Raw genomic sequence first — 57,671 nt, forward strand, 5'->3', positions numbered from 1 at the left:
CATCGGCTCATTCATTCGCGCCAGGCCCGAAGGTCCCCGGCTTTCACCCGTAGGTCGTATGCGGTATTAGCGTAAGTTTCCCTACGTTATCCCCCACGAAAGAGTAGATTCCGATGCATTCCTCACCCGTCCGCCACTCGCCACCCATAAGAGCAAGCTCTTACTGTGCTGCCGTTCGACTTGCATGTGTTAGGCCTACCGCCAGCGTTCACTCTGAGCCAGGATCAAACTCTTCACTTAAAACTACATGTCCGAAGACAATAACTTTAGCTGCAGAAGTTCAACCACTGGCAACGTTTCGCTTGCATTAAAACAATTGAATCATTGCTTGATTAAACGTCTGCAAGATGGACAGTCATCCATTCCTGCAGGCGTCCTCACAAGATACCTGCGCATACTGTCAAAGAACTTCGAATCAGGCCTCAGCGCCGTCTTCGTAGGCTGCGACGTTTCCGTCGTAGCGAGCCGCCCATTATAGAGTGGCTTTTCTGCTTCGTCAACACTTCATTTCGAGGTAGTTGACTTGGCCGCTTCAGCGTTGGCCCAAAGGCTTTTCGTCGAAGCGAGCCGCCTATTATGGCAGGCTTTTTGTTTCCGTCAACACCCTGTTTCGAGGCTGGTGACGTCGTTTCTTGGTTCCGGTCACTGCTGTGATCGGCGCCGTGAAGCGAGGAAGTGGATTCTAGACATCTTTGTGAAAACCGCAATCACTTTTTGTTGCAGAGCGGCAAATCGGGGCTTGGGGCCAGAATTGGCAAAGTCTCTTCCTGTTTGGGCGGCTGTTCTTGTCTTGCTGGTGATGCTTTCCTGCTTTTTTGCGGACAGAGGCCCTCACCCCAGCCCCTCTCCCGTGAACGGGAGAGGGGTTCTAGCTTCGGCTGCCCCTCTTCCGCTTACGGTGGTAAGGCTTTGTCTTCGGCGGGCTGCATGGGAGCCGCGGGCCTGCTCGCTGGGCCACAATGCGGGTTGGTCCGTCACGCTTATATATAGATGTCCAATCCGGCTCCGCGTTCCTTCTTTGCTGATCTCTCGTTGCCTGCGGTGGTTGCCGGCTTCATTACGGTGCTGGTGGGCTTTGCCAGCTCGGCGGTGATCGTGTTCCAGGCGGCGCAGGCGGTTGGGGCCGGGCAGGCCGAGATTGCATCGTGGATGTGGGCGTTGGGCATCGGCATGGGCGTTACCTGTATCGGCTTGTCGCTGCGCTATCGGGTGCCGGTGGTGACGGCCTGGTCCACGCCCGGGGCGGCGATGCTGGTGGTCGGGGCGAGTACACTGCCGCTGTCCGATGCCATCGGTGCCTTTGTGCTGGCGGCGGTGATGGGCACCTTGGCCGGATTCTCTGGCGTCTTCGAAAGAGCCATGCGGCGGATTCCGGTGTCGCTGGCGGCGGGCATGTTGGCCGGGGTGCTGCTGCGCTTTGGCCTGGATGTGTTTGTATCGGTGAATACCCAACCGCTGTTGGTGCTGTTGATGTTTGCCACCTATCTGCTGGGCCGCCGTTGGTTTCCACGCTATGCGGTGATCGCGACCTTGCTGGTGGGGGTGGCGATGGCCAGTGGCAAGGGCCTGATGCATATGGAACAGGTGCAGCTGCAGATGGCATTGCCAGTGTTCACCGTGCCGACGCTGTCGTGGGCGGCGCTGTTCGGCATCGCCCTGCCCTTGTTCATCGTGACCATGGCGTCGCAGAACGTGCCCGGCGTGGCGGTGTTGAAGGCCTCCGGTTATGACGCGCCGATCTCGCCGGTGATCGGCTGGATCGGCGTGGTCAACACGCTGCTGGCGCCATTTGGCGGCTATGCCTTGAATCTGGCGGCAATCACCGCGGCGATCTGCATGGGCCGGGAGGTGCATGAGGACCCGGCGCGGCGGTATACGGCGGCGGTGAGTGCCGGCGTGTTCTACATCGTGATTGGCTTGTTCGGGGCGACGGTGGCCGCGGTGTTCGCCGCCTTTCCGAAGGAATTGATCGCGGCACTGGCCGGTATCGCCCTGCTTGGCACCATCGGCAACAGCCTGGCGGTCGCCTTGAAGGAAGAGGCCGAGCGTGAGCCGGCGCTGGTGACCTTCCTGGTGACGGCCTCAGGCCTGACCATGGCCGGCATTGGTTCGGCGTTCTGGGGCCTGTTGGCCGGCGTTGTCACCTTGCTGGTAGTACGCCGGCCGTCGCCGCGCTGAGCACGCCGCGCATCGAGCGCGCACCTGCTCGGCAGCAGCAGGCGCGCATGCCTGCTGCGATCACGCACCTGATCAGATAATCAGAAACCCAATCGTCACGTTGAGCAGGATCAACACGAAGATGCCAGTCACCACGGCTGCAACGCTGGTACCGCCGCGCAGGCGCAGCTGCGCCCGCAGTGCGTTGGCGCCGCCGGTATTGGCGGACGTCAGCTGCTGGATCTGCTTCTGCGTGTGCTTCAGGTAAAACGCATTGCCCAGCCCACCTGCGGCCACGGCGATACCGATATTGACGCCCCATGCCGCCATATCCGGGATGCCCATGATGCGCAGCGCGGTTCCCAGCAACATTGCTCCACCGCCCCACAGCACCGCGAGCGCATACATTTTGCGGTAGAGCATCCACAGCACGCCGAGGAAGAACGCCGGCCAATGCCAGGTGTCCTTGGCGCTGGGGTATTCCCCGTCCAGATGCCACTTCTGCCGGTACTTGTCGAAGTTGTTGCCGACAAAATCAGCGTAGGGCTTCAACCTGTCATCCAGCTCGACCACCGGATCGGCAACAACCGCGGACGGTGCGGCATAAGGGTTGCTGCCAGCAGCGGGCGCGTCGTTGGCACCGGGCAGGGTCAGTTCTTGCGCGAAGTTCTGCAGCGGCTGCCACTGCTCCATGCCGGCCCGCCATAGCAGCGAGGCCGGGGCCAGCCCGCCCTCGGCGATCAGCTGCTGCAGCTGCGGGGTGGCAAGCGGCCCCTGCCGCTCATGCTGTGCATCGGTGTAATACCACTGGGTATTCGGCATCGTTTCTTCCTTGAGTGGGCACAGCTACCTTCATGGCAGCGCAAGGCGCCGACTCCAGGCCGGGCGCCCTGCACTCACAAGCGGAAACCGCTCAAAGCGGTTTCACCTCGAACACCTGCTTGAGGCTGTGGCGTCCGCGCGGGGCCAGCTCGATCACATCCGGGCCGGCGTTGGCCGCCTCCACGCAGACGTAGTTGCGCCACGCCGCGCCGATGTCCTCCATCTTGGCTGCGCCGGCTTCGCCTGCATTCCAGACCACGGCCGTGCGGCTGCCGCTGGTGCTGATGTCGATTGCCCGCTTGAAGCCGGGGTCACGCAACACGTAGTGGCCGCCGGCCTGCGTATAGAGACGGTCGCTGCGGCCGGGATCACGCGGGTCGCGCAGGTTCCAGTCGCCCTTCTGCACATGGGCGTTGCCGTTGTCGAGCTTGTCCAGGTAGGTGAGCCCGTCCAGGCCGGTGACATCCACCTTCAAGGCGTCGCTGACATTGAAGTAGTTGTGCAGCGCCTGGGTGAAGGTCTGCGGCTTGGTGCCGGCGTTCTCGGTGATCAGTTCCTGCTCCAGGGTACGGCCGATGCGCAGCACCATCTGCAGGCGCAGGTCCAGGCTGTCCAGCACTGGTGGGGCAAGGGTCAGCACCACGCTGCCGTCGGCTTCGCGGCGGGCATCGCGCAGCTGCCAGGCAACGGTGCGTACGAAACCATGCGCGGGCACGTCATTGCTCTGGCCCTGCCGCGAGAAATACGGCCAGCACACCGGTGCACCGCCACGGATGGGTGTGGGCGGTTGCTTGGCAGTGGGCGAAAGCCACATTACGTCCTGGCCGCCATTGGGCACGAAGGACAGCAGCTGCCCGCCGAACACGCTGATGGCAGCGGTTGAGAACGGGGTTTCCACCTTCCATGCGGTGAAACCCTTGAAGTCGCCTGTGCTCAGGCCCTGCACATCCTTCATTGAAACGTTGCTCCGTACGATCGGTGATTGAACAAGCTGCTGATAGCCGGCCGGTAGCCGGAACCCGGTGGGCTCGGCAGGCTGGGCATTGCGCAGCGCCTGCAGGATGCGGGTGCCGGCACGGCCATCGGCGTCCTTCCAGCCCAGCCGCTGCTGTTCGACCTGGATGGCGCGACGGGTGGCGTTGCCGACCATGCCATCGGCGCTGCCGATGTCGTGGCCACGGGCGAGCAGCAGTGTCTGCAGTTCGCGACGCTCATCGCGGCCGATGCCCGGGTCGTTGGTGGGCCAGGCGGCACTCAGGCCAGTTCCGCCGCGCAGGCGGTCAGCCAGGGTGGCGATGGCCAGGGCGTAACTCTCGGCGGCGTTGTAGGAATAGATCGCGTCGTAATTGCGGAACACCAGCAAGGCCGGGCCGGTAGCACCGGCCGGCAGCAGCAGCGCCGCATTGCCGTCGTCGGCGATGGCCGGCACCTGCAGGGGATTGCCGTCGGCCAGGGTGATGCCCAGCGCACGCCAGTCCGCCAGCGGCTTACGCTTGGTGCGCCCGGCGAGTGCGGTATTGAAGTTGGCAGGAATGCGGACTTCCACACCCCAGGGCTGACCACTGCGCCAGCCGGACTGCTTGAGGTAATTGGCGGTGGAAGCCAGCGCATCGGGAATGCTGGCGACCAGATCGCGGCGGCCATCGCCGTCGCCATCCACGGCGATGCGGGCGTAGGTCGATGGCATGAACTGGGTGTGGCCAAAGGCACCGGCCCAAGAGCCGGTCAGGCCGTCGGGATTGAGGTCGCCCTTGTCGATCAACTTCAACAGCGCCAGCAGCTCACCCTTGAAGAAGGGCTGGCGGCGGCCGTTGCAGGACAGCGTGGCCAGCGACTGCAGCAGCGGGCGCTTGCCGAACACGCGGCCGTAATCGCTCTCCACGCCCCAGACCGCGACGATGGTGGCCGGATCAACGCCGTACTGGGCGCTGACTTGGTCCAGCAGCGCGCGATGCTGGCTGAGCAGCGCGCGGCCGTCAGCGATACGGCGGCTGTCGACCAGCGAGGCCAGGTAATCCCAGATGGAGGTGGTGAATTCCGGCTGCGCGTCCAGCAGTGGCAGCACGCTCAGGTCAGGCGTGATGCTGCTGAAAACCTGATCGACCCGTTCGCCGTTGATGCCCTGGGCGACGGCGGCGGCCTTGAGTGAGGCGCCACAGCTGCCGAAGTCGGCGATTGCGGCGTTGGCAGGGAGGGCCAGCAGCAGCGCCGCCATCGTGGCGCCTGCACGCAGCAGGTTGATCGGGTTCATCCATAGGCTCCTTGCGCTGGAGCTTGATGATAAGCGGTGTGGGTGTGATGGGTTGTGCTGCTGGGTATGACTTGTTGTGGGAGCGGCGTGAGCCGCGAGGCTGGTGGTGTTTGAGGGGAGCGAAGAACCAAAGGCACCCCTCCCCGACCCTCCCCTTCGCTACGCGAAAGGGAGGGGGCAGGAGCGTAGTACCGAGCCATGCTCGGCAGGGCTTTACCGGTAAGGCCTCAGCCGAGCATGGCTCGGCTCTACCAATGCGGCCCTGCCTTGCTGCATGCCCTGCCCGCGCGGTGCGCGAGGGACGCGCTGGCGCTTCAGCCAGCAGCGTCGAGGTAATACCAGCGGCCGTCGATGCGCTGGAAGCGGCTGTGTTCGGTCATCTTTACCGCGCTGCCACCGCCCACGCGGTAGCGGGCGGTGAACTCGACCTCGGCCGTGTCGTCACCCGTGAGCACATGGCGCTTCACGCTCAGGCCCAGCCATTGCGTGCGCTGGCCGGGGGCGTCCTGCAGCGAAAGCTCCGCCGGGCGGGTGTCCGGATGCCAGCTGGCCAACAGGTAGTCGACGTCCTGCAGTACATAGGCGCTGTAGCGCGAACGCATCAGTGATTCGGCATCGGGCGCGGCCTGGCCGGCGTGGTAACGGCCACAGCAGGCCGCGTAGGTCTGCTCACGGCCGCAGGGACAGGGGGAGCTGGGAGATATCTGCATCCGCGCATTTTCGTCCACCCACGCCGCGCTTCCAAGCGAGCCATCGCCTGCTGCGCGTATGCTGTCGCGCCCTGCGCCGGAGTCGCCATGCTGGAGTTGATACCACCCGAACTGCCGTGGCTGCTGGTCATCGCCTTCATCGCGGGGCTGGTGGATGCGGCGGTGGGTGGCGGTGGTCTGATCCAGCTGCCAGGGCTATTCACTGCCCTGCCGCAGCAGACGCCGGCCGCGTTGCTGGGTACCAACAAGTTCAGCTCGGTGTTCGGCACCGGTGCTTCGGCGCTGCGCTATGCGCGCGCGGTGCGTTTCCCTTGGCGCCCGGTGTTGCTTGCCGCCGCGGCGGCGTTTGCGTTCTCCTTCCTTGGCGCCACCGCGGTGACCCTGCTGTCCAAGGAAGCGGTGCGCCCGCTGGTACTGACCCTGCTGATCGTGATGCTGGGCTATACCCTGGCCAAGAAGGATTTCGGCGCGCTGCACCGGCCCCGCGAGGTTGGCCGGCGCGAGTTGCTGATCGCACTGGCGATGGGCGGGGTGATCGGTTTCTACGACGGCTTCTTCGGACCGGGCACCGGCAGCTTCCTGATCTTCCTGTTCGTGCGGTTCTTCGGGCTGGACTTCCTGCGCGCGTCGGCGGCATCCAAAGTGGTGAACCTGGCCACCAATGTCGCGGCCTTGTCGTTCTTCGTGCCCAGCGGCAACGTGCTGCTGGTGTTTGCGGTGCCGATGGCGACAGCCAACGTGCTCGGTGCGGTGACCGGCACCCGGCTTGCGCTGCGCGGCGGCACTCCGTTGATTCGCAAGCTTTTTGTGGTGCTGGTGGTGGTGCTGATCACGCGCATGGCCTGGGATACCTTCCGCCCGGCGTGAAGCAGACCTGCACATAGCTAAATCCTGCACGCTGGAAATTATTGATGGACGTCACATAGTGAGCCACTGACCCACCAGCCAAGCGGGATGGTGAAACTTGAAAAGCCCCAGTCGAATTGCAGCGGCGCTGTTGGTCATCGGCGCCGTCCTGGCCTGTGTGCCGGTGGTCTACTCCCTGCGCCAGGCCCGTACGCAGGCCATCCGCGAGAAGTTCGTGGGGCTGGACGAAGTGGCGGCCAACCTGGAACGCCAGGTCCGCAATACGTCCACCACCCTGCGCATGCTGCGCGAGGAAATGCGCGGCAGTGGGGACGCACCCTGCAGCGACGCCGGGCGGCTAAGGCTGCAACGCTTCGGGTTGGGCTCGCTGGTGGTCAAAAGCACGCTGTACCTGCAGGACGGCAAGGTGCTGTGCTCCTCCAGCGGCGCGTTGATGCAGCAACTGGTGCTGGGCCCGTATTCGGTGCGCACCGCCGAAGGCGTGAACGTGTATACCAAGCTGCAGATCCCCGGGCTTGCCGACCGCCAATACGTGTTGGTCGAAAAGGAGGGTTACGCGCTGCTGCTGTACCCGGACGGGCTGATCGCACCGTTCGCGCGGCCGGACCTGTCGCTGGGCCTGTTCAACGTCAAGGACAGCCACTACACCGCACGCAATGGCGCGCTTGAGCAGGAGTGGATCGAAGCCGGCAGCAAGGCCGATGGCAAGGGCCACTTCATCGACCCGAAGAGCGGCTACATGGTGGTACGGCGGGTGCTGTCACCCGGGGTCACCGGGGTGATCGTGGCGACGCCGCTGTCCAGCATCGACGCGCGGGTGGCCCAGTTCGCGCAATGGTTCATCCCGATCGGCGTCATTGCCGGGCTGGCAGTGCTGGGCATGGCGCTGATCCTGATCCGGCGCCAGGTGTCGGCGCGCGCCGAGCTGCTGCGCGCGCTCAACAAGGGCCACCTGTTCCTGCTCTACCAGCCGGTGTTCGATCTGCAGGACAACACCTGCATCGGCGCCGAGGCGCTGCTGCGCTGGCAGCATGAGGACGGCACCGTGGTGCCGCCGGACCGCTTCATTCCGTTTGCCGAGGATGCGGGCCTGATCCAGCTGGTGACCCGCCGCGTGCTGGAACTGGTGGTCAAGGACCTGACCGGCTTCCTGCGCCGTTACCCGGGTTTCAATCTGGGCGTGAATCTGTCGCCACGCGACCTGCAGTCGATGCAGACCCCGGCACTACTGGAGGCAATGCAGCGCAGCATCGGCTTGGGCAACGGCCAGTTCGTGGTGGAAGCCACCGAGCGCGGGCTGCTGGAAGAACACAGCGCCGTGGAAGTGGTCAACGCGATCCGCGCACTGGGCATTGCCATCGCCATCGATGATTTCGGCACCGGCTATTCCAGCCTGGCCTACCTGACCACCTATCCGTTTGACATCCTCAAGGTGGACAAGAGCTTCACCTCCACCGCCTGCACCGAGGCGGTGACCAGCCAGGTGGCCATCCACATCATCGAGCTGGCGCGCAGCCTGGGCATGCGCACCCTGGTGGAAGGCATCGAAACCACCGAGCAGGCGGATTTTTTCCGCAGCAAGGGGGTGATCTACGGCCAGGGCTATTTCTTCGGAAAGCCGATGTCGGCCAGTGCCTTGGCCGACTTCCTGCCGCTGCACAGCCGCCCCGGGCAGCACAGCGCGCCGGCATGAAGGCGCTGCTTGATCTGGCGCAATGCGGTGGCCATGCCAAACCCGCAGGCTGTACCGGTCGCGGCAATGCCGCAGTTCGGGAGTACGGCCATGCAACACGATTTTGCCGGGCGCATCGCCTTGGTCACCGGTGCCGCGTCCGGTATTGGTGAGGCGGTGGTGCGGCAACTGGCCGCCGGTGGCGCGCAGGTGCTGGCCGCCGATATCGATGGCAACGCGGCAACCGCGGTGGCCATGGCGCTGGGTGAGCGGGTGCAGGCGCTGCAGGTGGATGTGAGCGACCCGGATGCGGTGCGGCATATGGTCACTGCCTGCAAGGACCGCTTCGGCGGCCTGCACCTGGCGGTCAACAACGCCGGCATCAGCGGCGCCAGCCTGCAGACCGCCGACTACCCACTGGAAGAATGGCACCGTGTGCTCGGGGTCAACCTGCACGGCGTGTTCTATTCGATGAAGTACGAAATCCCGGCCATCCTCGCCAGTGGCGGCGGCGCGGTGGTCAACATGGCCTCGATCCTGGGCACCAATGGCTGGGCCGGCGCGGCGGCCTACGTGGCGGCAAAGCATGCGCTGGTGGGCATGACCAAGAGCGCGGCGCTGGAATATTCCGCGCGCGGCCTGCGCATCAATGCCGTGGGCCCGGGCTTCATCGACACGCCGCTGCTGCAGAGCATGGACGACCGCGCCTACGCCGGGCTGGTGGCGCTGCACCCGGCCGGGCGGCTGGGCACGGCCGAGGAGGTTGCAGCACTGACGTGCTTCCTGTTGTCAGACAAAGCATCGTTCATTACCGGGAGCTACCACTTGGTGGATGGTGGCTATTCATCACGATGAACTGATGTAACAGCGGTTCCATTGTGTGGTTTACGGCTCGGGTTGAGACGTCTCCGCTTGTCTGCACCTAACGAATTGCTTACAAATCGGCTACGCCCGTCATGGTGGCGGGCACGTAGTCCGGCAATCACCAGGAGCATTCCGATGACGTTGTTACCGCTACGCCCGCGCCGCCTCAGCTGCGCTGTCCGTTTGTCGCTGTTGTGCCTGCTGCCCGGCGCGGCCCTCGCCCAACAGGCGCCGGACAGCACCCCCAAGACCCTGGACAGCATCCAGGTCACCGGTACCCGCATCAAGAAAGCCGAGCTGGAAACCCAGGTTCCGGTCCAGGTACTCACCCGCGAAGCCATCGAGCGCACCGGTTACAGCTCGGTCGCCGACGTGGTGCAGCACCTCACCGCCAGCGGCGCCTCGCTGAGCACCAAGCTCAACTCCAGCGGCAACTTCGGCTTTCCGCCCGATGGCGGCGGTGTCGGCGCCGGCGCGGCAACGGTGGACCTGCGCCATCTCGGGCCCAAGCGCGTGCTGGTGCTGGTGGACGGCATCCGCTGGGTCAACGAGTCCTCCGGCTCGGGCGTGGGCTCGTCAGTGGACTTGAACACCATCCCGCTGGCGATCGTCGATCGCATCGAAGTGCTGGAAGACGGCGCCTCCTCGATCTATGGCTCCGACGCCATCGCCGGCGTGGTCAACATCATCACCAAGAAGGGTGCCGAAGGCGGCCACGTCGAGGTGCAGTACGGCGACTACAACCTCAAGGGCGGCGACACCACCAGCATCGACCTGAGCTTTGGCGGCAGCAGCGAGCGCGCGCAGTGGATCGTGGGCGCGTCGTGGTTCAAGCAGAAGGAAATCGGTTCGTCCGAATACAAGTGGGCCACCGAACCGGTGCCCGGCACCGGGCTGGCCAACGGCAGCTCGGCCACGCCCGGCGGCCGCACGGTATTCGCACCGCCGGATGGCAACAACACCTACGGCGGCCTCTGCCCGCTCGGAAAGGACGCTGCCGGCAATCCCATTCCAGGCTCGGCAACCTGCAACATCACCTTGCCCAACGGCGCCAGCTTTGGCGGCGCGGCCGGTTTCCCCAATGATTTCATCCAATTCGGCACCGCCAACCGTTTCAACTTCGCCCCCTACAACCTGCTGCTGACCCCGAACGAGCGCAAGTCGGTGTTCGGCCAGGTGCGGTTCGAGTTCAGCCCGAATGTCAGCGGCTGGTTCCGCGGCCTGTACAGCGAGCGGGAATCGGCCAACCAGGCCGCGCCGGAGCCGATCTTCCTCGGCACCGATGCCGGTGTGTACAACGACTGGGCCGAAACCAGGCTCGTCATTTCGGCCAACAACCCCTACAACCCCTTCGGCTTCGACCTGACCACGATGGGGGCCAACCCGAACCTGTTCCTGCTCGGCCGGCGACCGGTCGAAGGCGGCCCGCGCCGCTACGAGCAGGACGTCAAAACCTGGTACGCGGCCGGCGGGCTGGATGGCGTGTTCGAGGTCAACCAGCGCACCTGGAACTGGGACATCAACGTGATGTCCAGTGAGAGCAAGGCCACCCAGGCCAATACCGGCAGCTACAACATCAAGCACATCAACCAGGCGCTGGGTGACCCGGCCGCCTGTGCGGCGATTGCCGGCTGCGTGCCGCTGAACCTGTTCGGCGGCCCCGGCACCATCACCAAGGAAATGCTGGGGTGGATCTCGCCGATCGTGCGCGACCGCAGCAAGAACACGTTGTCACTGGGCTCGGCGAACATCACCGGCGAGCTGTTCGATATCTGGGCCGGGCCGCTGTCCTTCGCCGCCGGTGCCGAGTGGCGCCGCTACAAAGGCGAATACCATCCTGATCCGATCACCATTGCCGGCGAGTACAACGGCGTGCCCTCGGGCGTGACCGTCGGCAGCTATTCGGTGAAGGAAGGTTATGTGGAATTCGACGTGCCGCTGGCGCGCGAAGGCTTCTGGGGCAAGAGCCTGGACCTGAGCATTGCCGGCCGTTACTCGGATTACTCCACCTTCGGCGGCACCGGCACCGGCAAGATCGGCCTGCGCTGGCAACCGGCCGATGAACTGCTGCTGCGCATGTCGTTCGCGCAGGGCTTCCGTGCACCATCGATCGGTGAGCTGTACGGCACGTTGAGCCGCTTCGACGCCACCATCGTCGACCCCTGCAACAACGCCGCTTCGACCACGCCCAAGTGCGTCGCCGACGGTGTACCGCCGGGTTACGAGCAGGCCAACCCGCAGATCTCGGTGGTGACCGCCGGCAACCGCAAGCTGGAACCGGAAGAAAGCCGCTCGTTCATGGCCGGCGCGGTGTGGAGCCCGAGCTGGGCCGAGGACAGCAGCTGGGCCAGCAAGCTGGACTTGGGCGTGACCTTCTACCGCCACACCATCGACAAGGCGATCCAGGCACCGGACGCACAGTCGATCATGGACCGCTGCATCGACAGCCGCGATGCCTTCGCCTGCGCAAGCTATACCCGCAACGACCGCGGCCAGATCATCCGCTTCGAGGACATCCTCGCCAACCTGGGCACGATCAACACCAGCGGTTGGGATTTCAATGCGCATTGGCTGCTGCCGGAAACCGGCTGGGGCCAGCTCGGCTTCGACTGGAAGGCGACCTGGGTCACCCGCTACGAGCTGATCAATGAATCCGGCCAGGCCGAACCGAAGGGCCCGGGCATCGAAGTCAGCGACAGCGCCATCCCGGAATGGAGCTCGACGTTCACCACCAACTGGGATTACCAGAACTGGAACGTCAACTGGACCATGCGTTACATCGACCGCCTGCGCGAAAGCTGCGCCGGTGCCAATGGCTTTGCGATCTGCACCGACAGTGTCGCCGACCAGCATTGGCTTGGCGCCACCACCTACCACGATGCACAGATCAGTTGGCGCACCGATGCATGGATGAAGGGCGTGAAGCTCGCCGTGGGCGTCAACAACGTCTTCGACAAGAACCCGCCGATCTGCCTGAGCTGCACGCTCAATGGCTATGACCCGGGCACCTATGACCTGCCCGGCCGCTACACCTACGCCAAGCTCAGCCTGGATTTCTGAGTTGCATGACGGCCAAGGGAGCCGCAGGGCTCCCTTGGTTTTCTTGTTTTTGTGGGAACGGCGTGCGCCGTGAAACTTGTAAAAACAGAACCGCCAGATGCAGCTGCAATTGCAGGGCTGTCTGGCGGTTTCTTTTTCCCCGGCTTCGCGGCTGACGCCGCTCCCACAAATCGGTGAGCGTTTGCTCAGCGCAGGATCGCGCCGGCCAGGGCCATTAGCAGCAATGCCAGCACTGGCAGCATCGACAGGCCGAAGCCAAGTCCCCGGCTGGACGGATTGCCGACATAGGCGCGCCAGTAGATGAAGCGACCGACCAGGTAGACCGCACCGATTGCCGCGACCCACTCCGCAGGCCAGAAGCGCGCGGCGATGAGCAGGGACGGCACCAACGCAACCATCAGCTCCAGGGTGTTCATCTGCACCCGGTACATGCGCTCGAAGCCTTCATGGCCGGTGACAGCCGGTGCCTTGACGCCGTAGCGGCCGCGCGCGCGACCGACCAGGAAGATGAAGAACAGGTATTGCACCACCACCAGGGCGGTGATGATTTCGACGTAATGCATGCTGATCTCCGTTGCGCGTGTTCTTGGTTGGTTCAAGGGTAGCAAGTGCGGTGCGCGCTTTGCGCTACGCATCTTCATGTGCGCATTGACTTGCTCTGCTTCCGTTCTTTTGATCAAAGGCCGAGGGGAACGGTTTGGGGCTTTTGCTTTAGGCGAAAGCCAAAGCAGGATCACAAGCGCCCCATCCGCCCTTCGGGCACCTTCCCCCGCAAGCGGGAGAAGGGATGACGCTTCATTGCTGATGAGCCTTCATTGCTACTGCTGCAGCAGCCGCCGTCCACTGCCCCCTCCCTTATGCGCAGCATAGGGGAGGGTTGGGGAGGGATGCTTTGGCTTTGGCTTTGGCTTTGGCTTGGAGCTAAAGCCAAAGCAAGATCACAAGCGCCCCCCATCCGCCCTTCGGGCACCTTCCCCCGCAGGCGGGAGAAGGGATGGCGCTTCATTGCTGATGAGCCTTCATTGCTACTGCTGCGGCAGCCGCCGTGCACTGCCCCCTCCCTTATGCGCAGCATAGGGGAGGGTTGGGGAGGGGTGCTTTGGCTTTGGCTTTGGCTTTGAGCAAAAGCCAGAGCAAGATCACAAGCTGTGCCCCCTTCCGCCCTTCGGGCACCTTCCCCCGCTTGCGGGGGAAGGGAAAGCCTCGGTGCCCTGGGTTTCAGGGCTGCCCTGGCTGTCAGGCCGGAATGTTCTTCTTCGTCGAAGACTTCTTCGCGGCTTTCTTCGCAGCCGGCTTGGCGGCCGCTTCCACTTCGATCGAAGCTTCAACCACCGGCGATTCAAGCTCAGCCTCGACCACTTCACTCGGCGCAGCCACTGCGTCAGCAGTAACCTGCACCTCCACTACGTCCTCAACGCTGGCCTGGGCCATCGCACCGCGCGCGCGCGCCGGCAGCTTCAGGCGATTGCCTTCGTCGTCGTACTCGATCAGCAGTACGCCCGAGTCGTGGCGGCCGCTGATCTCGACGAAGCAGGCGCCGCCGATGAACGGTTCCAGCGTCATCACCGACTTCAACGGGGTGGCCACCACCATCTGGAAACCGAAGTTCTCGAAGATGTTCATCGCCAGCGCGGTGAACTCGTTGTCGGCCTTGTCGAAGGCTTCGTCCAGCACCACTGCGGCGTAACGCGGCAGTTCGCCGTCTTCGCCACCGAGCTGGTAGCGCAGGGCGGCGGCCAGACAGGTCGTCGCCAGCTTCTGCCGCTGGCCACCGGATTTGCCGGCGCCGCTGCGATAGATTTCCACCTGCTCGCGGGTTTCGGCATCCAGCTCGACACCGATGAACTCCACATGCAGGCGCACGTCCAGTACCTGCTCGCGCCAGCGGCGCAGCTCCGGCTCCTGGGCACCGAGGCGGCGCACCAGGTCACGCAGTACATTGAACTGCGACTCGGCCAGCGAGCGGTCTTCGGTCTGCTGGTGGGTCAGTACCGCGCGCAGCTGCAGCTGGAAATCCTGCACTTCCGGCAGGCGCCGGTCGTGCACGTCAATGGCCAGCACGGTGCCGCGGTTGAACGCCACCTGCTCCAACGAGGCGTTGACCTCGTCCATGCGCTGCTTGATCGCCTTGTGCGCTTCAGCGGTGTGCCGCTGCAGGGCCAGCAGGTTGTTCTTGCTCTGGGTCTGCAGCAGTTCGAAGAAGCGGCCTTCGTGGCGCGGCAGGCCATCGCTTTCCAGGCGCGTCAGGCGGGCGAGGAAATCGTCGGCACTGGTCAGCGACACGGTGAAGTCACCGGAGTCTTCTGGCCACTGCTGGGTGTATTTGCGGAAGCAGTCCAGCAGGTGCTGGGTCAGCTTGGCATCGCGGCCCTGGCTGCTGCCGAGTTCTTCGGCCAGGCCACGCTCGATCACCCGGAAGTGGCTTTCCAGGGTTTCCAGGTTCAAGCCCGGCAGGATCTGCAGGCGTGCTTCCAGGCCTTCGCGCTGCAACTCGGTCAGGGGCGCGCTGGAAACGCGTGACTGGCCGTTGTCACGCTGCTGCTCCAGGCGCACGCGCTCACGCGAGAACTGCGCGCGTTCCAGACGCACGTCTTCGTAGGTGCGCTTGCCCTGGTCGCGCAGGCCGCGGGTCAATTCAATCTGCTGGCCGATGCGGGCCAGGGCGCTGTCGCCTTCGCGCAGGTCCAGCAGCTGCTCGTCGATATCGGTCAGCCGCTGCAGGCGCGGGCCGACATCGATCTCGTCCCACTCACGCTCGATCAGCGAGTGCGCGGCCAACTGCTTTTCATGGCCACTTTCGCGCTGCTTGCGCAGCATCGCCACGTCGGCTTCGCTGCGCGCGATGCGCTGCGCCAGCTCCTGGCCTTCGCGTTCGAACACACGGCGCTTGTCGCGGTTGTCGTGGCCCAGCATCCAGCGCTTGCGATCATTGACCGCGTGACGGTCATCCTTCTCGTAGCGGTCGCCCGGGTGCTTGATCTGGCCTTCGCGGGTGATCGCGCGGTCTTCACTGCGCAGCTGGCCGGCGTTTTCCACGCAGGTGTAGTCAAAGCGGCGCTGCAGCTCGTTGTAGACCCAGTCGCCATAGGGATGGTCGCGCAGCTGCAGCTTGTGGATCAGCGAACGCTTCTCCGGCTCACGCGCATGCAGCAGCTCGTTGTCGCGGATGCGGAAGTAGACCAGCTTGGTGCCTAGGTGGGTACGGTTGGCCCACTCGGCTACCTGCTGGTGGTTCTTCTCGTCGACCAGCAGCGACTGCGCGAAGCCGTGCAGCACGCGCTCGATGGCGCCGCGCCAGCCGATCTGGTCTTCGCGGACCTGGATCAGTTCGCCGACAAAGGGCAGCGCCGATTCGGACAGGCCGGTGTCGTCGCACAAACGCATGCGCAGCTGCTGCAGCGGCGCCGGGATCGAGCTGGGGGCCGCCTTCAGCGATTCCAGTTCCACCCGCAATGCGGCAAAGCGCTTTTCGTCATCGCGGCGTTCGGCCATGCGCTCGGCAATGGCATCGTCGACCGTGCCGGCGCCGGACTTGGTGCCGTCGATCAGTGCACGCGCTTGTTCCACCTGTTCGGAGAAGCCGCTGGCGGTATCGGCCAGGGCCATGCCGAGCTGGCGGCAGGCGCCTTCCAGCTGCTTGCGGCGGCGGCTGCGTTCTTCGACTTCGCGCTCGACGCGGATGCGCTCGCGTTCGAGTTCCTCGATTCGCTCACCGCCCTGCTCGCGCTGCTGGCGTTCCAGCTCGACCAGCTTCTGTTCGTGGTTGTCCAGCGATTGCCGGCGCTGCCCTTCCTCGCCCATCAGGCCGCGGTCGAGCATCTCCACTTCTTTCAGGCGCTCGTTGACCAGCTCCAGGCGCTTCTCTTCGCGGAAGCCGTCGATGCCGATCTGCAGGTCGCGCAGCGTCGCCACACCCTTGCGCAGGGTCATCAGGTCCTGGTGGAAATCACGCGCCGGGGTCAGCGTCTCGACCTGGCGGCGCGCGGTGACCACGGCGTGGTGGGCACCATCGAGTTCGGCAAAGTCTTCAACCAGGCGGTCGGCCGCTTCGAAGGTGCGCGGTTCTTCCAGCATGAAGCCACGCAGGAAGCCGTTGAGGTCGCCCAGGTTCTTGGCCGACTGGGTCTTGTGCAGCAGACGCAGCGCCATGTCGTTGCCGATGCCCAGCAGGTGGCGGAAGCGCTCGGCATAACCGGTGAAGCTGTCGAAGTGGCCGACGTCCTCGCCCAGGCGGCCGCGCAGCTTGCGCAGGTCCAGGTCGAAGCCTTCCATTTCCTTGGCCAGGTCGAAACGACGCGGTATCACCATGTAGTGCTTGCGCACGTCATTGGCCGAGGTGCCGGAGCCGGCAATCCAGAACAGGCGCACGATCGACACCGCGTCGCCGCGGGCGGTGTGGTATTCCAGCGCCAGGGCGCTCCAGGTGGCGCCCTTGCGCAGGTACTGGGTGGCGATCTCGCCCGACTCGCTGTCCTGCTGGTCGGCCCAGGCGCCACGCACATAGGACACCAGCGAACGGTCGCGGCCGGAGCGTTCGGCTTCGCGCGCGGCGGCGTTGAAGTCGACGATGCTCGGCGGCGTCAGCAGCGCGCTCATGCCGTCGAGCAGGGTGGACTTGCCCGAGCCGGAGCGGCCGACGAACAGGAAGCCGCGCTCGGCGATGGGCACTTCGGTCAGGCCCGAGAACGTGCCCCAGTTGAGCACCTGCAGGCGGCGCATGCGGAACTGGTTCGCGCGTGCATCGCTGGCCGGGTCGTTGAACAACGCGGCAGTGGGAAGCAGGGTGTGGGAAGTGGTTTCCATACGGCTCATCCTTCAGCCGCCACGCGGCGCGCGGCGGTGGTCATTCTGGTCAGCGTGGCGTGGGTGCCAGGCATCATTCGGCGGCGGTGCCGCTGGTCATTTCTTCGTCGTCCACCGCGTCAGCGACAGCATCGCCGTCGCGCAGCTGGCGGTAGGCCTCGACCAGCACCTGCACGTCCTCGGCCGAGAACAGCAGCTTCAATGCCGGCGACACTTCGTAGCGGTCTTCGCTGCCGCGCAGCTTGGACAGCAGCTGGTTCTCGCGCAGCTTGGCGATGGCGGCGGCCACGCGCTTGCCGTAACCGGCCTGGTCGGTGGACACGTTCTTCTGGTAGATGCTCATCGCCTCCACCAGCTGGAACTCGGCCACCACCGCGCGTTCGCCGCGGGTATCGGCTTCGGCCAGCTGCTGGCGCAGGAACAACAGCAGCACCGACTCGATGAAGGTCAGCGGTGCGGCGCGCAGCAGGTTGGGCGAGTCCAGTTCGGCGGTGTCGAACTGACGAGTGAAGGCCACGCCGCCATCGCGGTCCAGCACCAGCTCCAGGAACAGTTCGCACAGCAGGCTGCGTACTTCGTCTTCATTGCGCAACAGGGCCGCCCATTGCGCCGGCTGGCGCTGCGCGTCGACGCTGGGGCCGGCCAGCAGCAGGCACAGCGCGCGTCGCGCATCGACCGGCAGGCGGCCACTGTCGCCGACGAACAAGGCGCCGCCGCTCAGTACCGGTGCGGCCGGCGCCGGCGTTGCCTCGATGTCGTTTTCGGTTTCGGTCTCAGACCAGTTCATCGCGTCTTTCCTTGAGGAACCAGATCAGCGGCACGCGGGCGCGACGCACCACGCCGTCACCGCCGGTCCATTCCACGGTTTCCAGTTGGTCGGTCATCACCTTGCCATGGCGGGTGCCGATGGAGAGATAGCCGATGACGCTGCCCAGGCCCTGCCGCGCCGGCCGCTCGCGCAATACCTGCGAGATGCTCAGGCGCGGGCGTGAACCCAGCAGCATGAAGAGATTGTCTTTCAGCGTGCGCACGTCGATTTCCGACTGCGCGACCAGATCACCGACGCTGTCGAGGCTGATCTCGGCCGCTTCGGCGTAATAGATGGACGTGTCGACCTGATGCGTGCGCGGGTCGTGCAGGCGCCATTGGCCGATCGACCGGATGCGCGCCGACGACAGCGGCAACACGAAGCCGGTGGGCGCTGTCGGCCGCACCTCTTCGCGCAGCAGCAAGGCCTGGCCCTGCGCCTGCTTGAGCAGCTGGTTGAGCCGGCGCTGCTCCAGGTAGCCGCGGCTCTGCACGAAACCACGCAGGCTGCGGGCGAAATGCTGCATCACCTCATGCACCTGGCCGCCACGTTCGAGCAGGGTGCTGGTGAAGTTGCGCAGGAAGTTGCGCTCGTTGCGGTCCAGCTTGCGGGTGAAGCCGCGGTTGAGCACGGTGTCCAGCGCGACATCGAGTTCGGCGCTGCGCTGCGGATCGTTCAACAGGTCCCAGAACGCCTGGAAGCTGCGCCCGGCATCGGATTCGCCAATCACGTCGACGCCGTTGAACAGGCGGTCGAGCACATCGCCACGCGCGCCTTCGTCATCGATGATGCGCTCGCGGAAGCGGCGGTTGAGCTGTTCGAAGTCATCGCGCACGCGGCGGAAATCCTCGGCCAGGTCATCGGCCAGGCGGATCACGTCGCGGGTGCGCTCCAGCGCGCGCTTGCCATCCAGGGCGCTGACCTTGCCGGTGGCGACCTGGGCGATCTCGGCATCGATGCGGTCGCGCTCGGCCTTGAGCGCGGCCAGCCGCGCTTCCGGATCGGCCTCGGTCTGCTGGGCCAGTTGCGAGATCTGCTGCATCACCATCGCCAGGCGGCTTTCGGTGGCCAGGCTGGCGTTGTGCTCGATGCCGGCGATGAAGCGGATGGCCTGCACCGCCTGCCGCGACAGCTCGTACTCTTCTTCGGCCGCGCCCTCAGGCAGGCGCCGCACCAGCCAGCCCTGGGCCAGCCAGTAGGCGATGTAAGCCGGCGCGGTGCGCGGCAGTTCGCGCTCGAGCTCCTCGCCGTTGAGCGCGTCCAGCTGCTGCTGCAGGCGCTCGGCGAGGATGGAGCCGGGAATGCGGCGGTCGGCTTCCAGCAGCAGGCCCTGCAACAGGCCCACCAATACCGGGGCACGGTCGGAGGCCAGCAGTTTCCATAGCGGCTGCTCGCGCAGACGCTGGTAGCCGGCGATACGTTGGCGGTACTTCATCGAGCGCGCGCGTTCCCTGGGTTCAGCGTCGGGCGTGGCCGACTTCGATGAAACGCAGGAACTCGGCGCGGGTACGCGCGTCATCATGGAAGGTACCGCGCATGCGCGAGGTGACCATGCTGACGCCACGCTTGTGGATGCCACGGGTGGTCATGCACTCATGCGCGCCTTCCACCACGATGCCCACGCCCATCGGCTGCAGTACGTCCTGGATGACGTCGGCGATCTGCGCGGTCATCTTTTCCTGCACCTGGAAGCGGCGCGCATAGGCCTCGACCACACGCGCCAGCTTGGAGATGCCGACCACGCGGCCATTGGGGATATAGCCGACATGAACGCGACCGATGATCGGTGCCATGTGGTGCTCGCAATGGCTTTCGTATTCGATGTCGCGCAGCACGATCATTTCGTCGTAGCCGGCCACTTCCTCGAAGGTACGCGCCAGATACTCGCGCGGGTCCTCGTTGTAGCCCTTGAACCAGTCGCCATAGGCCTCTGCTACCCGGCGCGGGGTGTCGAGCAGGCCTTCGCGGGCGGGATCTTCACCGGCCCAGCGCAGCAGGGTGCGCACGGCCTCTTCGGCCTGGGCCTGGGTGACGGAGGGGTTCTTGGAATCGGCCATTACAGAACTGCGCTTGGATTACGGGGTGGACATGCTACCAGCCGGGGGTGTGGAGGGCATGGAGGGGGCCGGAGCGCAGCCGCGCACGTCTTCAATCAGCGAAATAAGTGACTGTTTTGAAAAGGGTTATTTTCGGGCGCGCGAGGATTGGCTGCCGGCTCATTCAGCTTGGCGCGCGACGCCGCCGGGGAGCTGCTGGCGGCAAGGTTGCGGCATCACCGTTTCTCGACCACCACTCAGGCACCATTTCGTTTGTGCGGCGCAACATATGTCGCACTCACCGAAAGATCGGTCCGTCTCCATGACGGAAGGGGATTCCCCATACAGCGTCCTTCCGCCCCGCAGGCCAGCCCTGCCGGGGGCAATGCCGCTCTTTCCCTGATCCCGTCCCCCGAGTGAGACAAGTCATGGTCGACCAATCTGGATCACCGCGCGGCAGCCTGCTGCGCTCCCTGCCCCGCCTCCTACTGGCCCTGGTACTGCTGCTGTCGGGCCTGGCCCTGCTGACCGGCGGCATCCGCCTGCTGAGCCTGGGCGGCTCCTGGTATTACCTGCTGGCCGGCTTGGCCTACCTGGTACTGACGGTGCTGGTGCTGCGACGCTCGCGCCTGACCGCGACGGCGTCGCTGCTGGTGTTTGCCGCCACCCTGGTCTGGGCGCTGTTCGATGCCCCCAAGCTGGGCTACTGGGAGCTGCTGCCACGGCTGGTGGTGCCGGCCCTGCTGCTGATGCTGACGCTGTTGTCCAGCGCGGGCTACCCCGGTACCGGCAACGCCGCCCGCCGCTGGCGCAATGGCGGCGCGCTGGTCACCTTCGCGGCCTTGCTGGCAACGCTGGTTGCCGGCTTCTTCCCGCACGGCGGGCTGTCCAATCCGGTGGCGCTGAGCGGCAACCCTGCTGCCGCCAAGCCCAGTGACGGCAATCCGGACAACTGGGAGTTCTTCGGCCGCAATGCCGCCGGCACCCGCTTTGCCCCGTACGCGCAGATCACCCGCGACAACGTGGACCAGCTGCAGGTGGCGTGGACCTACCACACCGGCCGCCGCACCTCGGTAGGCGTGGACGAGAACACCCCCCTGCAGATCGGCGCCACCCTGTACTCCTGCACCCCCGAGAACAAGGTGGCCGCCATTGACGGCGACACCGGCAAGGCGATCTGGAGCTTCGACCCCAAGGCCCGCACCGCTGAGCACGTGACCTGCCGTGGCGTGGGCTACTACGACATCGACAAGGACCGCAGCCTGGAGGCCGCCGCCAAGGCCGCCTACACCGATACGGTGTGCCGCCAGCGCATCCTGGTCTCCACCGTGGACGCCCGCCTGTTTGCGCTTGATGCGCGGACCGGCAGCCTGTGCCCGGGCTTCGGCAGCGACGGCTATGTCGACCTAAAGCCGCAGATGGGCCCTACCGAGGACAGCAAGCGCTACCACCCGACCTCGATCCCGGTGGTGATGGGCCATCTGGCGGTGATCGGCGGCTGGGTACGCGACATCATGGATGGTGAGCCCTCCGGCGTGGTGCGCGCGTTCGACGTGCGCGACGGCACGCTGGCCTGGGCCTGGGACGTGGGCAAGCCCGATGACCTGGCCCAGCCCGGGCAGGAGTTCGAGCTGGCCACCCCCAATGTGTGGACCATCCCCACCTACGACCACGAACTGAACCTGGTCTACCTGCCCACCGGCAACGGCCCGCCCGATTACTGGGGCGGTGAGCGCAATGCGGTGAAGGAGAAGTTCGGCTCCTCGGTGGTGGCGCTGGATGCCAGCACCGGCAAGCTGCGCTGGAGCCAGCAGCTGGTGCACCACGATGTGTGGGACTACGACGTGCCCTCGCAGCCAGTGCTGTACGACGTGAGCAACGCGCAGGGCCAGAAGGTGCCGGCGTTGATCCAGACCACCAAGACCGGCCACATCTTCGCGATGGACCGCCGCACCGGCGCCTTCGTCACCGAGGTCAAGGAAACCCCGGTGCCGACCAGCCCGCAGGCCCAGGGCGAGCGTCTGTCGCCGACCCAGCCGCTGTCGGTGGGCATGCCGGTGATCGGTGCCGAGCCGCTGACTGAGAGTTCGATGTGGGGCGTAAGCCCGTTCGACCAGCTCTACTGCCGCATCAAGTTCAAGGACTCGCACTACCAGGGCATGTTCACCCCGCCCACCGAGCAGCCCTACATCGAATGGCCAAGCCTGCTGGGCGGCATGAACTGGGGCGGCATCTCGATTGATGAAACGCGCAACCTGATGTTCGTCAACGACATGCGCATGGCGTTGCGGATGTCGCTGGTGACCCGTGAGGAAGCCAAGAAGTACAAGATCTCCACCGACGAAGTGCCGGGCTTCATGGGCACCATCCGTCCGCAGCTGGCCGGCCCCTATGGCGGCGTCAAGATCGATATCCTGCAGTCGCCGCTGGGCGTGCCCTGCCCGACCCCGCCGTTCGGCACCATGAGCGCGATCGACCTGACCAGCAAGCAGCTGGTCTGGCAGGTACCGCTGGGCACCGTGCAGGACACCGGCCCGCTGGGCATCAAGACCCATCTGCCGATGCCGATCGGCATGCCGACCCTGGGCGGCCCCACCTCCACCGCATCGGGCCTGGTGTTCTTCGCCGGCAGCCAGGACTACTACCTGCGTGCACTGGACGCGGACACCGGCAAGGAAGTGTGGAAGGTGCGTCTGCCGGTAGGCGCGGTGGCCGCGCCGCTGGTCTATGTGTCGCCGAAGACCGGCAAGCAGTACGTGGTGATCTCGGCCGGCGGCGCCAGCCATTCGCCGGATGTCGGCGACTACCTGATTGCCTACGCGCTGCCTGAGCGGAAGTAAGCCGCCATCGGCTGTGGCAAACACAAACCCCGGCCACGATGCCGGGGTTTGTCTTTCTGCCGCTCCGGCTCGCTTATGGCGGATTGCCGTAGCCCGGGTAAGCGCAGCGCACCCGGGGCTTGTTGGCTGACAATCTGAAAGACTTCCAGATCCCTGATCCCCGGGTGCGCTGCGCTTACCCGGGCTACGTGGCTGAGCGCGTCAACCGAAATCCGATGCCAGATCTCTGGCATCGGATTTTTTTGTAGGAGCGGCGTAAGCCGCGAAGCAGATACACCGCCAGATAGCAGGGCTCCCAAGCGACCAAGCACAGTCAGCTTCGCGGCTTACGCCGCTCCCACACAGGGCAGTCCGTGGCTCAAGCTACGTCGACGAGCACACCGCTTCTTGTGGGAGCGGCGGAAGCCGCGAAACAGGTACACCATCAGAGACCCCCACCCCAAGGGTTCAAGCACGCTCAACTACAGGAACGTCGCTGAAAAGCCCTGCTGCGAACACTTCACCTCAAGGCTTGGCGCTTTTCGTCGCCATTGCGGTATCGCGCTGCAATGCCTGCAGCAGGCTGGGCACGCTGGGTGTGGCGATATCGGCAACCCGCCAGCTGCTGCCTTGGCGCTGCAGGGTCAACTGCAGGTCCAGGGGATGCTCGGGGTCAGCGAACCGGGTGCTGGCGCGCAGCTGGCCGTCTGCCAATGGCTGGATGTCGAACGTGAGCTGGCGCAGGTCCTGCGCGCTGTCCTGACAGTCGCAGAGCGGATCATTGTCCAGATAGCCCACTTCGCCCGCATAGGCGTCGCTGTTTGCGTCCATCGCCGCCAGCAGCACCGGCGCGTAGATGTCTTCATCGGGCAGGATCGCCTCCAGACCGGCGTCGGGGTGATAGCCGGCGTAGATGTGGCTGAGGAAGGCGCGGGCGGAAGCGATGTCCTGCTCGCTGCTGCTGGCCGTTGCCGGGGCGGACGCAGGCGTGGCGGTGGCGGGCGCGTCCTTGTTGCAGCCGGTCAGGGCCAGGAGCAGCAATGCGGTGATGGTCTGGGTTTTCATGTGCTTCCTTGCGTATTCGTTTGTCGGGTCTTTTTAGGCGGGACTGTTGGGGAAAGCAAAGGCTTTCAAACACCCCTCCCCTTTCGGCGCAAGGGAGGGAGACAAGCGCTTCTGCCCCCTCCCTTTGGCGCAGCCAAGGGGAGGGTTGGGGAGGGGTGCTCTTTGCGCGGACTGACAGCACCGTAGCCCGGGTAAGCGCAGCGCACCCGGGGCTGTTGGCTGGAAGGCCGAAAGACCTCCCGATCACTCTTCCCCGGGTGCGCTGCGCTTACCCGGGCTACATCGGGTGCAGAACGCTGCCGCTCCCAGGCACTGCCCTTCGCCTACTGCAAAAGAGCGGGCGCCAAGCGCTGCGCCAAGCCCGACCAGCGGCTGGCATGGCGGGCCAGCGCCGCTTCGATAACCTCGGCGCTACCGGCCAGATGCAAGCCATTTCGTGCGCGGGTGATGCCGGTGTACAGCAGCTCGCGACTGAGCACGCGGTTGTCGCGGCGTGGCAGCTGCAGCCAGACCTGGTCGAACTCCGAGCCCTGCGCCTTGTGCACGGTCATCGCGAAGGCGCTCTCGTGCAGCGGCAATGCCGCCGGGTGGAAGGCGCGCGGGTTGGCCGGGTCGTCGCCGGGGAACCAGGCGGTGATGCCACTCCCGTCACGCAGGCAGATGCCGACATCGCCATTGAACAGACGGTGGCGGTAGCTGTTCTCGCCAATGATCAGCAGCCGGCCGTTGAACCAGCCCGGGCCCAGCGCGCGGCCGCGGTTGCCAGCCAGCAGGTCTTCGATGCGGGCGTTGAGCCCGCGCGCGCCCTGCGGGCCTTCGCGCACCGCGGTGAGCAGGCGCATGCGGCCGGCCAGGGCCAAGGCATCGGCCGGGCTGGCGGCATCGGCCAGTGACTGCCAGTACTGCTGCAGCGGCTCGCGCCAGGCCTGCAGTGGATCGACATCGCCTTCGTGGAAATGCACGCCGGCCAGTTGCGCCTCGCGCAGCAAGGCCAATGCCTGCTCCGCGTCGCCGTCGCGCATGGCATTGGCCAGTGGCGCCAGCTGCAGGGCTTCGCTCTGGCGGTAGCCGCGCTGCAGTTGCACGCGGGCACCGACGAAGTCGGAAGGCTTGGTTTCTATCGCCTCGCCCGGCAGTTCGCCCAGCAATGCACGCAGGGCTTGGGCATCTGCGGCATTGCTGCGCTGGCCATCACCGGCGGCACGCAGGATGGCGCTGAGTACGTCGCCGGCTTCCACCGACGGCAACTGGTCGGGATCGCCAAGCAGCACCAGGCGGGTGCCCGGTGCGATTGCTTCGACCAGTTTTGTCATCAGCGGCAGATCGATCATCGAGGCTTCGTCGACCACGATGACATCGTAGGGCAGTGGGTTGTCGGCGTGGTGACGGAAGCGCGGGGAATCCGGGATCACGCCGAGCAGGCGGTGCAAAGTAGTACCGGTGCTCGGCAGTTGTTCACACAGGGCGCTGTCGATACCGGCGGCCGGCAGCTTCTGCAGGGCGTGGCGCAGGCTTTCAGCCATGCGTTCGGCAGCGCGGCCGGTGGGTGCGGCCAGGGCGACGCGCGGGGCCGGCTGGTTTGCCGCCTGCGCCTGTGCGGCCAGCAGCACCAGCAGGCGGGTGATGGTGGTGGTCTTGCCGGTGCCGGGGCCGCCGGTGATCAGCAGCAGGTTGTGGCGCAGGGCGGTGGCTGCGGCTCTTGCTTGGTGATCCAAAGGCTTGCCTTCATCCGCCCTTTGGGCACCTTCTCCCGCTTGCGGGAGAAGGAAGAGATCCAGCTGCGCTGAGGTCTGTGAGTCTTGCGGAGCCGCCTGCCCCGGAAACAAGCGCGCAAACACCTGCGCCAAGCCGGCAACATCGCCGCCAACAACCGGTGCCTGCCCGATCCGCTGCAAGCCCGTTGCCAAGCGGCGCTCGTACTCACGATAGCGGCGCAGGTACAGCAAGCCGTTTTCCCAGACCAGCGGCGCCTGTTCCGACGCCGCGTTGTTATCCACAGCACTGGCTATCCACTTCGATGCCGCCAGCTGTACAATCCACTGCTCGGCCGCCGGCCATTCCACACCGGCGTCTACCAGCCGCTGCGGCTGGGTCGGATCAAAGCCGGCGTGGCCCTGCGATACCGCCAGCGACGCCAAGGCTGCTGCCGCCAGCACCGCATCCGGCGTTTCCGGGTCCAGGCGGCGCAGGCTCTGCGCCAGGGCATGATCCAGCGCGCGCAAGGCACCGGCTTTGTTCAATGCGGCCAGCAGGCTCATGCCTCGCCTCCCAGTCGTGCCAACAAGGCCGCATGGCCATCGCGGCCACCGGCAAACAATTCATCCACGGCGTGCACCAGTTCCGCGGCGAAGTTGTGCGCGTACAGGCCCGGCGATGGCGTGCGTGTTGCATCCAGGCCGCGGCAGAACAGATAACGGATGCCGCCGAAGTCACGTGCATAGTCGTAACCAGCACCGATGCGGAAGCGCAACCAACGATGCAGGGCCACGGTGTAGATCAGCGCCTGCAGGTCGTATTCGCTATGCCGCATGGCCGCGTCCAGTTGCGCCAGGGCGTAATCGGGCAGGCGGTTGGATTTGTAGTCGAGCACATACCAACGCCCGTCGCGGACGTAGGTAAGGTCGATCTTGCCTGTCATCAGCCCTTCCAGCTGGCGGCGCAGGCCAAAGCCATGGCGGCCGCGCACAACACCGTGTGCGTGCAGCACGCGTAGCAGTGCCGGCACCGTGGTCGGCTGCATGGCGAAGTGGAACTCTATTTCGGCGCGGCGCTCACCTTCATCCAGTGAATGCAGGGCGCCGCCTTCGGGCAGGGTCACGGTCAGGGTCTGGCCGATCAGTTGGGTCAGCAGCGCCACGCCGTCGGCGATCTCCTCGTCGATGTAGCCATCGGCACGCATGGCTTTCTCGATGATCTCGCCCTGCCCTTCCGGTGCCACATCGCCGGGCTGCCAGTCACGCCAGGCGCCGAAGTCGACGTTTTCCAGCGCGGCATGCAGCACGTTGCCGAAGCGGCTGCCGGCAAAACGCGGATCAAATACTTCCGGCTGTGCGGCGCTGGCCTCGCTGGCCGGTTCGGCATCCACATCGACCTGCGCCGGTTCGTCGGCGGCACCGCCGCTGTCTTCGGTAGAGGCGGCGGCGGTGTCGTGGCCGCCTTCGGCATGGGCCAGCTGGGTGAAGCTGTACACCCACCAGTCGTGCGGCACGCTGCGGCGAACCTCGCGTACCGGCGGCAAGGCCTGTTCGCGCTCGGGCGGCAAGCGCGTCGGCGCCGGGCCGCCGTCGTGTTCTATCACCTGGATGTCGGCATGCGCCGGCAAGCCCTGCAGCATCGGCCCCAGCCGCGAGCTGGCCAGCCCGGTCAATGCGCCACCACTTATCCACAAGGCATGCTCGGCGCGGGTCAGGCCGACGTAGAGCAGGCGCGCGGTTTCGGCTTCTTCATCGGCGTTGACCTGTTGGCCGATGACCTTCCAGTCCGGGTCTTCCTTGTCGATCTTCCAGTGCAGCACGCGTTGTTCGCCATCGTGCACGGTGCGGTGGTTGCTGCTGTCCGGCGCATTGGTGGCGATGCCGACGAAGGGCAGGTAGACCAGCGGGTATTCCAGGCCCTTGCTCTTGTGCAGGGTGATGATCTGCACACGGCGCGCGTCCGATTCCAGTCGCAGCAGCTGCGCTTCGTCACCTTCGTCGGCGTGGGCGATCTGGGTCTGCAGCCAGTCCAGCAGGCCGTGCAGGCCGATGCTGCGGTTGCTGGCTTCCTGCAGGGTTTCGGCCAGCTGCAGGTAGTTGGTCAGGCGGCGCTCGCCGTCGATCAGCAGCAACAGGCGCTCGGCCTGTTCGGCGCACAGGTCCGACAGCAGGGCCAGCACGCCGCCGCGCTGCCAGCGCTCGCGCCATTGCAGCAGGCGCTCCTGGTGCAGGCGCTGTTGTTCGCCTTCGTATTCCATCGCGGCGATGCGGGCGGCACTCTCGCCCAGCAGCACGGTGGCCAACGCGGCGCGCAGGCGGCCTTCGTCGGCCGGTTGCAGCAGGGCCAACAACAGCAGGCGCAGTTCGTGGGCTTCGGCGCTGGCAAACAGGCTCTGCTTGCCGGCGGCTACTGCGGGAATGCCCAGTGCGGCCAAGGCCTGCTGCACGCGCGAGGCTTCCTTGTGCGAACGCACCAGCACGGCGATATCGCCCGGCTGCACCGGTTTGCCATCGACCAGCGCGCGGCCTTCGCGGGCGGCGCTGAGCACCCTGTGGATATCTGCCACGCAAGCTGCAGTGGCGGCATCGCGCGAGGCATCGGCCTTCAAAGGTTTGCCATCGGCATCAGCGGCGATCAGCTGCAGGGTCAGCGCAGGGGCGGGTTTGCCGTCGAACAGATAGTCGGCGTCGCTGCGCTTGCTGCCCGGCAGGACGGGCTCGAACTGGATGCGTTCGTCAAGGAAGGCCTCGGGGCCGGCGTTGTCGTACAGCGCTTGGATCGCGCGCAGCACGCCGGGGCGCGAGCGGAAGTTGCGGTCCAGCGCCGGCGCCGCCTCGGCCAGCGCCTTGGCCTGCAGATAGGTATGCACGTCGCCGCCACGGAAGCCGTAGATGGCCTGCTTGGGGTCGCCGATCAGGAACAGCGCGGCGGCCTCGTCGTCCGCGGCGAAGATGCGGCGGAAGATGTCCCATTGGCGCGGGTCGGTGTCCTGGAATTCATCAACCAGCGCAAAGCGGTACTGCGCGCGCAGGCGTTCGGCCAGATGCGCGCCATGCGGGCCGTGCAGGGCATTGGCGACGTTGTCGATCAAATCGTCATAGGTCTGCTGGCGGCGCAGCTGCTTGAGCTTGGCCAGGCGCTGGCGAACCTCGCCGCGCAGCTGGTGCAGCAGCACGATCGATTGCTGGCGCTGCCACTGCGTGACCTGCGCCAGTGCCTGCAGGTAGTCGGCAATCAGTGGCTGCAACGGTGATTGCGGGGTGCTGCCGGCCTTGGCCTTGTTGGTCTTGGCGGTGAGTGCCTCCAGCGTCAGCCGCTCCAGCCGCTCATCCAGCTCGGCGCCCGGATCCGGATGGCGGCTCCACTGCAGCAGTTGCTGGAACAGCGGCTCGATCCAGTCGGCTTTGTAGCTGGCCTTGTTGAGGATGCCGCCATCAAGCGCGCCACGCAGTTGCTGCAGGTAGCTCTCGCCATGTTCTTCAATGCCGGCGGCAAGACGCTGCGCGGCGCCGTCGCGGAAGGGGCGCGTGTCTTCGATCAGGGTCTGCGGTGGCTGTGGATAAAGCGGCAGCTCGGCGGCCAACGCGGGCAGATCGCGGGCCAGGGCATCGGGACTTTTCCACAGGCCCAGCAAGGCCTCCAGATGCTCGCCCTGCCCTGCATGCAAGCGCCACAGGTCGGCCGCCAACTCGTCATGCAGCGCGCGGGTATTGGCCAGCAGCTCGGGCGCGGCAAAGGTGTGGCCGCTCTCCAGCGCGTATTCGCCCAGCACCCGCGTGCAGAAGCCGTGGATGGTGAAGATCGAGGCCAGGTCGGTTTCTTCGGCGGCAATGCGCAGGCGCCGGCCCAGCTGCGCAGCACTTTCGCTGCCCTGCTGCAGATGGCGTTGCAGGATGGCGCGGGTGAGCGTTGTTTCCGGGCTGTCGTCATCTGCGGGACTGCTGTCGACCACGCGCGCGGCCAGTTCCAGCCGCTCGCGGATGCGTTTGCGCAGCTCCTGGGTGGCGGCATCGGTAAAGGTCACCGCCAGGATCTGGCCCATGCGCAGGCCCTGCTCCACCACCAGGCGGGTGAACAGCGTGGCCAGAGTGAAGGTCTTGCCGGTGCCGGCGCTGGCCTCGATCAGGCGCAGGCCATCCAGCGGCAGGTGCAGATAGGGATCGGATTGCAGCGCTTCAGTGCTCATGCGCCAGCTCCGGTGACAGCATCGGTTTCGTCGTCAAAATCGGGCAATACGCGGCCCTCGCGCAGGGCGGTAAATATCAACAAGGCGTTGTGGATAAACCTGTGTGTAGTGGCTGGAGAAGCGAACGGATCGCGGCCGCGAAGGGCCAGTTGCAGGGCTTCGCCATTGCGCTCGCCCCAGCTGTGTTCGCTGCCGAACCAACGCGCCTGGGCGGCGCTTTCACGTTTGTCATCGGCAGCGTTGTAGACCTCCCAGCCGGTGTACGGGGCAAACAGCAGCGGTTGCTGCATGCCTTCGGAACGTAGCTGCAGCAAGGCTTTCAAGGCTGTTTGTGCGGTTTCTGGCGACAGCTCCGGCAAGTGGTGCGGGCCATAGCCGGCCTGTCCGTTGTCATGGAACTGCAGCATCGCCGACGGTGTTCCCGCGGCATTGGCCAACAGCCAATCCAGGCCGCCGCGCAGCACATAGGCCACACCTGCGGCACCGGCATGCAGGCGCACCAGCCCCTGTGGATGGATTTGATCGACACGCCCATGCAGGCGCACGCCATCCAGCTCCACTTCGTAGCGTTGCGAGTCCAGCGGCTGGCCGTCGTACCACTGCGAAAACGCCTCCGCACAGGGACGGATGCGGCTGAGCATGCGTTCGAACTGTTGCCGTCCCAATGCGCCTGATGGCAACAAAGCGCGGGCACGCAGGCGCTGGTACAGGCCGGCTTCGCGGCCCTGCAGCAGCGCACTGAGTACATGCTGCTGCAATGAGGAGTGCAGGCGGCCACCGCCGGGCACCAGCAGCGGCTCGATGTCTTCGCTGTCGTCGATTTCGCCCGCAAGGCGCAAACCCAGGCGCTGGCTGAGGAACTGCCCGGCCGGGTCGCTGAGGAAGCGCCGCAGTGCGTCCAGTGACAGGCTGTCGTCGTTGAGCGCGCTGGGCAGCGGTGCGTCCAGCGGGCCGTCGAACCACGGTGCCAGGCGCTGACGGCTGCCGCCGACCGCACTGGCGGCCGGGTGCCACTGGCGCCGGTAGCTGAAACGTCGCGGTTCGCCATCGCCACCAAACGCGGCCGGGGCGAACGGTTGCAGTGGGTGGCGCACCACCAGCTGCTTGCGGGCAGCGTTGGCATCCTGGTGATAGGCGGCCGCCGCATTGACCAGTTCGCTGACCAGCACCGACGGCTCACGCACGCTGCCGTCGCGGGCATCGGCGCCCAGATAGCTCAGGTAGAACACTTCCTGGGCGGAGGCGAACAGCTGCAGGAACAGGAAGCGGTCGTCTTCGCGCAGCGAGCGATCGCCATAACGGCGGCGCTCGGTGCCGAGCTCGGCGGTAAGCCGGCTCAGGCCGGCGGCCGGGTCGCGGCGGGGGAAGTCGCCATCATTCAAACCCAATACGCAGATCACCCGGAATGGCAGCAGGCGCATCGGCACCATGCGGCCGAAGCTGATGCCGCCGGTGAGCAGCGGCGCGCGGGTATCGGCCTCGGACAATACCGAGGCGAAATGCGCACGCACCACTTCGGCCGGCACCGGCGCATCGAAGCCGGCCTTGTTGGCTTCCTCGGCAAACTCGTTGACCAGTTTGCGCAGCCGGTCCAGCGCGCGCACGGCAGACGGCTCGCTCGGGTTTTCAGGCAGCAGTGCATTCAACAGGCCGAGCAGGCGTTCACGCCATTGGTTGGGGCTCAGGGCTTCGGCAAGGGTCTTCTGGTGACGGGCCAGCACCCGCAACAGGCGGATCAGCGCATCCAGCGCGGCCAGGCCGCCGCCTTCCAGTTCCGGCCACGGGGCGACACCGCCGATGTCCTCATCGCTGCCGCTGGCGTGGCCGAGCAGCAGCCGGTCCAGCGCGAACTGCCAGGTGTAGGCATCGTCGGCCGGCGCCTGATGCTGCTGGCGGTGCCTGGCATCCAGCCCCCAGCGCGCGCCGGCCGCCTGCAACCACGCATGCAGGCGTTCGAAGGCCGCCGCATCCAGGCCAGAGGCGGTCGCCAGCGGTGCGCTGGACAGCAGGTCGAGGATTTCATTGAGGCCAAAGCGCGATACCGGCAGGCCCAACAGCTGCACGAAGACCTCGGCCAGCGGCTCGCCCTGCAGCGGGCTGGCATCGGCCAGCGCCCATGGAATATGCGCATCGTTGCCGCCACGGCCGCCGAACACCGATTCCAGGTACGGCACGTAGGGATCGATATCCGGCGCCAACACGGCGATCTCGCGCGGCTGCAGCGGCGGATCGAAGCGCGGGTCTTCCAGCAGCGCGCGCAGTTGCTCATGCAGCACCTGCATCTCGCGCAGGCGGGTGTGGCAGGCGTGGATCTGGATGCTGGGGTCGTCCAGTCGCAAGGCTTCCAGCAGCGGCGGCGAGGGCAGCGCGCGGCGATGGAACAGATCGGCCTGCAGGCGATGCAGCAGGCTGTCGCCGAGGCCGCCTTCGTCCAGCGCGGGCACCGGGATGCTTTCCGGATCGACATAGGCGGCGATTTCGCCGCTGGGGTGGACCACTTCGTAATCGCCCAGCACCGCCATGAAGTCGCGGCCGGCCTCGCCCCAGGCCTGCAGCAACGGGTTTTCGCCAGCCTCGATGCCGAACGGCTCGGCCAGGCCGCTGCGCAGTTTTTCCTTCAAGGTCTGCAGGTCGCCCCAGTAGGAGCGGGTCGGCGTCGGCATATAGAAGTGCAGCGTGCCGACCCGCGCCTGGGTGGCGATCACCCGCAGTACGTCCGGCGAGACATTGAGCGTGGCGAAGGCGAACAGCCGCTGCGGCAGGCCCTGCGGCAAGGGCTGGTGCTCGCCTTCGAAGCGGGCCAGATAGTCGTTGATGCGACGCGCGCGGTAGTTCTGGCCACCGGCGATATGCCGCCACAGGATGGCCTGCGGGTCGTCCGGCTCGGCACCGTCCTCCCAGCGCAGCAGCCAATCGCGGCGCCAGGCCTGGTACTTCTCGAACACCCCGCCCAGTTCGGCCGCCAGCGCCCAGGGCCGCAGCGGATCGTCGCGGTCCAGGTAGGCGCGCAGCCCGGCCATCGCCGGCTTCTGCATCACGGTGTTGTCGGTCAATGCCCCATACAGCCGCCAGTGCAGGCCGGTGGCGCCCAGGTCATCGCGCTCGCCGGGCACATTGGCCTTCAGCGCCTTAGCGACGAACTCACCGGGAGTCAGGAACTCGAGGTTGGCCGACACCCCGTACTCGGCCGCCAGGGTGGACTGCAACCAGCGCCGCATCGCCACCTGCGGGATCAGCACGATATCGGCGGCCAACAAGGGCTGGCCGGGCGCCGGCTCACGCAGCGCGTGGGCCAACAGCTGGGCCAACACGTCCAGGGCATTGGAGTGGTACAGGCGGAAATCGGGGGCATTGCTCATCGCGCCATCTTGCCGCAGTGGGATGGTTTCGACGAGTGATATGGGCGGTGCGGGGGAGGATCGGTGGCTGGGTAGGCATCAGCGCCGCTATTCAATCACCTTCGATCAGCAACTGCGTGCTTACAAATTCCTTTGCTGAAAGTGAGGATCCTGGCGCCAGATAGAACCTGAAAATCGCGGTAATGCTCACAGGCTGCGAAGCAAATCTGCTTATGTCGTGATCGGGAATGGACCAAGGGATACGAATCGCTTGTCCAGGCGCAAGCTCCTGCATCTGATCGAACAGATATGACCTCGGCGGCCCCATGCCCAGCCGCTTCTCTTTGTTTGAATGGTTGTCGACAAGAATGACTTTGGGTCCCTGTTTGCGGAAGTACTCCACAGGTAATGCGATGGCCTTGTCACCCACATTGATGAGCTCCAGCTCTACTCGAATCGTCTCACCAGCGAAGCTGCAGGAATCATCGATCAAGCAACGTGCCCGCAGCTCAAGTTTTGGTTGCGCCCCTGTACACATCGCGACCACAGGTGCCATCGCCAGTACCGCAACGATGCCACTGAGGAAGTGGCGAATGGAGCACCATGCTCTGTTCTTCGGGAACGTCAATCCCGAATTTGTTTTCAAACTCTCAATCACCTCGCAGGCTCTTTTCAAGATTTATTTGTCAAATCAACGTCCATCCAGAATTCGCAGCTCGGCACTGGCAAATACCTCATCAGCCTGCCCTGCAACTGGAGCCAGGTAGAAGTTGAACCTCACAGTGATGTCGACCGGCCGCAACGCAAACATTGAGATGTCGTCTTCCTGAATTCTCCAAGGGACACGAATCGATTTTCCTGGAGGAAGAGTTTCCAGTTTATTGAATAGTTCACGCATAGGTGGCCCCATGCGGAAACGCTTTTCTTTGCCGGAGTGGTTATCCACAAAGATCATCTTTGGACCTTGCTCGCGGAAGTAGCGTAGTGGCAGGTCCACTCCTTCTTCCCCTCGATTCTTCAACTCCAATTCAACATCAATCGCCTCACCCATGAAGCGGCAGGGGTCACCGTAGAGGCAGCGCGCACGTACTTCGATCATGGTTTCAATCTCTTCGCTGTGAGCGGGAGTGGATTGCACTATAAGAATCACGAGTGCTAGGAACGTACGGCAGAACATAGAACCTCCCGTTCAAGCTCTCTGATTAGTAGCTCCCTCACTTCGATTCCTATATTCCAAACATGTCGAGGCTTCAGGGTTGTGCTGTATCGCTCCGACATCATGGTTGCCTCTAAATCAGCATCTATTTCTGCGTTTCGTGCCATGACGGTTTCAGTTCCTGAAGTCCCGTCCGGCATTGCGAACTTGATGGTCTGCTCAGGCTCATCTCGATCCACATACTCGTCAGGCAAGCCCAAGCAGTGCATGAATTCGTGCACGTACACCCAAGGTGTTGTATCAACGGAAACGTTGATCGTAGTGCCAGTCACATTTTCGCGTTCATAGTGATCATGCAGCTTCATGACATAGTCCTCCCCAATGCTCACGAAGTCAGCCTCATAGCGGACCGGAAACGAGCGCGTCCCGCATGCACCATCCGTTATCTGCAGGATGAATTTGTTGTTTATTCCCAGCTCGATACCTCGTCGTAAACGCCGCTTGGCTGTTTCGACATCGCTTTCTTCTACTCGCCCCCACTTTACGAGTCTTATCTTTGCCGTGACCACGATATCGCCACCCGATTTCAATGGGACATCGATTCGGAAGCCACAGGTATAGTCGTTCTCAATGCGTGTGCCGTCCGCCTCATAGGCCTCAAAGTAACGGCCATCGGGATACTCCAGCACTTGACCACTGTGATCTTCCAGCCAGCATCGCGCAGACTCAGCCGAGGGCGTATCCGTGCCAGTCAAAGAGGACGCAATAGGCCGCATTGAAGGAGCGAGCGCAGAGCGAGTCGTATTGAGCGCCGCAACCGGCGCACCACCCGCACTGACATGCGCCAGCTGCTGCTTGCCTGCCAGCAGTGCACAACCGCAACTGGCTTTGTCGCCATGGCGTGCCACAGGCTGGCCATCGATCACCAGCGTTGCATCACCGGTGATGATGGAGCCCGGGCCGTGGCGGGCGCAGATGACGCGGTCACCGATGCGGGCGACCGCGTGGCCGTCGATATCGGTCTGTGGCGAGCCGGTCAGCACCGAACCACCGGCTTGCAGGGCATCGCCCACGACGATCAGCGTCCTTGCCATCGCGCTCGGCCCCTCCATGGCCGTTGCAGTGATTGCAGTCGGGCTCGACCTTAGTGGCCTGGCGCTTGATCAAGAATGGGATATGTCTGGAAGTGGCTGTCCCTGCAGCACGATCGGTCACCACGATTGCGGCAGATGGGCGCAGGGACTGTCCCGATAGCTGGACCCCTCACGCTCTGTGCACAGCTTCCGGACGCCGATTCGACCACTGGGGGGACAGTGTGTTGCCACCAATACCGACCTGCGACGCATGCCGGAAGGCGCGCGGAGTGCGACAATACTGCACGGTCCAGTACGCTTATGTTCAGGCGCGGCTGGCAATCCTAGAACGTTGGTTTTCCGTTAAAGGCCACCATGCCCTCAGCTCGGACTCCCTTGGTGCAGTTGTCCAACGTGCGAATCGATCGCGGCGGACGCACCATTCTGCGCGATGTTTCGCTGCAGGTGCCACAGGGCAGCATCACTGCTGTGCTGGGCCCGTCGGGCAGTGGCAAGTCCACCATGCTGGCGGCGCTGACCGGTGAGCTGCGGCCGGTCTCCGGCACCGTACAGTTGTTTGGTCGGGATATCCCGCACGGCAACCGTGACCTTCTGGAGATGCGCAAGAACGTCGGCGTGCTGTTGCAGGGCAACGGCCTGCTGACCGACCTGAGCGTGGCCGACAACGTGGCGCTGCCGCTGCGCGCGCATACCCGGCTGCCCGAAGCGGTGCTGCATCGCCTGATCCAGATGAAGCTGCACGCGGTGGGCCTGCTGGCCGCTGCCGATGCCTGGCCGCGCGAGCTGTCCGGCGGCATGGCGCGGCGTGTGGCGCTGGCGCGTGCGCTGGCGCTGGACCCGCCGTTGATGATCTACGACGAGCCGCTGACCGGGTTGGACCCGATCGCCTCGGGCGTGATCATGAGCCTGATCCAGCGTTTGAACGACAGCCTGGGCCTGACCAGCATCATCGTCAGCCACCATGTGCATGAAACCCTGCCGATCTGCGATCAGGCGGTGGTGATCGCCAATGGCGGCATCGTGTTCTCCGGTACCCCGGACGAGCTGCAGGCCACGACCGACCCGCTGGTACGGCAGTTCCTGCACGGCGAGCCGGACGGCCCGATCCCGTTTGATGCGCCCACGCGTAGCTACGGGTTGGAGAAGGCGTGATGGTGAAGATGCACGCGGTGTCCGCTTCTGGCCCCCTCTGTAGAGCAAAAGCTGCCCTCATCCGCCCTTCGGGCACCTTCTCCCGCTTGCGGGAGAAGGGAGACAAGCCCTGCAGCCCTCGCGCTTCTGGAGCCGTTCTCTGATGCCCTTCACCTCCTCCATCCGCTCGCTGGGCCGCGCCGGGCTGTTCTCGCTGACGGTGCTGCGCGGTTCCCTGCCGACCCGTGACTTCCTGGCCGAGCTGACCCGCGAAATCTACAAGATCGGCGCGCGTTCGCTGCCGATCATCGCCGTTGGCGGCGCGTTTGTCGGTCTGGTGCTGACTCTGCAGGGCTACCGCACGCTGACCACCTTTGGTGCCTCCGATGCGCTGTCCACCCTGCTCGGCCTGTCGCTGTACCGCGAACTGGCACCGGTACTGACCGCGCTGCTGTTCATCGGCCGCGCCGGCAGCTCGATCGCCGCCGAACTGGGGCTGATGCGCGCCACCGACCAGATCAAGGCGCTGGAATTGATGGCCATCGACCCGATCGCCAAGGCGGTGGCGCCGCGCTTCTGGGCGGCGGTGCTGACCGTGCCATTGCTGACCGGCATCTTCTGCTCGCTGGCCATCGCCGGTGGTTACTTCGAAGCCGTGCACATCCTGGGCCAGGACAACGGCACATTCTGGTCGGGGCTGCGCGGCAGCGTCGATTTCTGGGATGACTTTGCGGTGGCCCTGCTCAAGTCGGCGATCTTCGGCGGTACCGCGGCGCTGGTTGCCGCATATGTCGGCTTCCACGCCGAGCCGACCATCGAAGGTACTTCGGTGGCCACCACCCGCGCGGTGGTGAACGCCTCGCTGCTGGTGCTGATGTTCAACTTCGTGCTGTCGGCGCTGCTGTTCCAATGACGCCGGTCCCTTGCAACCGCCCGCACAGTGCTGTGCCGGGTTCAAACGAACAACCCGCTTCGAACACCCCGAAGCATCTGCTGGATCAGGAGTGAGACAACCAATGGCCATCCGTGGACCCAGACTCGAATTTTCCGTCGGCGCCTTCCTGCTGCTGGCCCTGGCTTCGCTGCTGGTGCTGGCCGTGGCCTCCACCAACCAGCGCTTCGGCATGAGCGGTGGCGGCTATGAACTGAAGGCACACTTCAGCCAGATCGGGCAGCTGCGCAAGCAGGCGCCAGTGAAGATTGGCGGTGTGACCATCGGCCAAGTAGCTGACATTCAGCTCGACCCGACTAAATACGATTCCATCGTGACCCTGGCGCTGGACAGCAAGTTCAAGGACCTGCCGGCCGACACCTCCGCCGGCATCTACACCAGCGGGCTGCTGGGCGAGAGCTACATCGGCCTGCAGCCGGGCGGCGATCCGGACGTATTGAAATCCGGTGATGAAATCGTCTTCACCCAGCCGGCGGTGGACCTGCTGCAGCTGGTAGGCAAATACATGTTCAGCGGTGGCGGCAACAACGGCGCTGCTGGCAACGACACCCACGGCGCGGACGCGCCCGCTACGGAACCGCAACCATGAAAGTGAAACTGCTTACCGCCGTGCTCGCTGCGGCCCTGCTGGCCACCGCGCCGTCGCTCGCGCTTGCACAGGCGCGCCCGGCCGCAACCGCCGCGCAGCCTTCGGCTGCTGCCCGCACCGTGCTGGATTCCAGCACCCGCATCATCAACGCCCTGCAGACCCGTCGCGCCGAGTTCCGCGCCAACCCGGCAACGCTGCGCAGCTACATCGATGGTGAACTGAGCCGCGCTTTCGACCGCGACTACGCCGCCCGGCTGGTGCTGGGCGTGCACGGCCGCGGCGCCGCCGATGCCGACGTCAAGCTGTTCGCCGATGCCATGGCCGACAACCTGATGTCCCGCTACGGCTCGGCCCTGCTCGACATCCAGGGCAAGCCCAGCTTCCGCTACAAGAGCGAGCAGCCGCTGCCCGGCAACCGCGGCGTCAAAGTGTCCACCGAACTGGTGCGCGCCGGCAGCGAGCCGACTCCGGTGGAGTACCTGATGCGCAACGTCGATGGCCAGTGGAAGATCTTCGACGTGATGATCGAAGGCATCTCCTACGTGCAGACCTTCAAGAACCAGTTCGATGCACCGCTGCGACAGAAGTCGATCAAGCAGGTGGCCACCGAACTACGCAGCGGCAGCATGCAGGCCAGCGCCGGCCCGGCTCCCCGTGGCAAGTAAGGCAGCCTTCCGCACCGAGGGCGACACCCTGCTGCTGGCAGGCGTGATCGACCGCGCGGCGGTGGTTGCACTGTGGCCGCAGCTGGCGCGCGGGCTTGCTCCGTTGCGCCAGCTCGACCTGCAGGCGGTGGAGCGCATCGACAGTGCCGGCCTGGCATTGTTGAGCGAGCTCGCTGCACGGCTGCGCGCACAGGGCGGCGGCAACGTCAGCGGTGCGCCGGCTGGACTGGACGAACTGTGTGCGGCCTACCGGCTGTCACCGTCCCTCGATTTCAACGCCTCCTCAGCAGGAAGCTGACATGAAAATTTTCCGCACCCTCTTCCTTCTGCTCGCCGTGGCCCTGCTTGCGGCCTGTGCCGGCAAGCCGGCGCGCGATGCCATGCCTGCGTCCACGCAGATTGCGCCGCAGGCCACCGGGCAGGCCGCAGACACCGCCGCATCGGCTCCCGCGCCGGCGCAGGACGTGGTCAACAGCAGCGCCGACGCGCCGCAGGACAATGCAACGGCCAACGCCAGCGGCACCACCGCCCCCACCGGCGCCGAAGACGACTTCGCCGCGCTTTATGGCGGCCCCGCACCGGGCAGCGAAGGCGAGGACGGCGCGGCACCGGCCGGCATGACCTACGACCCGTGGGAGAAGTACAACCGCGGCGTGCACCGCTTCAACAATGCGGTTGACCGCACGGTTGCACGCCCGCTGGCCACTGCCTATGTCCACGTCGTGCCGCAGTTCGCGCGTACCGGCGTGAGCAACTTCTTCAGCAACCTGCGCTCGCCGTTGACCATGGTCAACCAGCTGCTGCAGGGCCATGCCGACGATGCCTGGGACACGCTGGGGCGCTTCCTGATGAACTCCACCTTCGGTGTCGGTGGCCTGTTCGATCCGGCCAGCAAGGCCATGGTGCCCAAGCGCAGCGAAGACTTCGGTCAGACCCTGGGCACCTGGGGCTGGCGTCGTTCGCGCTATGTGGAGCTGCCGTTCTTCGGCCCACGTACGGTACGTGATGTCTTCGGTCTGGCCGGTGATATCCCGCTGTCACCGATGCGCCAGATCGAGATGGACAAGGTCCGCATCGGCCTGCAGGGCCTGCAGCTGGTGGACATGCGTGCGCAGCTGATGGCGGTGGATTCGCTGCGTGATACCGCAGTGGACGAGTACGCGTTGACCCGCGATGCCTGGCTGCAGCGCCGCACCTACCAGATCGAAAAAGATCTGCGCCACGGCGGCAAGCGCGACGACGACGACCAGACCCCGATTCCGGTCGACGCAATGCCGATGCCGAACTGGGGCGATTGATCCTGGTTGTTGCGGGTTCGCATCCGGCAACATACGAAAAAAGCCCGGGGAAACTCGGGCTTTTTGTTTGCTTCTATTTTGTAGGAGCGGCGTCAGCCGCGAAGCTGACATCGCCGAACGACCCGATCGACCTGCGATCTGCGATCTGCTGATCCAGCAGCTTCGCGGTTGACACCGCTCCCACAAGAACACAACTGTCCTGCTTTACGCAGCCAGTGCTGCGTCCACTGCCTTGCGCAGGCCTTCGTCATCGGCGGTGGTGTCCGGGGCGAAGCGGGCGACAACCTTGCCGTCCTTGCCGATCAGGAACTTCTCGAAGTTCCACAGCACGGCCGGAGCCGGGTTGGCCTCGATGCCGAAGCCGACCAGCTTCTCGCGCATCGGGCCTTCGCCGATGGCGGCCGGCTGCGCGGCGGTCAGCTGCTGGTACAGCGGGTGGATATCGTCACCGGCAACGCTGATCTTGGAGAACATCGGGAAGCTGACGTCATAGGTCAACGCGCAGAACTGCTTGATCTCGTCCTCGCTGCCCGGCTCCTGGCCGTTGAAGTTGTTGGCCGGGAAACCCAGCACTTCCAGGCCGGCATCCTTCTTTTCGCGGTACAGCTTTTCCAGGCCTTCGTACTGCGGGGTGAGGCCGCACTTGGAGGCAGTGTTGACCACCAGCAGCACCTTGCCGCGATAGTCGGCCAACGATGACGGCGCGCCGTCGATGGTAGTCAGCGCGATGTCGTAAACGGAAGCGGTCATGCGGTTGCCTGCTTGGGGGTTGGGAAGGGGAAAGCATAAACGGCATGGGTGACGCTGACACGACGCTCAGGTTGTAACGCTGGGTTCTGTGGTGATGCTGAACCAGGCTGGGCTGCCGCTTTAACTGTAGAGCCGAGCCATGCTCGGCTGGGGCTTTACCGGTACAGCCTCTGCCGAGCACGGCTCGGCATTACAGTGGCGTTGCTGGTCGAGCCTCTGCCGAGCGTGGCTCGGCACTACGTCAGCTGTCGCTGTTTTCGGGGCTGTCTTCGTCGGCTTCGTCGTCGGTGCCCAGCATTGCCTGAGAGGCGTCGCTGGACAGTGACTCCACGCCACGCAGCTTGCGCTCGATGGTGCGGGTCTTGCGGCTGGCGTCGCCCAAGCTCTTGCCGACGGTGTTGATCTGCTTCTCGGCCTTTTCAAGGATGCCAGCGAACTTGCCGAACTCGCTCTTGACCGCGCCCAGCAGGCTCCACACTTCCGAGGAACGCTGCTCGATGGCCAGCGTGCGGAAGCCCATCTGCAAACTGTTCAACAATGCGGTGACCGTGGTCGGGCCGGCGATCACCACGCGGTGCTCGCGCTGCAAGGCGTCCACCAGGCCGGCGCGACGGATGACTTCGGCGTACAAGCCCTCGGTCGGCAGGAACATCACCGCGAAGTCGGTGCTGTGCGGCGGCACGATGTACTTGTCGCCGATCGACTTGGCCTGGATGCGGATGGCCCGTTCCAGCTGGTTGCCGCAGTTGCGCACCGCGTCCACGTCGCCGGCTTCCTGTGCGTCGAGCAGGCGCTCGTAATCCTCGCGCGGGAACTTGGAGTCGATCGGCAGCCACACCGGCGTGCCGGCATCGCTGCGGCCGGGCAGGCGCACGGCGAAGTCCACCATCTCGCCACTGTCGGCACGCAGCTTGACTCCACGCGCGTACTGCTCGGCGGTGAGCGTCTGCTCAAGGATGTTGTCCAACTGCACTTCGCCCCAGCCGCCACGGTTTTTGACGTTGCTCAGCACGCGCTTGAGGTCGCCCACGCCGGTGGCCAGCTGCTGCATTTCACCCAGCCCGCGCTGCACCTGTTCCAGCCGCTCGGAAACCAGCTTGAACGAGGAGTCCAGGCGCGTGTTGAGCGTGCTCTGCAGCTTCTCGTCAACGGTCTGCCGCATCAGTTCGAGCTTGGCGGCGTTGTCGCCCTGCAGGTCCTTCAGCCGCGCTTCCAGGGTCTGGCGCATCTCGGTGATGCGCTGCTCGTTGCGCTGGGTCAGTTCGCCCAGCTTCTGGTTGAGCGTCTCGCCGAAGCGCAGCTGTACCTGTGCGCCTTCTTCGCGGCCCTTGCGGGTTTCCTCGACCAGACTCTGCTGCAGGCCGGCCAGCTGGCGCGCGAAGGCTTCCATGCGCGCTTCCTGCTGCTGGCCGAATACGTCGAGCTGGCCGCGCACATCCTGCAGCCGCGTACCCAGCAACTGCGCAAGCAGCTGCTGGGCGTTGGCGGTTTCCTCGCGGCCCTTGCGGGCGTCGTCGTTGAGGCTGTCGCGCAGCAGGTCCAGCCGCTGGTCGGTGCGGGTGGACAGGTCGCTGAGGTTGCGGCCGAAGCCATCGATGCGGATGTCCTGCTGCCGCGCCATGGTTTCCAGTTGCTCACGCAACTCACCGCGGCCGCTGCGCTGTTCATCGCGCAAGGTGGTTTCCAGCGCGGAGGTATCGTTACGGCGCAGCAGCAACAGCAGTTGCAGCACGAGGACGGCGACCAGCAGGCCACCAAGGATCAGGGTTTCAGTTTGCATGGGGAGAAGTGTAGCCCTGCCCGTCTCAGAAGCTGATCCGGCAGCGGTCGGCAGGTGGCGAAAACTTCCCTGGGCGTGCATCTGCGATCATAGGCACCCCCACCTGCTGCACCCCCGACATGAAGTCTCTGTCCCTGCTGTTGTCGAGCCTGTTGTGCCTGTTGCCGATGGCAGCCCGCGCCGCCGATTCGCAGACCATCACCTCGCCCCACGCCCTGCCCGCCAACGATGCGCGGCCCAAGGTGTTCCTGGCCGGCAGCATCGAGATGGGCAAGGCCGGCGACTGGCAGCAGCAGGTGCAGGCGGCCCTGGCCGAGCAGGGCGTGCTGATGCTCAACCCGCGCCGCGCCGACTGGAACCCGGCCTGGCGCGCCGAGGCCGACGAGCCCGAGTTCCGCCGCCAGGTGGAATGGGAACTGGCCGCGCTGGAGCAGGCCGACATCGTGCTGATGTATTTCGCGCCGGGCACGCAGAGCCCGATCACCCTGCTCGAATTCGGCCTGTACGCGCGCTCGGGCAAGCTGCTGGTAGCCGCGCCCGCCGGTTACTGGCGCAAGGGCAACCTGGACATCACCGGCGATCGCTATGGCGTGCCGCGCTTTGATGACCTGCCGGCGCTGATCAGCGCGGTCAAGCAGCGCCTGGCCGAACAGCGCGCGCCCTGAGCCACCACTGAGACATACGGAGAAGCCTCATGCCGTGGATGGGCATCAACGACCTGGGCACCTTCGTGGTGGCCGTCATCCTGTTCCGGATGTTGCCCGGCCCGGGCACCTTCACCCTGCTCACCGCCACCGCGCGCGGCGGCGTGCGTGCCGGTTACGCGACGTTGGCAGGGCTGATGCTGGGCGATCAGATCCTGATCGCCATCGCCGCCACCGGCGTGGCCGCGCTGCTGCAGGCGCATCCGCTGCTGTTTGCCGGGCTGCGCTACGTGGGTGCGGTCTATCTGATCTGGGTCGGCATCAACCTGCTGCGTGAACCGGCGGCTGCGGTGGCCGGCGAGAGTGCGCCGGTACAACACGGGCGGCGCTGGTTCCGCCAAGCCTTGCTGGTCGGTGTGCTCAATCCGAAGGCCATCCTGTTCTACATGGCCTTCTTCCCGCTGTTCATCGACCCGGTGCGGCAGCGCGGCGCCTTGACCCTGGCAACGATGGCGGTGCTGATCGCCATCCTCAGCATCGGCTGGTGCTCGGTACTGATCTTCGGCGGCCAGTTCATCGCCCGGCGGCTAGCCGGCTACCCGCGCGTCGGAGTGTGGCTGCGGCGCGGCGTCGGCCTCTGCCTGGTGGTGTTCGGGCTGCGGCTGGGCATTGCCGAGTAATGGGCCACGGCATCGTCCCTGACCGTGTCCGCAGCAGGCGCGCGCCGCAAGCGGCCGCGCGCAGGTCGCTTTTATGCCGAATTCGGCGCGATGACACCCGTACGCGGTAAAAGCACGCCAAATGACGGTTTTTTCTAGCTTTGCTGCACTGCGTTAAGCCAAACTCGGCCGCTTCCCCGAACCACCACGAACCGTGAGGTCCGCATGCAGTCCTGGCTCCGGCGCAAGCCCATCGACCAACTCACCGAACACGAAGAAGGCCGTCGGCTTATTCCCTCGCTGAGTTGGCCCCATCTGGTTGCCCTGGGCATTGGTGCCATTGTTGGCACCGGCATCTATACGCTGATCGGCGTGGGTGCGGACAAGGCCGGCCCTGCGGTGCTGCTGTCCTTCATCATCGCCGGGACGATCTGCGCCTGCGCGGCGCTGGCCTATGCCGAGCTGTCGACGATGATGCCGGCCGCCGGCAGCGCCTATACCTACAGCTACAGCGCGCTGGGCGAGACCATCGCCTGGGTGGTGGGCTGGAGCCTGATCCTGGAGTACTCGCTGGTGGTCAGTACGGTGGCGGTCGGCTGGTCCGGCTACTTCGTCGGCTTCCTGGAGTGGCTGCACACCTCGTTCGGCTGGAACGTGGCACTGCCGCAGGCACTGGCCGCCGGCCCGCATGTGGAAGGTGGCTTCCTGAATGTGCCGGCCATCGTCATCACCTTCCTGGTCGCCGGCATGCTGATGGTGGGCACCAAGGAAAGCGCAACGCTCAACGCGGTGCTGGTGGTGTTCAAGCTGATCGCGCTGGCGGTGTTCGTGGCAGTGGCGCTGCCGGCCTTCGACATGGCCAACCTGCAGCCGTTCATGCCCTATGGCTTCCCCAAGTCGCTGGGCCCGGATGGCGTTGAACGCGGGGTGATGGCGGCAGCGGCGATCATCTTCTTCGCCTTCTACGGCTTCGATGCGATCTCCACGGCGGCCGAGGAAACCAAGAACCCCAAGCGCGACCTGTCGATCGGCATCATCGGCTCGATGGTCGGCTGCACCATCATCTACCTGCTGGTGGCCTTGGCTGCGGTGGGCGCGATGAGCTACACGGTGTTCGGCAAGAGCGCCGAGCCGCTGGCGCTGATCATGCGCGAACTCGGCCACGGCACCGCTGCCCTGGTGATCGGCATTGTCGCCATCATCGCCCTGCCGACCGTGCTGCTGGCCTTCTTCTATGGGCAGAGCCGCATCTTCTTCGTGATGTCGCGTGATGGCCTGCTGCCGCGTGGCCTGTCCAAGGTCAACCAGCGCACCGGCACGCCGGTGACCATCACCCTGTTCACCGCGGTGCTGGTGGCAGCGCTGGCCGGTGTGGCACGCCTGGATGAAATCGCCGCGCTGGCCAATGCCGGCACGCTGGCAGCGTTCACCGCAGTGGGCCTGTGCCTGCTGGTGCTGCGCAAGCGCGAGCCGAACCGTCCGCGTACCTTCCGCACGCCGCTGGCGTGGGTAGTGGGTCCGCTGGCCATCGGCGGCTGCATCTATCTGTTCATCAGCCTGCCGATGCGCACCCAGCTGTGGTTCCTGGCCTGGAACGTATTGGGCCTGGTGGTGTATGCGCTGTACAGCCGCCGTAATGCGGTGCTGGGGCGCGGCAAGTAATCCACAGGCTGTTGTGGATGAAGCGAAAGGCGGGCTTCGGCCCGCTTTTTGTATTTGGGGTGTTTGGGTCTTGCTTGAAGAGCACCCCTCCCCAACCCTCCCCTGCGCTACGCGCAAGGGAGGGGGGCGGCTCTGCTCCCTCCCTTTGCCGCAGGCAAGGGGAGAGGGTTGGGGAGGGGTGCTTCTGCCTTGAAGCCTCAAAGCTCAGCCCCACATGTGGATAACCCACTTATCCCCAGCCGCTTGTGGATAAAAACAAAGCGGGCCTGAGCCCGCTTCGTCATGCCACGCATCCGACAGCGCGCGCTCAGGACTTCTTCTGCGACGCCGCGTAATCCTGCGCCTGGCGCATCACCCGCAGCACGTTGCCGCTCCAGATATTGGCGATCTGGGCCTCGCTCAGGCCACGGCGCTGCATCCAGGCGGTGATCTTGGGCAGATCGGTGGTGTCCTCCATGCCGGTCACGCCACCGCCGCCATCCCAGTCCATGCCGATACCCACATGGTCCGGGCCGACCACGTCGAGGATGTGACCGAAATGCTGGAAGAAATCATCCAGGGTGGCCTTGGGCCGCGGGTATTTCCGGTCGAGTTCGGCCATCGCCTTCTGCAACTCCACGCCCTTGGCCATGGTCATGGTGTCCCAGCCGCCCAACCGTGCTTCCAGCGCATCTTCGGCCTGCTTGCGTTCGGCACTCTTGGTTTCGTCGACCAGATAGCCGCCGTAGGCATTGGCCTGGATCACGCCACCCTTGGCCGCCAGCTGGCGCAGGCGCGCGTCATCCAGATTGCGCGGGTGGTTGAAGATCGCCTTGGCCGAGCTGTGCGACAGGATGAAGGGCACCGGCATCATCTCGATCAGGTTGTCGAACACCGCATCGGAGGCATGCGACTGGTCGATCACGATGCCCAGCTTCACCGCCTCGTTGACCAACGCCTTGCCGGCCGGGCTCAAGCCCTTCCATTCGGCGCCCTTGGGATCGGTGGCCGAGTCGGCGAATTCGTTGTTGGCGAAATGCACGGTCGACATCAGCCGCAGGCCGGTCTTGTAGTAGAAGCTCAGCAGGGTCGGATCGGCGACCAGCGGGCTGCCGTTCTCCATGCTGATGTAGACCACGCGCTTGCCGGCGGCCTTGATGCGGGCGGCATCGTCCGCGCTCAGCGCCAGCTGGAACTTGTCCGGGTTGGCGGCCAGCATTTCGTGGATTTCCTGCATGCGCTGCAGGCCGTGATCACGTTCGGCGATGTGTGCGGCCGGGCTGCGGTCGCCCTGATGGGTGTAGATGGCGAAGAAACCACCATCCAATGCCCCTTCCACCATGCGCGGGTAATCCACCTGCGACAGCGCGTTATGGTCGTGCCGCTGCATGATGTTGAAGTCGGCGCGCGGGAAGTTGGCCGGCGTGTCCAGGTGCGTATCCAGGGTCAGCAGCTTCTGCTGCAAGGCAGTCGCCTTGCTCAGCTCGGCCTGGCTGAACTCCACCGCCGAGGCCGCCAGTGGAAAGCACAACGTCAGGGATACCAGCAGGGACAGGGGACGCAGGGTCATGAGGCCTTACCGAGAAGGGAAAGGCCCGACCTTAGCGCCGCGACGGTGCTGTCGGCCAGTGACTGACGGCATGGAGGCTGCGGGTGTGCTGGCAAGGCCTCTGCCGAGCATGGCTCGGCACTACCGCTTTAGCCCCTCTCCCGTACACGGGAGAGGGGTTGGGGTGAGGGCTGCTTTTCGCTGATAACGCCGCTGCCGAGCATGACTCGGCACCACCGCCTGCTCAGTCCAGCACGCGGCAGAACACCGCCTTGAGGTAACGCGATTCCTGCACGTGCGCCATGAACGGATGGTCCGGGCCGGCGCCGGCCACCTTCAGGATCTGGATGGTGCGGTTGGAATAGAACGCGGCACGCCGCAGCATGTCCAGGAACTGGTCCTCGGCCACCAGGCCGGTGCAGGAGAACGTGGCGAACAGGCCGCCGGGCTTGACCACGCCCAGGGCCAGCTTGTTCATGTCCAGGTACTTCTTCAGCGCGGTGATGACCTGCTCGCGGTCGCGGGTCATCTTGGCCGGGTCCAGGATCACCACGTCGTACTGGTCGCCGCGGTTGGCCGCGTCACGCAGCCACGGGAAGATATCGGCCTGCACGAAGCGCGGCTTGGCGTTGTTCAAACGCGCATTGCCCTTGGCCAGATGGATCACGTCCTGGTCGATGTCCACGCCCAGCACGTCGGCCGCACCGCGCGCTGCGGCATACACCGCGAAACCGCCGGTGTTGCAGCACAGATCGAGCACCGTCTTGCCTTCGACATGCTGGCTCAGCCACTCACGGTTCTCGCGCTGGTCGGCGAAGAAACCGGTCTTGTGCGCGCCGGCCGGGTCGGCACGGAACTTGATGCCGTACTCGCTGATGACCGCCGGTTCGGTGGTGGTGTTGCCGTGGAAATCGAAGCTTTCCTGCTTCTGCACGTGCTCGTCGGCGAAGCTGTGGAAGCGGCAACCCGGGAACAGGTCGCGCAGCGCTTCGTAGATCCATTCGCGGTGGCGGAACATGCCGGCGGCGAAGAACTCGACCACCAGCAGGTCGTCATAGCGGTCGACCACCAGGCCGGACAGGCCATCGCCTTCGCTGTGGACCACGCGCCAGGCGTTGGAGATCGCATCAAGCTTGAGCACGTCGCGGCGCAATGACACTGCCTGCGCCAGCTTCTGCGCGAACCAGGCCTGGTCCACCGCCACGTCCGGGTTGGTTTCCAGGATGCGCACGGCGATGCGCGAATGGCCGTTGTAGAAACCACGGCCAATCCATTCGCCGTCCACCCCGACCACGTCGACGATGGTGCCGGACTTCGGCTTGACGGTCGGCTTTTCGACCAGTTTCTGGAAAATCCACGGGTGGCTGGAGCGCCACGCGTTCTTCAGGCGTACGACGGGAAGTGGGGTATTCATGGCGCTATTGTAGCCGCGCACCGCCCCCTGCCTGCAGCGTATTCATTGACTGGAATGGGCACAGGCGGCACTATTCGCCTCAGAAGGGGAGTAGCTCCCAGACGTTGTCGCCGTCAATTCGAGTCGCAAGACTCCGGTGCAACGGCAGTTCCAGCCATTGGAACTGTGAGCAAGACCTTCGCCGCATTGGCGAAGCTCTGTCCCCGGTCTCCTGATTCCGTGTCCAGTTCTTGGCCTTTGTGGTTCCGAGATATCCCCGTTCACGACCGGAATTTTTTCCATGATGCAGACAATTGGTAATCCCTGGCTGTGGGGCGGCTTCATTGCCGTCGTCATCGCCGCGCTGTTGATCGACCTGGTGCTGATGCGCCACGGTGGCCCGCACAAGGTCACCTTCAAGGAGGCCATCTACTGGTCGCTGGGCTGGGTGGCACTGGCCCTGGCCTTCAATGCCGGCCTCTGGTACTACCTGCACGAGACCGCAGGCGCGGCGGTGGCCAATGAAGTGGGCCTGCAGTTCCTGACCGGCTATTTGATCGAAAAAGCCCTGGCGGTCGACAACATCTTCGTCTTCCTGCTGATCATGGGCTACTTCGCGGTGCCCGAGACGCAGCGCCAACGTGTGCTGATCATCGGCATCCTGGGCGCGATCGTGCTGCGTACGATCATGATCTTCGCCGGTTCGGTGCTGGTTACCCAGTTCCATTGGCTGCTCTACGTGTTCGGCGCCTTCCTGCTCTACACCGGCTGGAAGATGTGGTTTGCCGCCAGCGAGGAACCCAGCCTGGACAACAACCCGGCGCTGAAGTTCATGCGCAAGCACCTGCGCATCACCCACGAGTACAACGGCAACCGCCTGGTCACCGAGAAGGACGGCGTGCGCTGGTTCACCCCGATGTTCGTGGTGCTGATCCTGATCGCGGTCACCGACGTGATCTTCGCGGTGGACTCGATCCCGGCCATCTTCGCCATCACCACCGACCCGTTCATCGTGCTGACCTCGAACGTGTTCGCGGTGCTGGGCCTGCGCGCGATGTTCTTCCTGCTGGCCGGCATGGCCGACCGTTTCCACCTGTTGCCTTACGGCCTGGCGGTCATCCTGGCCTTCATCGGTACCAAGATGCTGCTGATCGACATCTTCAAGATCCCGGTACCGGTATCGCTGGGCGTGGTTGCCGCGATCCTGGTGGCCACGGTGATCCTGAGCCTGAAGATCCCGCCGAAGGGCGGCCACAAGGCCTGATCCAGACGCCACCGGCGGGATTGTCCCGCCGGTGGCACGCCAGTTCCCATGCGCGGCGCCCTTGGCTTTGCCAGCGGGCGCCGCAATCACTTGATCATGGACACGCCAACCCTGCCTGACACCGGCGATACGCCGGCCACCACTGCCCGCAACGACCGCAGCCGGGTGCTGCGCGCGTTCAACATCAGCCTGGGCTTCGTCCTGCTGCTGGTGGCGATGTTCGCCCTGCAGAGCAGCGGCTGGGATTGGCGGCCCTGGGCGGTAGCCCCGCTGGAAGCCAGCGGCCTGGCCGGCCTGCTTGGCGCGCCCCTGCTGCACGGTTCGATCGAACACCTGGGCGCCAATGCGGTGGCCCTGCTGATCCTCGGCACCCTGGCCGGCAGCGTTTACCCGAAGGCCACCCTGCGTGCCCTGCCCCTGCTGTGGCTGGGTTCGGGCCTGGGCGCCTGGATGCTGGGCGATGCCGGCAGCCGCCACCTTGGCGCCAGTGGCCTGACCCACGGCCTGATGTTCCTGGTGTTCGTGCTCGGCCTGCTGCGCCGCGACCGGCCGGCAATTGCCGCCAGCCTGATCGGCTTCCTGTTCTACGGCAGCATGCTGATCACCATCCTGCCGCACGAGCCGGGCGTGTCCTGGCAATCGCATATGGGCGGTGCCGCCGCCGGCGTGATCGCCGCGCTGCTGTTCCGCAACGCCGACCCGCGCGCGGCGCGCAAGCGCTACAGCTGGGAAGACGAGGAAGAAGAACAGCTGGCTCAGGCCAACGACGAGCTGGAGCCACCACTGCCGCGAGATGTGCCGGTGCTGTGGCAGCCGCGCGAAGGTCGCGACTATGAGGTGGTGGTGCCGTTGCGCAGGCGGGATCCGAACGAGCCGTCTTGAAGGCGGTCTTGGTGGCGATGTTGGTGATAGGCGAAAGGCTCAAAAGCTAACCCCTCCCCAACCCTCCCCTTGGCTGCGCCAAAGGGAGGGAGACCAGCGGCTGCGCTGCAAACTGACAGATCGCCAGAAACCGCCCCCTCCCTTTGGCATAGCCAAGGGGAGGGTTGGGGAGGGGTCGCTCTTGAGATCTTCAGCCCTTAAGAACCACCATCCACCGCCCGCCGCCCCAGCGCCGGATCATCGGTGAAGAACGCATCGATGCCGGCCTGCAGATAGGTGCGGATCTCGGCCACCGAGGCTTCCGGGTTGCGTGCGTTCTCCGCGCCCTGGCGCAGTGCCGGTGGCAGGAACGGGTTTTCCGGGCGAAAGCTATACGCCACCACCTGCAGGCCGGCGGCATGGGCATCGCCGATCAGCGCGGTGGGTGCGCCCAGTTTTCCCTGTGCATCCAGCGGCACCAGCGCGCGTCGTTCCACGCCGATTGCATCGGCGTAGCCTGCGATATCGCGCAGGCCGGCCGGGGTCATCATCTGTGCATACGTCAGGCTGCCACCGGCCAAGGCCACGTCGGCCGGCTTCTGGTCGCCGCTATCGAGCAGCTGCAGCAGGCGGATATTGCTGTCCTTGCCGAGCTTGCCGCGGATCTGCCGCAGGTTGGCAGTCTCAAACGACTGCAGCAGGATCGGCGCCACCTTGGTGTAGCTGTTGGCCTGCAGGGTGCTCAACAACGTGTCCTCCATCGGCAGGCCGATGCCGCGGAAGTAGCTGCCGTGCTTGATCTCCGGGGCCAGGCCGATGCCACGGTTGGCACGGCCGGCCTGCTGCACCAGGAAGCTGATGATCTCGTCCAAGGTGGCAATGCGGAACTGGCCGTCGAAAGCGGTGCCGCGGATCTGCGGCAGGCGTTCGCGGGCGTACAGCGTTTTCAGCTCGGCGACGGTGAAGTCTTCAGTGAACCAGCCTTCGACCGGCTGCCCGTCGATCAGTTTGCGGGTACGGCGGCTGGCGAACTCGGGATGGCTGGCGACGTCGGTGGTGGAACCGATCTCGTTCTCGTGACGGGCCAGCATCACCCCGTCCTTGCTCATCACCAGGTCCGGCTCGATGTAATCGGCGCCGTCGCTGATGGCCTGTGCATAAGCGGCCAGGGTGTGCTCGGGCAGCAGCGCGCTGGCACCACGGTGCGCGTACACCGAAACCTGGGGATAAGTCTGCGCGGCTGAGCTGTCCATTGCCCAACAGCATGCCATGCCAACCCCCACCGCCATCAACCAGGCCCAGCTTCGCACCGTCACCACTCCAATTGGAAACAAGGCGCGCAGCATGCCCGCTGCATGTGACGCGCGTAAGAACACGCAGGTATCAATCGCGCTGCCAGTGCCAACCGTCCTCCGCGGCATGCAGGCGCGCGGTGATGCCGATGGCCTGCAGCAGCGCCTCGTCATGCGAAACCAGCAGCAGGCTGCCCTGGTACTGATTCAACAAGGCCTCCAGTGCCGCCAGCGCCTCCAGGTCCAGATGGTTACCCGGCTCGTCCAGCAACAGCAGCTGTGCCGGTGGATCGGCGTACAGCGCGCAGGCCAGGCCGGCTTTCAGCCGTTGCCCGCCGCTGAGCCGGGCCGAAGGCAGCTGCACCAGATCCGCATCCAGGCCGAGCAGGGCCAGGCGGCTGCGCAGCTCCGCTTCGGCCAACGCGGGGTTACGCAGCCGCAGGGTGTCGAGCACGCTGCACTGCGCCGGCAGCAACTGCAGTTGCTGATCGAGCAGGGCCATCGGCACCTGCACGCTGACCTCGCCGGCCAGCGCCGGCAGTTGCCCGGCCAGCACCTTCAGCAGGGTCGACTTGCCCACACCGTTGGCGCCGGTGATGGCAACGCGTTCACCACGGCGCAGCTGGAAGTCCAGCGCGCGCAGTGCCGGTGCCACATGTGGCAGCTGCAATTGGTTGGTGCGCACCACCCATTCCGGTCCCGTCGATTGCACATCAGGCAACAGCAATACCGGCGCTGCGGCTTCGCTGCCGGCCTGCGCCTCGCGTACTGCGTCATGCAGCTGTGCCTGGCGTTGATCCAGCTGTGCGCGGGCCTTGCCGAGGCTGGCTTCGGCGCGTTGCCGCTGCAGGCCAAGCAGGATCGGCGCTTGATTGGCATTTGCCGCATCACGGTTGCCGCGCGCGCTGCGCTGCTCCAGCCGCTGCCGTTGATCGCGCAAGGCCTGCTCGCCCTTGCGACGTTCGTGCCGGCGTTGCTGCAGCAGGGCATCCGCAGCGGCACGTTCGGCCGCGCGTGCCTGTGCATAAAAAGCATGGTTGCCGCCGTAGCTGCGCAGGCCCTGCGGCGACAGTTCGACGATGCGTTCCACCTGTTGCAACAGCAGGCGATCGTGGCTGACCAGGATCAGACCCTGCTTTCTGCCCCGCAGCTGCTCGGCCAACCAATGCCGGCCAGCGTGATCAAGATGATTGCTGGGTTCGTCGAGGATCAGCCATTCCACCGGTTGCAGCAGTGCACCTACCAAAGCCACGCGCATGCATTGGCCACCACTGAGCTTATCCACAGGTGTATCGGCGTCGACATCATGCAGGCCTGCGTCAGCCAAGGCCTGCTGCAACGTTTCACACAGCGTCCAGTGCTCGCCAACCGTGTCGAAATCCGCTTGCAACGTGCTGCCGGCTTCAATCCTGCGCAATGCATCCACACGCTTATCCACAGCCGCCAGCTCGGCGACGCGCTGCCCGCTGCGCGGCTGTACCTGCTGCGCAAGGTAATAGGCTTCACCGACGCGACGGCACTGCCCGGCACTGGGTTGACGCAGCCCGGCCATGATCTGCGCGAGCACGGATTTGCCCACACCGTTGCGACCGACCAGGCCGGTAGGGCGCGGGTCGAACTGTGCATTGAGGTTGGAGAACAGGCAGCGCCCGTCAGGCGTCTGCCAAGCGACGCCGTCCAGCGTCAGGGAAACAGAAGTTGTCATGCGGTTTTCCATCGATGCCCGAAGCACCCGACCGCCATTGGCAGCAGGGACTGGTGGGGACCGTCTTCAAGACGGTGACATCAATGGCGCATTGGACCGGACTCCGTTGGCGGGGGGATCCCGTAACGGTACATAGCCTAACGGCGGCAAGCCGAACTGTCAGTAACCGACGGCACTGCCAGCAGCGCCGCCGTGCCGGAAAACCAGGCGATTCAGGCCTTGGCGGGCCGGTGCGTGGCACACAGCTTGTTGCCGGCCGGGTCGCGCAGATAGGCCAGATACAGCGGGCCGAACGCGCTTTGGCGCGGCCCCGGCGGGTCTTCCACGCTGGTGCCGCCGTTGCCCACACCGGCGGCATGCCACGCATCCACCACTTCGGCAGTGGCGCAGTTGAAGCCGATGGTGCCGCCGTTGGCATGCGTGGCCGGCTCGCCGTTGCGCGGGTGGCCGACGATCAGCAAGGCGCCGCCATGGAGGTACACCACGTTGCCCTTGGGATCGATGAAGCCCGGCTTGGCGCCGAGCGTGGAAAGCAGCGCGTCATAGAACGCCTTGGATGCCTCCAGGTCATTGGCACCCACCACGATGTGCGAAAACATCCACTACCTCCAGACTATTGTGTACCCGGCCCTGTGGACCCGTAGTTGTGCGTCTGCATCACTTTCCGATGCAGAAACTCGAGAATATCCTGCCCAGCAGATCGTCCGCGGTCATGCGGCCGGTTATTTCGCCCAATGCATCATGGGCCAGGCGCAGTTCCTCGGCGGCCAGTTCCAGCTGGTCGTAGTGCAGCTGTCCATCGGCCGCGTCGAGGTGTTCGCTGGCCAGCGCCAGTGCTTCGACATGGCGCAGGCGCGCGGAGAACTCGCCCTGCATGCCCTCGCCCGCTCCGTCATTGGCGATCTCGCGCAGGCGCGCGTGCAGCTGTTCCAGGCCTTCGCCATTGGCGGCGGACAGGGCGATGCTGTTTTCGTCCAGATTCTGCGGCCACTGCGGCAGCAGGTCGCATTTGTTGTAGATCCACAGCTGGCGCGCGGCCTGCGCGGCGGCATCACCAATCGCTGCCCTGCCCGCTTGCGGGTCGCGCGCATCGAGAACAACGATGGCCAGGTCCGCGCGCTGCATCTCGGCACGGGCGCGGCGCATGCCTTCGCGCTCGATGGCGTCGCCGCCCTCGCGCAGGCCGGCGGTATCCACCAGCTCCAGTTCAAGACCGTCGATGCGGATGGTCTCGCGCAGGGTGTCGCGGGTGGTGCCGGCGATATCGGTGACGATGGCCCGCTCGCTGCCAGCCAGTGCGTTCAACAACGAACTCTTGCCGGCATTGGGCGGACCGATCAGTACCGCATGCAGGCCATCGCGCAGTTTGCGGCCGCGTTCGGCATCGATGCGCAGCTGGGCCAGCAAGGCCTTGGCCTGCTCGATGCCGGCACGGACCTGCGCACCGCCCAAGGTATCCAGCGGTTCGTCGGCGAAATCGATGGCGGCTTCGACGTGGATGCGCAGCCGCACCAGTTGTTCGCCCACTTCTTCTACCCGGCGCGAGAACACGCCATCGAGTGAGCGGCGGGCAGCGCGCGCGGCGCGCACATCACCGGCGGCGATCAGGTCAGCGATGGCCTCGGCCTGGGCCAGGTCGAGCTTGCCGTTGAGAAATGCCCGCTCACTGAACTCACCGGCGCGGGCCTGGCGTGCGCCCAGCTCGATGCAACGCGCCAGCAATTGCCGCAGTACCACCGGACTACCGTGGCCCTGCAGCTCCACCACGTCTTCACCGGTAAAGCTGCGCGGGCCGGGGAAATACAGGGCGATGCCGTCGTCGATCACGTCGCCGGCCGCATCACGGAATTTGGCGTAGTGCGCATGCCGTGGCTTGAGCTGTGGACAACCCAGCGCAACCGCGATCCGTAGTGACTGCGGGCCGGACACACGCAGCATGCCGACGCCACCGGCGGCGTTGCCGCTGGCGATGGCAACGATGGTCTGGCCTGTGGACATCTCGCTCATGGCTTACAGCTTCTGCAGTTGTGCGCGGGCCTGGGCGGCGCCGCTGCCTTGCGGCTGCAGCTCCAGGTAGGTGCTGTAGGCCTGTTTGGCCTTCACCTTGTCGCCGGCATTGAAGTAGGCGTCGCCAAGATTCAGATAGGCCACCGCGCGCGAGGGATCGATCTTCAAGGTGTTCTCCAGCCAGCGCGCGGCTTCGGCATAGCGCTGCTGGCGGTAGTAGACGAAGCCGAGATTGTTGGCCGCCTGGGCGAAGTCCGGACGCAGCTTCAGCGCTTCGGTGAACTGCACGGCGGCCTCGTCGTAGCGCTTCTCGCGGTAGAGCTGCAGGCCACGGTCATTGGCCTGCTGCGCGCGCTGGCGGTCCGAGGTCGGCACCGCCGCCGGCACCACCAGGGTGCTCTTGCCACCTTGCAGGTCGGCAACGGTCACCGGGGCTTCGGCCTTGCCGGCGGGCTTGGCGTCCTGCGCGGCGGCATCGACGCGACTGTTGAGGGCGATGGCATCGGCCGAAAGCTGGTCACTGCCGGCGTTGAGGTATTCCTGGCTGTCCGGCACCTGGAACACGAACTCACCGCCCTGCGAACCGGGCAGGCTGCCGAAGGCCGGGGTTTGCCGCGATACCGCCGACACCGCAGGCGCCACATACGCGGCCAGTTCGGTACCGGTGATCAGGCCATCGCCGTTGAGGTCGCCCTTGCCACCCAGCGCCTGCAGCAGCACCCAGGTGAACACCGAATGCCCGTTCGGGCCGCTGTCGGCCACCTGCTGGTCAGCGCCACCGGCGGTCAGCATCTGCCGCGCGCTGCGGCGCGCGTTCTCGCGCAGGAACGAAGAAGAACCGCCGCCGCGTGTGAGCCCCAGGCCGCTGTAGCAGGCGTCCATCACGAACAGCACGTGCTTGGCCTGCATGCTCTCGGCGATGTTCTGGATATCGGTCATCGCAATCGCATCGGTGGCGAACTCGTTGGGGTCCGAATCCACCGGAATGATGTAGCCAAGATCACGGCCGGAAGCGAGCTGGCGGGTAGCGCCATGGCCGGCGAAGAACACGAAAACGCGGTCGTTCTTGCCGGTGCGCTCATCCGCCAGGCGGTCGTGGAAAGCGGCAAGGATGTTGTTGCGGGTGGCCTGCTGGTTCTTCAGCACGATCACCTGCGAGGACGGGAACCCAAACTGGCCGGTCAGCGTATCGGCAATGGACTGCGCGTCGCGGCCGGCATACTCGAGTTTCGGCCATTTGGCGTAGTCGTCGATGCCAATGACAATCGCCCAGGATTTCTCATAGCCGGTGGTTACCGTGGCATCGGCCACCGCGCCCTTGCGCGCGCGGCTGACGCTGAAATCGCGGCCATTCCAACCGGCGAACTGGTAGCCATCGGCGATCAGCTTGTCGAGGATCTGCGGCAGTGCCTTCACCGCGCGGTCGTGGATGTCATGGAACAGGATGATGCCGCGCTGTTCCTTCTGTACCTGGTCGACCACGCGCTGCACGATGGATTCGGGCACCGGGTCGGCCCAATCCATCGAGTCGATGTTCCACATGATGGATTTCAGGCCGGCTTCGTTGAGCAGCTGCAGGCCTTCGGCATTGCGCGCGCCATACGGGAAGCGGAACAGCGGTGCGCGTTTGCTGTCCACACCCTTGAGCAGGGTGTCGGTGTCGAGCACCTGCTGGCGCAGCGCATCGCCACTGGTGCGCGAGAGCTGGGCGTGGGTCAGGCTGTGGTTGCCCACCGCATAACCGTGTTCCATCAGATTGCGGCTGATGCCGGCCATCGGCCCCAGCTTGACCTTGCCGTCGGCTTCGACCGCGCCCAGGTTGCGCCCCACTTCAAAGAACACGCCTGGCACGTCGTAGCGCTGCAGGATGGCGACGACTTCATCGGTATAGGCCTTGTGCGGGCCGTCGTCGAAGGTCAGCACCACGGTCTTGGCCGGCAGGTCGCGGCCGAAGATTTCGCGGTCGCTGTCCTGCATCGACATCGGATAGGGCTCGATCACGCCGAAGTCGCGCAGGATCCCCTCGCGCTTGTACAAGCTGTTGAGGTGGGCGACATAGTCGTCCCACTTCTCGCGCTTGAGCTCGAT

General features: G+C 65.2%; 40 protein-coding genes, 1 rRNA gene and 1 pseudogene (2 of these 42 running past the window's edge). 17 read left to right on the forward strand and 25 right to left on the reverse strand.

From position 1 onward, the window contains the following. Positions 1-240, reverse strand: a 16S ribosomal RNA gene (locus BCV67_RS09440) (it extends 1,307 nt beyond the left edge of the window). A 750-nt stretch (positions 241-990) separates the two neighbouring features. Between BCV67_RS09440 and BCV67_RS09445 the strand changes: the two genes are divergently transcribed. Further along, positions 991-2,178: a benzoate/H(+) symporter BenE family transporter gene (locus BCV67_RS09445; protein ID WP_062170918.1), complete on the forward strand. Its 1,188-nt coding sequence runs from the start codon at positions 991-993 to the stop codon at positions 2,176-2,178. 72 nt (positions 2,179-2,250) lie between these two features. Here the strand turns inward: BCV67_RS09445 and BCV67_RS09450 are convergent, their stop codons facing one another. The 3 genes from BCV67_RS09450 to BCV67_RS09460 form a co-directional block, all read right to left on the reverse strand. After that, the gene (locus BCV67_RS09450; protein ID WP_062170916.1) at positions 2,251-2,979 is read right to left on the reverse strand and encodes a GYF domain-containing protein; all 729 of its coding nucleotides are present in this window, start codon (positions 2,977-2,979) and stop codon (positions 2,251-2,253) included. Positions 2,980-3,070: 91 nt separating this feature from the next. After that, positions 3,071-5,221 (reverse strand): lytic murein transglycosylase, encoded by a 2,151-nt coding sequence (locus tag BCV67_RS09455; protein WP_428999514.1) that lies wholly within the window; start codon positions 5,219-5,221, stop codon positions 3,071-3,073. Positions 5,222-5,544: 323 nt separating this feature from the next. Continuing rightward, positions 5,545-5,940, reverse strand: a complete 396-nt coding sequence (locus BCV67_RS09460) for a YchJ family metal-binding protein (RefSeq protein WP_062171996.1) — start codon at positions 5,938-5,940, stop codon at positions 5,545-5,547. Positions 5,941-6,027: 87 nt separating this feature from the next. Between BCV67_RS09460 and BCV67_RS09465 the strand changes: the two genes are divergently transcribed. The 4 genes from BCV67_RS09465 to BCV67_RS09480 all read left to right on the forward strand — a co-directional run bounded on the left by BCV67_RS09465 (position 6,028) and on the right by BCV67_RS09480 (position 12,403). Next, a complete protein-coding gene (locus BCV67_RS09465) occupies positions 6,028-6,807 on the forward strand; it encodes a sulfite exporter TauE/SafE family protein (RefSeq protein WP_062170911.1) in 780 nt (259 codons plus the stop codon). 97 nt (positions 6,808-6,904) lie between these two features. Then, complete coding sequence (locus tag BCV67_RS09470; protein WP_156455912.1) at positions 6,905-8,500, forward strand: EAL domain-containing protein; 1,596 nt, start codon at positions 6,905-6,907, stop codon at positions 8,498-8,500. 90 nt (positions 8,501-8,590) lie between these two features. Further along, the gene (locus tag BCV67_RS09475) at positions 8,591-9,334 is read left to right on the forward strand and encodes an SDR family NAD(P)-dependent oxidoreductase (RefSeq protein ID WP_062171992.1); all 744 of its coding nucleotides are present in this window, start codon (positions 8,591-8,593) and stop codon (positions 9,332-9,334) included. A 144-nt stretch (positions 9,335-9,478) separates the two neighbouring features. Beyond that, the gene (locus BCV67_RS09480) at positions 9,479-12,403 is read left to right on the forward strand and encodes a TonB-dependent receptor (protein WP_062170907.1); all 2,925 of its coding nucleotides are present in this window, start codon (positions 9,479-9,481) and stop codon (positions 12,401-12,403) included. 185 nt (positions 12,404-12,588) lie between these two features. On the opposite strand, the gene BCV67_RS09485 is transcribed toward BCV67_RS09480, so the two are convergent. The 5 genes and pseudogenes from BCV67_RS09485 to folE all read right to left on the reverse strand — a co-directional run bounded on the left by BCV67_RS09485 (position 12,589) and on the right by folE (position 20,071). Further along, entirely contained in the window at positions 12,589-12,966 is a 378-nt protein-coding gene (locus BCV67_RS09485) for an MAPEG family protein (RefSeq protein ID WP_062170905.1), read from the reverse strand. 871 nt (positions 12,967-13,837) lie between these two features. Beyond that, a pseudogene (locus BCV67_RS09490) lies at positions 13,838-17,122 on the reverse strand (ATP-binding protein); the annotation flags it as partial. A gap of 157 nt (positions 17,123-17,279) precedes the next feature. Then, on the reverse strand, positions 17,280-17,993 hold the full coding sequence (locus BCV67_RS09495) for a DUF4194 domain-containing protein (RefSeq protein ID WP_062170904.1): 714 nt from the start codon (positions 17,991-17,993) through the stop codon (positions 17,280-17,282). Further along, positions 17,980-19,449, reverse strand: coding sequence for a DUF3375 domain-containing protein (locus BCV67_RS09500; RefSeq protein ID WP_062170902.1), 1,470 nt, complete (start codon positions 19,447-19,449; stop codon positions 17,980-17,982). The genes BCV67_RS09495 and BCV67_RS09500 overlap by 14 nt, the downstream gene beginning before the upstream one ends. A 22-nt stretch (positions 19,450-19,471) precedes the next feature. Continuing rightward, complete coding sequence (gene folE, locus BCV67_RS09505) at positions 19,472-20,071, reverse strand: GTP cyclohydrolase I FolE (RefSeq protein WP_062170900.1); 600 nt, start codon at positions 20,069-20,071, stop codon at positions 19,472-19,474. A gap of 407 nt (positions 20,072-20,478) precedes the next feature. Here folE and BCV67_RS09510 point away from each other — a divergent pair, with 407 nt between their 5' ends. Next, positions 20,479-22,890, forward strand: coding sequence for a membrane-bound PQQ-dependent dehydrogenase, glucose/quinate/shikimate family (locus BCV67_RS09510; RefSeq protein ID WP_062170897.1), 2,412 nt, complete (start codon positions 20,479-20,481; stop codon positions 22,888-22,890). Between the two features lie 504 nt (positions 22,891-23,394). Here the strand turns inward: BCV67_RS09510 and BCV67_RS09515 are convergent. From BCV67_RS09515 to BCV67_RS09545, 7 genes are all read right to left on the reverse strand, one after another. Then, positions 23,395-23,934, reverse strand: a complete 540-nt coding sequence (locus BCV67_RS09515) for a DUF3828 domain-containing protein (RefSeq protein ID WP_062170896.1) — start codon at positions 23,932-23,934, stop codon at positions 23,395-23,397. A gap of 323 nt (positions 23,935-24,257) precedes the next feature. After that, entirely contained in the window at positions 24,258-26,192 is a 1,935-nt protein-coding gene (recD, locus tag BCV67_RS09520) for an exodeoxyribonuclease V subunit alpha (protein ID WP_062170894.1), read from the reverse strand. Then, on the reverse strand, positions 26,189-29,815 hold the full coding sequence (gene recB, locus BCV67_RS09525) for an exodeoxyribonuclease V subunit beta (RefSeq protein ID WP_062170892.1): 3,627 nt from the start codon (positions 29,813-29,815) through the stop codon (positions 26,189-26,191). The genes recD and recB overlap by 4 nt, the downstream gene beginning before the upstream one ends. After that, on the reverse strand, positions 29,812-33,174 hold the full coding sequence (gene recC, locus BCV67_RS09530) for an exodeoxyribonuclease V subunit gamma (RefSeq protein WP_062170890.1): 3,363 nt from the start codon (positions 33,172-33,174) through the stop codon (positions 29,812-29,814). The genes recB and recC overlap by 4 nt, the downstream gene beginning before the upstream one ends. A 91-nt stretch (positions 33,175-33,265) precedes the next feature. Further along, the gene (locus BCV67_RS09535; protein ID WP_156455910.1) at positions 33,266-33,811 is read right to left on the reverse strand and encodes a hypothetical protein; all 546 of its coding nucleotides are present in this window, start codon (positions 33,809-33,811) and stop codon (positions 33,266-33,268) included. 33 nt (positions 33,812-33,844) lie between these two features. Next, entirely contained in the window at positions 33,845-34,252 is a 408-nt protein-coding gene (locus BCV67_RS09540; RefSeq protein ID WP_156455909.1) for a hypothetical protein, read from the reverse strand. A 56-nt stretch (positions 34,253-34,308) separates the two neighbouring features. After that, a complete protein-coding gene (locus BCV67_RS09545; RefSeq protein ID WP_082746744.1) occupies positions 34,309-35,403 on the reverse strand; it encodes a PAAR domain-containing protein in 1,095 nt (364 codons plus the stop codon). Positions 35,404-35,757: 354 nt separating this feature from the next. Here BCV67_RS09545 and BCV67_RS09550 point away from each other — a divergent pair, with 354 nt between their 5' ends. The 6 genes from BCV67_RS09550 to BCV67_RS09575 all read left to right on the forward strand — a co-directional run bounded on the left by BCV67_RS09550 (position 35,758) and on the right by BCV67_RS09575 (position 40,038). Beyond that, complete coding sequence (locus tag BCV67_RS09550; protein WP_062170884.1) at positions 35,758-36,555, forward strand: ABC transporter ATP-binding protein; 798 nt, start codon at positions 35,758-35,760, stop codon at positions 36,553-36,555. Positions 36,556-36,697: 142 nt separating this feature from the next. Continuing rightward, a complete protein-coding gene (locus BCV67_RS09555) occupies positions 36,698-37,447 on the forward strand; it encodes an MlaE family lipid ABC transporter permease subunit (RefSeq protein ID WP_057629957.1) in 750 nt (249 codons plus the stop codon). Between the two features lie 103 nt (positions 37,448-37,550). Further along, positions 37,551-38,075: an outer membrane lipid asymmetry maintenance protein MlaD gene (mlaD, locus tag BCV67_RS09560; RefSeq protein WP_062170882.1), complete on the forward strand. Its 525-nt coding sequence runs from the start codon at positions 37,551-37,553 to the stop codon at positions 38,073-38,075. After that, entirely contained in the window at positions 38,072-38,740 is a 669-nt protein-coding gene (locus tag BCV67_RS09565; RefSeq protein ID WP_062170880.1) for an MlaC/ttg2D family ABC transporter substrate-binding protein, read from the forward strand. The genes mlaD and BCV67_RS09565 overlap by 4 nt, the downstream gene beginning before the upstream one ends. Beyond that, positions 38,730-39,038: an STAS domain-containing protein gene (locus BCV67_RS09570; protein ID WP_062170878.1), complete on the forward strand. Its 309-nt coding sequence runs from the start codon at positions 38,730-38,732 to the stop codon at positions 39,036-39,038. The genes BCV67_RS09565 and BCV67_RS09570 overlap by 11 nt, the downstream gene beginning before the upstream one ends. Before the next feature lies 1 nt (position 39,039). Further along, on the forward strand, positions 39,040-40,038 hold the full coding sequence (locus tag BCV67_RS09575) for an MlaA family lipoprotein (RefSeq protein WP_062170876.1): 999 nt from the start codon (positions 39,040-39,042) through the stop codon (positions 40,036-40,038). Between the two features lie 204 nt (positions 40,039-40,242). On the opposite strand, the gene BCV67_RS09580 is transcribed toward BCV67_RS09575, so the two are convergent. Continuing rightward, positions 40,243-40,788, reverse strand: a complete 546-nt coding sequence (locus tag BCV67_RS09580; RefSeq protein ID WP_057629916.1) for a glutathione peroxidase — start codon at positions 40,786-40,788, stop codon at positions 40,243-40,245. A 241-nt stretch (positions 40,789-41,029) separates the two neighbouring features. After that, positions 41,030-42,568 (reverse strand): DNA recombination protein RmuC, encoded by a 1,539-nt coding sequence (rmuC, locus tag BCV67_RS09585; RefSeq protein ID WP_062170874.1) that lies wholly within the window; start codon positions 42,566-42,568, stop codon positions 41,030-41,032. A 119-nt stretch (positions 42,569-42,687) separates the two neighbouring features. On the opposite strand from rmuC, the gene BCV67_RS09590 reads away from it, so the two are divergent. The 3 genes from BCV67_RS09590 (at position 42,688) to BCV67_RS09600 (ending at position 45,533) form a co-directional block, all read left to right on the forward strand. Further along, positions 42,688-43,233 carry a nucleoside 2-deoxyribosyltransferase domain-containing protein gene (locus BCV67_RS09590; protein ID WP_057629921.1) on the forward strand — a complete coding sequence of 182 codons (546 nt, stop codon included), beginning with the start codon at positions 42,688-42,690 and terminating at the stop codon, positions 43,231-43,233. A gap of 29 nt (positions 43,234-43,262) precedes the next feature. Next, positions 43,263-43,892, forward strand: coding sequence for a leucine efflux protein LeuE (gene leuE / locus BCV67_RS09595; RefSeq protein ID WP_062170872.1), 630 nt, complete (start codon positions 43,263-43,265; stop codon positions 43,890-43,892). Between the two features lie 204 nt (positions 43,893-44,096). Then, positions 44,097-45,533: an amino acid permease gene (locus tag BCV67_RS09600; RefSeq protein WP_062170869.1), complete on the forward strand. Its 1,437-nt coding sequence runs from the start codon at positions 44,097-44,099 to the stop codon at positions 45,531-45,533. Positions 45,534-45,840: 307 nt separating this feature from the next. Here the strand turns inward: BCV67_RS09600 and BCV67_RS09605 are convergent, their stop codons facing one another. Both BCV67_RS09605 and BCV67_RS09610 read right to left on the reverse strand, forming a co-directional pair. Next, on the reverse strand, positions 45,841-47,082 hold the full coding sequence (locus tag BCV67_RS09605; RefSeq protein ID WP_062170867.1) for a dipeptidase: 1,242 nt from the start codon (positions 47,080-47,082) through the stop codon (positions 45,841-45,843). 223 nt (positions 47,083-47,305) lie between these two features. Then, the gene (locus BCV67_RS09610; RefSeq protein WP_062171989.1) at positions 47,306-48,475 is read right to left on the reverse strand and encodes a class I SAM-dependent rRNA methyltransferase; all 1,170 of its coding nucleotides are present in this window, start codon (positions 48,473-48,475) and stop codon (positions 47,306-47,308) included. Between the two features lie 283 nt (positions 48,476-48,758). Between BCV67_RS09610 and BCV67_RS09615 the strand changes: the two genes are divergently transcribed. Together BCV67_RS09615 and BCV67_RS09620 are read left to right on the forward strand one after the other, a co-directional pair. Beyond that, on the forward strand, positions 48,759-49,718 hold the full coding sequence (locus BCV67_RS09615; RefSeq protein WP_062171986.1) for a TerC family protein: 960 nt from the start codon (positions 48,759-48,761) through the stop codon (positions 49,716-49,718). Between the two features lie 96 nt (positions 49,719-49,814). Continuing rightward, positions 49,815-50,600 (forward strand): rhomboid family intramembrane serine protease, encoded by a 786-nt coding sequence (locus BCV67_RS09620; protein ID WP_062171983.1) that lies wholly within the window; start codon positions 49,815-49,817, stop codon positions 50,598-50,600. A gap of 197 nt (positions 50,601-50,797) precedes the next feature. On the opposite strand, the gene BCV67_RS09625 is transcribed toward BCV67_RS09620, so the two are convergent. The 5 genes from BCV67_RS09625 to BCV67_RS09645 form a co-directional block, all read right to left on the reverse strand. Next, positions 50,798-51,832, reverse strand: coding sequence for a glycerophosphodiester phosphodiesterase (locus BCV67_RS09625; protein WP_428999470.1), 1,035 nt, complete (start codon positions 51,830-51,832; stop codon positions 50,798-50,800). Between the two features lie 130 nt (positions 51,833-51,962). After that, positions 51,963-53,576 carry an ATP-binding cassette domain-containing protein gene (locus BCV67_RS09630; RefSeq protein WP_062171977.1) on the reverse strand — a complete coding sequence of 538 codons (1,614 nt, stop codon included), beginning with the start codon at positions 53,574-53,576 and terminating at the stop codon, positions 51,963-51,965. 212 nt (positions 53,577-53,788) lie between these two features. Then, on the reverse strand, positions 53,789-54,175 hold the full coding sequence (locus BCV67_RS09635; protein WP_062170865.1) for a VOC family protein: 387 nt from the start codon (positions 54,173-54,175) through the stop codon (positions 53,789-53,791). Positions 54,176-54,233: 58 nt separating this feature from the next. After that, a complete protein-coding gene (mnmE, locus tag BCV67_RS09640; protein ID WP_062170863.1) occupies positions 54,234-55,583 on the reverse strand; it encodes a tRNA uridine-5-carboxymethylaminomethyl(34) synthesis GTPase MnmE in 1,350 nt (449 codons plus the stop codon). A gap of 3 nt (positions 55,584-55,586) precedes the next feature. Beyond that, a protein-coding gene (locus tag BCV67_RS09645) for a polysaccharide deacetylase family protein (RefSeq protein ID WP_062170862.1) crosses the window boundary here: on the reverse strand, positions 55,587-57,671 show its 3' portion. Its footprint extends 597 nt past the window's final position; only the last 2,085 of its 2,682 coding nucleotides appear in the window; its start codon lies beyond the right edge, outside the window; its stop codon occupies positions 55,587-55,589.

The organism is Stenotrophomonas nitritireducens (assembly GCF_001700965.1).
In the GTDB taxonomy this organism is placed as follows: Bacteria; Pseudomonadota; Gammaproteobacteria; order Xanthomonadales; family Xanthomonadaceae; genus Stenotrophomonas; species Stenotrophomonas nitritireducens_A.

What these genes read in the sequence shown, in the direction of transcription:
- BCV67_RS09445 (WP_062170918.1), top strand. Translation starts at nt 991, where the DNA reads ATGTCCAATCCGGCTCCGCGTTCCTTCTTTGCTGATCTCTCGTTGCCT.
- BCV67_RS09450 (WP_062170916.1), bottom strand. Translation starts at nt 2,979, where the DNA reads ATGCCGAATACCCAGTGGTATTACACCGATGCACAGCATGAGCGGCAG.
- BCV67_RS09460 (WP_062171996.1), bottom strand. Translation starts at nt 5,940, where the DNA reads ATGCAGATATCTCCCAGCTCCCCCTGTCCCTGCGGCCGTGAGCAGACC.
- BCV67_RS09465 (WP_062170911.1), top strand. Translation starts at nt 6,028, where the DNA reads ATGCTGGAGTTGATACCACCCGAACTGCCGTGGCTGCTGGTCATCGCC.
- BCV67_RS09475 (WP_062171992.1), top strand. Translation starts at nt 8,591, where the DNA reads ATGCAACACGATTTTGCCGGGCGCATCGCCTTGGTCACCGGTGCCGCG.
- BCV67_RS09480 (WP_062170907.1), top strand. Translation starts at nt 9,479, where the DNA reads ATGACGTTGTTACCGCTACGCCCGCGCCGCCTCAGCTGCGCTGTCCGT.
- BCV67_RS09485 (WP_062170905.1), bottom strand. Translation starts at nt 12,966, where the DNA reads ATGCATTACGTCGAAATCATCACCGCCCTGGTGGTGGTGCAATACCTG.
- BCV67_RS09495 (WP_062170904.1), bottom strand. Translation starts at nt 17,993, where the DNA reads ATGAACTGGTCTGAGACCGAAACCGAAAACGACATCGAGGCAACGCCG.
- BCV67_RS09500 (WP_062170902.1), bottom strand. Translation starts at nt 19,449, where the DNA reads ATGAAGTACCGCCAACGTATCGCCGGCTACCAGCGTCTGCGCGAGCAG.
- folE (WP_062170900.1), bottom strand. Translation starts at nt 20,071, where the DNA reads ATGGCCGATTCCAAGAACCCCTCCGTCACCCAGGCCCAGGCCGAAGAG.
- BCV67_RS09510 (WP_062170897.1), top strand. Translation starts at nt 20,479, where the DNA reads ATGGTCGACCAATCTGGATCACCGCGCGGCAGCCTGCTGCGCTCCCTG.
- BCV67_RS09515 (WP_062170896.1), bottom strand. Translation starts at nt 23,934, where the DNA reads ATGAAAACCCAGACCATCACCGCATTGCTGCTCCTGGCCCTGACCGGC.
- recD (WP_062170894.1), bottom strand. Translation starts at nt 26,192, where the DNA reads ATGAGCCTGCTGGCCGCATTGAACAAAGCCGGTGCCTTGCGCGCGCTG.
- recB (WP_062170892.1), bottom strand. Translation starts at nt 29,815, where the DNA reads ATGAGCACTGAAGCGCTGCAATCCGATCCCTATCTGCACCTGCCGCTG.
- recC (WP_062170890.1), bottom strand. Translation starts at nt 33,174, where the DNA reads ATGAGCAATGCCCCCGATTTCCGCCTGTACCACTCCAATGCCCTGGAC.
- BCV67_RS09540 (WP_156455909.1), bottom strand. Translation starts at nt 34,252, where the DNA reads ATGATCGAAGTACGTGCGCGCTGCCTCTACGGTGACCCCTGCCGCTTC.
- BCV67_RS09545 (WP_082746744.1), bottom strand. Translation starts at nt 35,403, where the DNA reads ATGGCAAGGACGCTGATCGTCGTGGGCGATGCCCTGCAAGCCGGTGGT.
- BCV67_RS09550 (WP_062170884.1), top strand. Translation starts at nt 35,758, where the DNA reads ATGCCCTCAGCTCGGACTCCCTTGGTGCAGTTGTCCAACGTGCGAATC.
- BCV67_RS09555 (WP_057629957.1), top strand. Translation starts at nt 36,698, where the DNA reads ATGCCCTTCACCTCCTCCATCCGCTCGCTGGGCCGCGCCGGGCTGTTC.
- mlaD (WP_062170882.1), top strand. Translation starts at nt 37,551, where the DNA reads ATGGCCATCCGTGGACCCAGACTCGAATTTTCCGTCGGCGCCTTCCTG.
- BCV67_RS09565 (WP_062170880.1), top strand. Translation starts at nt 38,072, where the DNA reads ATGAAAGTGAAACTGCTTACCGCCGTGCTCGCTGCGGCCCTGCTGGCC.
- BCV67_RS09575 (WP_062170876.1), top strand. Translation starts at nt 39,040, where the DNA reads ATGAAAATTTTCCGCACCCTCTTCCTTCTGCTCGCCGTGGCCCTGCTT.
- BCV67_RS09580 (WP_057629916.1), bottom strand. Translation starts at nt 40,788, where the DNA reads ATGACCGCTTCCGTTTACGACATCGCGCTGACTACCATCGACGGCGCG.
- rmuC (WP_062170874.1), bottom strand. Translation starts at nt 42,568, where the DNA reads ATGCAAACTGAAACCCTGATCCTTGGTGGCCTGCTGGTCGCCGTCCTC.
- BCV67_RS09590 (WP_057629921.1), top strand. Translation starts at nt 42,688, where the DNA reads ATGAAGTCTCTGTCCCTGCTGTTGTCGAGCCTGTTGTGCCTGTTGCCG.
- leuE (WP_062170872.1), top strand. Translation starts at nt 43,263, where the DNA reads ATGCCGTGGATGGGCATCAACGACCTGGGCACCTTCGTGGTGGCCGTC.
- BCV67_RS09600 (WP_062170869.1), top strand. Translation starts at nt 44,097, where the DNA reads ATGCAGTCCTGGCTCCGGCGCAAGCCCATCGACCAACTCACCGAACAC.
- BCV67_RS09605 (WP_062170867.1), bottom strand. Translation starts at nt 47,082, where the DNA reads ATGACCCTGCGTCCCCTGTCCCTGCTGGTATCCCTGACGTTGTGCTTT.
- BCV67_RS09610 (WP_062171989.1), bottom strand. Translation starts at nt 48,475, where the DNA reads ATGAATACCCCACTTCCCGTCGTACGCCTGAAGAACGCGTGGCGCTCC.
- BCV67_RS09615 (WP_062171986.1), top strand. Translation starts at nt 48,759, where the DNA reads ATGCAGACAATTGGTAATCCCTGGCTGTGGGGCGGCTTCATTGCCGTC.
- BCV67_RS09620 (WP_062171983.1), top strand. Translation starts at nt 49,815, where the DNA reads ATGGACACGCCAACCCTGCCTGACACCGGCGATACGCCGGCCACCACT.
- BCV67_RS09625 (WP_428999470.1), bottom strand. Translation starts at nt 51,832, where the DNA reads ATGGACAGCTCAGCCGCGCAGACTTATCCCCAGGTTTCGGTGTACGCG.
- BCV67_RS09630 (WP_062171977.1), bottom strand. Translation starts at nt 53,576, where the DNA reads ATGACAACTTCTGTTTCCCTGACGCTGGACGGCGTCGCTTGGCAGACG.
- BCV67_RS09635 (WP_062170865.1), bottom strand. Translation starts at nt 54,175, where the DNA reads ATGTTTTCGCACATCGTGGTGGGTGCCAATGACCTGGAGGCATCCAAG.
- mnmE (WP_062170863.1), bottom strand. Translation starts at nt 55,583, where the DNA reads ATGAGCGAGATGTCCACAGGCCAGACCATCGTTGCCATCGCCAGCGGC.